The organism is Modestobacter italicus (assembly GCF_019799965.1).
In the GTDB taxonomy this organism is placed as follows: domain Bacteria; phylum Actinomycetota; class Actinomycetes; order Mycobacteriales; family Geodermatophilaceae; genus Modestobacter; species Modestobacter italicus_A.
This window is the reverse complement of record NZ_JABGCJ010000002.1, coordinates 680,933-736,336: the sequence shown is the minus strand read 5'-3', so window position 1 is coordinate 736,336 and position 55,404 is coordinate 680,933. Positions and strand designations below refer to the sequence as shown.

Annotated in this window: 60 protein-coding genes (2 of these 60 only partly in view); 23 read left to right on the top strand and 37 right to left on the bottom strand. The window is 76.0% G+C overall.

What is annotated here, in order from left to right; genetic code table 11:
- Window positions 1-1,471, bottom strand: the 5' portion of a protein-coding gene (locus HLA93_RS07555) for an SLC13 family permease (protein ID WP_222193713.1). Its footprint begins 179 nt before the window's first position; the window shows 1,471 of its 1,650 coding nt (coding positions 1-1,471); the start codon lies at window positions 1,469-1,471; its stop codon lies beyond the left edge, outside the window.
- Window positions 1,468-3,579, bottom strand: coding sequence for an elongation factor G-like protein EF-G2 (locus HLA93_RS07550; protein ID WP_222193712.1), 2,112 nt, complete (start codon window positions 3,577-3,579; stop codon window positions 1,468-1,470). Before HLA93_RS07550 ends, HLA93_RS07555 begins: the two co-directional genes overlap by 4 nt.
- Before the next feature lie 106 nt (window positions 3,580-3,685).
- Between HLA93_RS07550 and hrpB the strand changes: the two genes are divergently transcribed.
- The 7 genes from hrpB (at window position 3,686) to HLA93_RS20820 (ending at window position 12,122) form a co-directional block, all read left to right on the top strand.
- Window positions 3,686-6,163: an ATP-dependent helicase HrpB gene (hrpB, locus tag HLA93_RS07545; RefSeq protein ID WP_222193711.1), complete on the top strand. Its 2,478-nt coding sequence runs from the start codon at window positions 3,686-3,688 to the stop codon at window positions 6,161-6,163.
- Between the two features lie 201 nt (window positions 6,164-6,364).
- Window positions 6,365-6,931, top strand: coding sequence for a sugar O-acetyltransferase (locus HLA93_RS07540; RefSeq protein ID WP_222193710.1), 567 nt, complete (start codon window positions 6,365-6,367; stop codon window positions 6,929-6,931).
- A complete protein-coding gene (locus HLA93_RS21995; protein WP_308127997.1) occupies window positions 6,928-7,524 on the top strand; it encodes a TetR/AcrR family transcriptional regulator in 597 nt (198 codons plus the stop codon). Before HLA93_RS07540 ends, HLA93_RS21995 begins: the two co-directional genes overlap by 4 nt.
- Window positions 7,521-8,717, top strand: coding sequence for an MFS transporter (locus tag HLA93_RS21990; protein ID WP_222193709.1), 1,197 nt, complete (start codon window positions 7,521-7,523; stop codon window positions 8,715-8,717). The genes HLA93_RS21995 and HLA93_RS21990 overlap by 4 nt, the downstream gene beginning before the upstream one ends.
- A 29-nt stretch (window positions 8,718-8,746) precedes the next feature.
- Window positions 8,747-9,628, top strand: coding sequence for a hypothetical protein (locus tag HLA93_RS07525; RefSeq protein WP_222193708.1), 882 nt, complete (start codon window positions 8,747-8,749; stop codon window positions 9,626-9,628).
- A 56-nt stretch (window positions 9,629-9,684) separates the two neighbouring features.
- Window positions 9,685-11,619: a 4-alpha-glucanotransferase gene (malQ, locus tag HLA93_RS07520; protein WP_222193707.1), complete on the top strand. Its 1,935-nt coding sequence runs from the start codon at window positions 9,685-9,687 to the stop codon at window positions 11,617-11,619.
- A complete protein-coding gene (locus tag HLA93_RS20820) occupies window positions 11,616-12,122 on the top strand; it encodes a GNAT family N-acetyltransferase (RefSeq protein ID WP_222193706.1) in 507 nt (168 codons plus the stop codon). The genes malQ and HLA93_RS20820 overlap by 4 nt, the downstream gene beginning before the upstream one ends.
- 33 nt (window positions 12,123-12,155) lie before the next feature.
- Here the strand turns inward: HLA93_RS20820 and HLA93_RS07510 are convergent, their stop codons facing one another.
- A complete protein-coding gene (locus HLA93_RS07510) occupies window positions 12,156-12,977 on the bottom strand; it encodes an alpha/beta fold hydrolase (protein ID WP_222193705.1) in 822 nt (273 codons plus the stop codon).
- 202 nt (window positions 12,978-13,179) lie between these two features.
- Between HLA93_RS07510 and HLA93_RS07505 the strand changes: the two genes are divergently transcribed.
- The 4 genes from HLA93_RS07505 (at window position 13,180) to HLA93_RS07490 (ending at window position 15,406) form a co-directional block, all read left to right on the top strand.
- Window positions 13,180-14,178: a helix-turn-helix domain-containing protein gene (locus HLA93_RS07505; protein WP_222193704.1), complete on the top strand. Its 999-nt coding sequence runs from the start codon at window positions 13,180-13,182 to the stop codon at window positions 14,176-14,178.
- A gap of 311 nt (window positions 14,179-14,489) precedes the next feature.
- Window positions 14,490-14,654 carry a hypothetical protein gene (locus tag HLA93_RS20815; RefSeq protein ID WP_246625845.1) on the top strand — a complete coding sequence of 55 codons (165 nt, stop codon included), beginning with the start codon at window positions 14,490-14,492 and terminating at the stop codon, window positions 14,652-14,654.
- A 45-nt stretch (window positions 14,655-14,699) separates the two neighbouring features.
- Entirely contained in the window at window positions 14,700-15,206 is a 507-nt protein-coding gene (locus HLA93_RS07495; RefSeq protein ID WP_222193703.1) for a hypothetical protein, read from the top strand.
- Entirely contained in the window at window positions 15,203-15,406 is a 204-nt protein-coding gene (locus HLA93_RS07490; protein ID WP_222193702.1) for a hypothetical protein, read from the top strand. The genes HLA93_RS07495 and HLA93_RS07490 overlap by 4 nt, the downstream gene beginning before the upstream one ends.
- A 54-nt stretch (window positions 15,407-15,460) precedes the next feature.
- Here the strand turns inward: HLA93_RS07490 and HLA93_RS07485 are convergent, their stop codons facing one another.
- Together HLA93_RS07485 and HLA93_RS07480 are read right to left on the bottom strand one after the other, a co-directional pair.
- Window positions 15,461-16,672 carry an MFS transporter gene (locus HLA93_RS07485; protein WP_222193701.1) on the bottom strand — a complete coding sequence of 404 codons (1,212 nt, stop codon included), beginning with the start codon at window positions 16,670-16,672 and terminating at the stop codon, window positions 15,461-15,463.
- A gap of 43 nt (window positions 16,673-16,715) precedes the next feature.
- A complete protein-coding gene (locus HLA93_RS07480) occupies window positions 16,716-18,236 on the bottom strand; it encodes a Mur ligase family protein (RefSeq protein ID WP_222193700.1) in 1,521 nt (506 codons plus the stop codon).
- Between the two features lie 107 nt (window positions 18,237-18,343).
- Between HLA93_RS07480 and HLA93_RS07475 the strand changes: the two genes are divergently transcribed.
- Window positions 18,344-18,766, top strand: coding sequence for a hypothetical protein (locus HLA93_RS07475; protein ID WP_222193699.1), 423 nt, complete (start codon window positions 18,344-18,346; stop codon window positions 18,764-18,766).
- A gap of 49 nt (window positions 18,767-18,815) precedes the next feature.
- On the opposite strand, the gene HLA93_RS07470 is transcribed toward HLA93_RS07475, so the two are convergent.
- Entirely contained in the window at window positions 18,816-19,148 is a 333-nt protein-coding gene (locus tag HLA93_RS07470) for a YnfA family protein (protein WP_222193698.1), read from the bottom strand.
- Between the two features lie 59 nt (window positions 19,149-19,207).
- On the opposite strand from HLA93_RS07470, the gene HLA93_RS07465 reads away from it, so the two are divergent.
- Window positions 19,208-20,017, top strand: a complete 810-nt coding sequence (locus HLA93_RS07465) for a DUF998 domain-containing protein (protein ID WP_222193697.1) — start codon at window positions 19,208-19,210, stop codon at window positions 20,015-20,017.
- 19 nt (window positions 20,018-20,036) lie between these two features.
- Here the strand turns inward: HLA93_RS07465 and HLA93_RS07460 are convergent, their stop codons facing one another.
- Complete coding sequence (locus tag HLA93_RS07460; protein WP_222193696.1) at window positions 20,037-20,396, bottom strand: ArsR/SmtB family transcription factor; 360 nt, start codon at window positions 20,394-20,396, stop codon at window positions 20,037-20,039.
- An 88-nt stretch (window positions 20,397-20,484) separates the two neighbouring features.
- Between HLA93_RS07460 and HLA93_RS07455 the strand changes: the two genes are divergently transcribed.
- Window positions 20,485-21,882 (top strand): FAD-dependent oxidoreductase, encoded by a 1,398-nt coding sequence (locus tag HLA93_RS07455; RefSeq protein WP_222193695.1) that lies wholly within the window; start codon window positions 20,485-20,487, stop codon window positions 21,880-21,882.
- A gap of 13 nt (window positions 21,883-21,895) precedes the next feature.
- Here HLA93_RS07455 and HLA93_RS07450 read toward each other — a convergent pair whose 3' ends face one another.
- A complete protein-coding gene (locus HLA93_RS07450) occupies window positions 21,896-23,149 on the bottom strand; it encodes an APC family permease (RefSeq protein WP_222193694.1) in 1,254 nt (417 codons plus the stop codon).
- Between the two features lie 128 nt (window positions 23,150-23,277).
- On the opposite strand from HLA93_RS07450, the gene HLA93_RS07445 reads away from it, so the two are divergent.
- Window positions 23,278-23,730 carry a hypothetical protein gene (locus tag HLA93_RS07445; protein ID WP_222193693.1) on the top strand — a complete coding sequence of 151 codons (453 nt, stop codon included), beginning with the start codon at window positions 23,278-23,280 and terminating at the stop codon, window positions 23,728-23,730.
- 26 nt (window positions 23,731-23,756) lie between these two features.
- Here HLA93_RS07445 and HLA93_RS07440 read toward each other — a convergent pair whose 3' ends face one another.
- From HLA93_RS07440 to arsB, 3 genes are read right to left on the bottom strand one after another with little or no spacing between them, the layout of a single operon-like run.
- On the bottom strand, window positions 23,757-24,182 hold the full coding sequence (locus tag HLA93_RS07440) for an arsenate-mycothiol transferase ArsC (RefSeq protein ID WP_222193692.1): 426 nt from the start codon (window positions 24,180-24,182) through the stop codon (window positions 23,757-23,759).
- On the bottom strand, window positions 24,179-24,589 hold the full coding sequence (locus HLA93_RS07435; protein WP_222193691.1) for an arsenate reductase ArsC: 411 nt from the start codon (window positions 24,587-24,589) through the stop codon (window positions 24,179-24,181). Before HLA93_RS07435 ends, HLA93_RS07440 begins: the two co-directional genes overlap by 4 nt.
- Window positions 24,586-25,716 (bottom strand): ACR3 family arsenite efflux transporter, encoded by a 1,131-nt coding sequence (arsB, locus tag HLA93_RS07430; protein WP_281425117.1) that lies wholly within the window; start codon window positions 25,714-25,716, stop codon window positions 24,586-24,588. The genes HLA93_RS07435 and arsB overlap by 4 nt, the downstream gene beginning before the upstream one ends.
- 130 nt (window positions 25,717-25,846) lie before the next feature.
- Here arsB and HLA93_RS07425 point away from each other — a divergent pair, with 130 nt between their 5' ends.
- Window positions 25,847-26,230, top strand: coding sequence for an ArsR/SmtB family transcription factor (locus HLA93_RS07425; protein WP_308127996.1), 384 nt, complete (start codon window positions 25,847-25,849; stop codon window positions 26,228-26,230).
- Between the two features lie 4 nt (window positions 26,231-26,234).
- Here HLA93_RS07425 and HLA93_RS07420 read toward each other — a convergent pair whose 3' ends face one another.
- A complete protein-coding gene (locus tag HLA93_RS07420) occupies window positions 26,235-27,155 on the bottom strand; it encodes a DMT family transporter (protein WP_222193690.1) in 921 nt (306 codons plus the stop codon).
- Between the two features lie 130 nt (window positions 27,156-27,285).
- Between HLA93_RS07420 and HLA93_RS07415 the strand changes: the two genes are divergently transcribed.
- Window positions 27,286-27,684 (top strand): SRPBCC family protein, encoded by a 399-nt coding sequence (locus HLA93_RS07415; RefSeq protein ID WP_222193689.1) that lies wholly within the window; start codon window positions 27,286-27,288, stop codon window positions 27,682-27,684.
- A 188-nt stretch (window positions 27,685-27,872) separates the two neighbouring features.
- On the opposite strand, the gene HLA93_RS07410 is transcribed toward HLA93_RS07415, so the two are convergent.
- Both HLA93_RS07410 and HLA93_RS07405 read right to left on the bottom strand, forming a co-directional pair.
- The gene (locus tag HLA93_RS07410; RefSeq protein ID WP_222193688.1) at window positions 27,873-29,321 is read right to left on the bottom strand and encodes a uracil-xanthine permease family protein; all 1,449 of its coding nucleotides are present in this window, start codon (window positions 29,319-29,321) and stop codon (window positions 27,873-27,875) included.
- Between the two features lie 240 nt (window positions 29,322-29,561).
- Window positions 29,562-31,475 carry a PucR family transcriptional regulator gene (locus HLA93_RS07405; RefSeq protein ID WP_308127995.1) on the bottom strand — a complete coding sequence of 638 codons (1,914 nt, stop codon included), beginning with the start codon at window positions 31,473-31,475 and terminating at the stop codon, window positions 29,562-29,564.
- A gap of 316 nt (window positions 31,476-31,791) precedes the next feature.
- Between HLA93_RS07405 and HLA93_RS07400 the strand changes: the two genes are divergently transcribed.
- On the top strand, window positions 31,792-32,844 hold the full coding sequence (locus HLA93_RS07400) for a DUF2877 domain-containing protein (protein WP_222193686.1): 1,053 nt from the start codon (window positions 31,792-31,794) through the stop codon (window positions 32,842-32,844).
- Window positions 32,845-32,882: 38 nt separating this feature from the next.
- On the opposite strand, the gene HLA93_RS07395 is transcribed toward HLA93_RS07400, so the two are convergent.
- From HLA93_RS07395 to rpe, 8 genes are all read right to left on the bottom strand, one after another.
- Window positions 32,883-33,377 (bottom strand): SSI family serine proteinase inhibitor, encoded by a 495-nt coding sequence (locus tag HLA93_RS07395; protein ID WP_222193685.1) that lies wholly within the window; start codon window positions 33,375-33,377, stop codon window positions 32,883-32,885.
- An 84-nt stretch (window positions 33,378-33,461) separates the two neighbouring features.
- On the bottom strand, window positions 33,462-34,328 hold the full coding sequence (hisG, locus tag HLA93_RS07390; RefSeq protein ID WP_222193684.1) for an ATP phosphoribosyltransferase: 867 nt from the start codon (window positions 34,326-34,328) through the stop codon (window positions 33,462-33,464).
- A gap of 87 nt (window positions 34,329-34,415) precedes the next feature.
- The gene (locus HLA93_RS07385; protein ID WP_222193683.1) at window positions 34,416-34,679 is read right to left on the bottom strand and encodes a phosphoribosyl-ATP diphosphatase; all 264 of its coding nucleotides are present in this window, start codon (window positions 34,677-34,679) and stop codon (window positions 34,416-34,418) included.
- Complete coding sequence (ribH, locus tag HLA93_RS07380) at window positions 34,676-35,194, bottom strand: 6,7-dimethyl-8-ribityllumazine synthase (protein ID WP_222193682.1); 519 nt, start codon at window positions 35,192-35,194, stop codon at window positions 34,676-34,678. The genes HLA93_RS07385 and ribH overlap by 4 nt, the downstream gene beginning before the upstream one ends.
- 70 nt (window positions 35,195-35,264) lie before the next feature.
- Complete coding sequence (locus tag HLA93_RS07375; RefSeq protein WP_246625844.1) at window positions 35,265-36,554, bottom strand: bifunctional 3,4-dihydroxy-2-butanone-4-phosphate synthase/GTP cyclohydrolase II; 1,290 nt, start codon at window positions 36,552-36,554, stop codon at window positions 35,265-35,267.
- The gene (locus HLA93_RS07370; protein WP_222193681.1) at window positions 36,551-37,168 is read right to left on the bottom strand and encodes a riboflavin synthase; all 618 of its coding nucleotides are present in this window, start codon (window positions 37,166-37,168) and stop codon (window positions 36,551-36,553) included. Before HLA93_RS07370 ends, HLA93_RS07375 begins: the two co-directional genes overlap by 4 nt.
- A 1-nt stretch (window position 37,169) precedes the next feature.
- Window positions 37,170-38,201, bottom strand: coding sequence for a bifunctional diaminohydroxyphosphoribosylaminopyrimidine deaminase/5-amino-6-(5-phosphoribosylamino)uracil reductase RibD (gene ribD / locus HLA93_RS07365; protein WP_222193680.1), 1,032 nt, complete (start codon window positions 38,199-38,201; stop codon window positions 37,170-37,172).
- Between the two features lie 20 nt (window positions 38,202-38,221).
- Window positions 38,222-38,881 (bottom strand): ribulose-phosphate 3-epimerase, encoded by a 660-nt coding sequence (gene rpe, locus HLA93_RS07360; protein WP_308127994.1) that lies wholly within the window; start codon window positions 38,879-38,881, stop codon window positions 38,222-38,224.
- 135 nt (window positions 38,882-39,016) lie between these two features.
- Here rpe and HLA93_RS07355 point away from each other — a divergent pair, with 135 nt between their 5' ends.
- The 3 genes from HLA93_RS07355 to HLA93_RS07345 all read left to right on the top strand — a co-directional run bounded on the left by HLA93_RS07355 (window position 39,017) and on the right by HLA93_RS07345 (window position 40,845).
- Entirely contained in the window at window positions 39,017-39,541 is a 525-nt protein-coding gene (locus HLA93_RS07355) for a hypothetical protein (protein ID WP_222193679.1), read from the top strand.
- On the top strand, window positions 39,538-40,158 hold the full coding sequence (locus HLA93_RS07350; RefSeq protein WP_222193678.1) for a hypothetical protein: 621 nt from the start codon (window positions 39,538-39,540) through the stop codon (window positions 40,156-40,158). Before HLA93_RS07355 ends, HLA93_RS07350 begins: the two co-directional genes overlap by 4 nt.
- Window positions 40,159-40,266: 108 nt before the next feature.
- The gene (locus HLA93_RS07345; RefSeq protein WP_222193677.1) at window positions 40,267-40,845 is read left to right on the top strand and encodes a GPP34 family phosphoprotein; all 579 of its coding nucleotides are present in this window, start codon (window positions 40,267-40,269) and stop codon (window positions 40,843-40,845) included.
- On the opposite strand, the gene HLA93_RS07340 is transcribed toward HLA93_RS07345, so the two are convergent.
- Window positions 40,839-41,354, bottom strand: a complete 516-nt coding sequence (locus tag HLA93_RS07340; protein ID WP_222193676.1) for a hypothetical protein — start codon at window positions 41,352-41,354, stop codon at window positions 40,839-40,841. The two genes, HLA93_RS07345 and HLA93_RS07340, sit on opposite strands and share 7 nt — an antisense overlap.
- 68 nt (window positions 41,355-41,422) lie before the next feature.
- Here HLA93_RS07340 and HLA93_RS07335 point away from each other — a divergent pair, with 68 nt between their 5' ends.
- The gene (locus HLA93_RS07335; RefSeq protein ID WP_222193675.1) at window positions 41,423-41,965 is read left to right on the top strand and encodes a hypothetical protein; all 543 of its coding nucleotides are present in this window, start codon (window positions 41,423-41,425) and stop codon (window positions 41,963-41,965) included.
- Between the two features lie 3 nt (window positions 41,966-41,968).
- Here the strand turns inward: HLA93_RS07335 and HLA93_RS07330 are convergent, their stop codons facing one another.
- The 3 genes from HLA93_RS07330 to def are packed head-to-tail and all read right to left on the bottom strand — an operon-like array spanning window position 41,969 to window position 44,891.
- Entirely contained in the window at window positions 41,969-43,399 is a 1,431-nt protein-coding gene (locus HLA93_RS07330; protein WP_222193674.1) for an RsmB/NOP family class I SAM-dependent RNA methyltransferase, read from the bottom strand.
- Complete coding sequence (gene fmt / locus HLA93_RS07325; RefSeq protein WP_222193802.1) at window positions 43,396-44,328, bottom strand: methionyl-tRNA formyltransferase; 933 nt, start codon at window positions 44,326-44,328, stop codon at window positions 43,396-43,398. Before fmt ends, HLA93_RS07330 begins: the two co-directional genes overlap by 4 nt.
- Before the next feature lie 5 nt (window positions 44,329-44,333).
- A complete protein-coding gene (gene def / locus HLA93_RS07320) occupies window positions 44,334-44,891 on the bottom strand; it encodes a peptide deformylase (protein WP_222193673.1) in 558 nt (185 codons plus the stop codon).
- A 61-nt stretch (window positions 44,892-44,952) separates the two neighbouring features.
- On the opposite strand from def, the gene HLA93_RS07315 reads away from it, so the two are divergent.
- Window positions 44,953-45,447, top strand: coding sequence for a hypothetical protein (locus tag HLA93_RS07315; protein ID WP_222193672.1), 495 nt, complete (start codon window positions 44,953-44,955; stop codon window positions 45,445-45,447).
- Between the two features lie 44 nt (window positions 45,448-45,491).
- Here the strand turns inward: HLA93_RS07315 and HLA93_RS07310 are convergent, their stop codons facing one another.
- The 11 genes from HLA93_RS07310 to carB all read right to left on the bottom strand — a co-directional run.
- Window positions 45,492-47,477, bottom strand: a complete 1,986-nt coding sequence (locus tag HLA93_RS07310; RefSeq protein ID WP_222193801.1) for a primosomal protein N' — start codon at window positions 47,475-47,477, stop codon at window positions 45,492-45,494.
- Between the two features lie 8 nt (window positions 47,478-47,485).
- The gene (gene metK / locus HLA93_RS07305) at window positions 47,486-48,700 is read right to left on the bottom strand and encodes a methionine adenosyltransferase (protein ID WP_222193671.1); all 1,215 of its coding nucleotides are present in this window, start codon (window positions 48,698-48,700) and stop codon (window positions 47,486-47,488) included.
- A gap of 110 nt (window positions 48,701-48,810) precedes the next feature.
- Window positions 48,811-50,076, bottom strand: a complete 1,266-nt coding sequence (gene coaBC, locus HLA93_RS07300) for a bifunctional phosphopantothenoylcysteine decarboxylase/phosphopantothenate--cysteine ligase CoaBC (RefSeq protein ID WP_222193670.1) — start codon at window positions 50,074-50,076, stop codon at window positions 48,811-48,813.
- A 143-nt stretch (window positions 50,077-50,219) separates the two neighbouring features.
- Window positions 50,220-50,483 (bottom strand): DNA-directed RNA polymerase subunit omega, encoded by a 264-nt coding sequence (rpoZ, locus tag HLA93_RS07295; protein WP_014741310.1) that lies wholly within the window; start codon window positions 50,481-50,483, stop codon window positions 50,220-50,222.
- Window positions 50,484-50,567: 84 nt separating this feature from the next.
- Window positions 50,568-51,116: a guanylate kinase gene (gmk, locus tag HLA93_RS07290; RefSeq protein ID WP_439957963.1), complete on the bottom strand. Its 549-nt coding sequence runs from the start codon at window positions 51,114-51,116 to the stop codon at window positions 50,568-50,570.
- A 77-nt stretch (window positions 51,117-51,193) separates the two neighbouring features.
- Window positions 51,194-51,550 (bottom strand): integration host factor, actinobacterial type, encoded by a 357-nt coding sequence (gene mihF / locus HLA93_RS07285; RefSeq protein WP_222193669.1) that lies wholly within the window; start codon window positions 51,548-51,550, stop codon window positions 51,194-51,196.
- Between the two features lie 217 nt (window positions 51,551-51,767).
- Entirely contained in the window at window positions 51,768-52,037 is a 270-nt protein-coding gene (locus tag HLA93_RS07280; protein WP_222193668.1) for a hypothetical protein, read from the bottom strand.
- 5 nt (window positions 52,038-52,042) lie between these two features.
- Window positions 52,043-52,342 carry a hypothetical protein gene (locus HLA93_RS07275; protein ID WP_222193667.1) on the bottom strand — a complete coding sequence of 100 codons (300 nt, stop codon included), beginning with the start codon at window positions 52,340-52,342 and terminating at the stop codon, window positions 52,043-52,045.
- Window positions 52,339-53,220 (bottom strand): orotidine-5'-phosphate decarboxylase, encoded by an 882-nt coding sequence (gene pyrF / locus HLA93_RS07270; protein ID WP_222193666.1) that lies wholly within the window; start codon window positions 53,218-53,220, stop codon window positions 52,339-52,341. Before pyrF ends, HLA93_RS07275 begins: the two co-directional genes overlap by 4 nt.
- Window positions 53,217-54,599, bottom strand: coding sequence for a dihydroorotate oxidase (locus tag HLA93_RS07265; protein ID WP_308127993.1), 1,383 nt, complete (start codon window positions 54,597-54,599; stop codon window positions 53,217-53,219). Before HLA93_RS07265 ends, pyrF begins: the two co-directional genes overlap by 4 nt.
- Window positions 54,596-55,404: the final stretch of a carbamoyl-phosphate synthase large subunit gene (gene carB, locus HLA93_RS07260; RefSeq protein ID WP_222193665.1), read on the bottom strand. The gene runs 2,512 nt beyond the window's last position; the window shows 809 of its 3,321 coding nt (coding positions 2,513-3,321); the start codon falls outside the window, past its right edge; the stop codon is at window positions 54,596-54,598. The genes HLA93_RS07265 and carB overlap by 4 nt, the downstream gene beginning before the upstream one ends.

Below are 55,404 nucleotides of genomic sequence, written 5' to 3'. Positions count from 1 at the left end.
CGGCCAACGCGGCGGGCACCAGCAGCACCAGCGGGAAGAGGTCCAGGCCCAGGGCCACCCCGCCGAGCACCGGCAGGAACGCCGCCGCGGTGGCCGTGTTGCTGGTGACCTCGGTGAGCAGCAGGACCACCCCGGCGGTGAACAGCACCAGCACGATGGCCGGCAGCGTGCCCACCGCCCCCACCTGGTTGCCGACGTACTCGTCCAGCCCGCTCTCCTGCACGGCGGCGGCCAGGCTCAGCCCACCGCCGAAGAGCAGCAGCACGCCCCAGGGCAGCTTCTGCGCCTGCTGCCAGTCCAGCGCGGCGACGCCCTCGCGCGCCTTCACCGGGATCAGGAACAGCGCGACGGCGGCGGCGATGGCGATGGTGGCGTCGCTGAGGTTGGCCACGAACGGCAGGACGTCGGTCAGCGCCTCCCAGCCGGTCAGCGGCTGGCGCAGCACCCACAGCAGGGCGGTGCAGACGAACACCGCCAGCACCGTCCACTCGCCCCGGGACATCGAGCCCAGCTCGTCGAGCTCGGACTGGATGACCTGCTTGCCGCCGGGGATCTCCCGCAGCCCGGACCGGAAGACCAGCTTGGTGAGCACCAGCCAGGCCAGCACCAGGAAGACCGCGGCCAGCGGCAGGCCCAGCAGCATCCACTCACCGAACCCCAGCTCGATGTCGTAGTTCTGCCGGACGAACGCCGCCAGGATCAGGTTCGGTGGGGTGCCGATCAGCGTGGCCAGCGAACCGATGCTGGCCGCGTAGGCGATGCCCAGCATCAGCGCGACGGCGAAGTTGCGGGTGTCGGTGTCCCGCACGAGCTCGGTGACCGCGGGCCCGCCGTCCCCCTCGGCGGCCGTGTCGACGGCCTCCCGGTCACCGCTGCCCGCCGCCACCCGGTCCAGCACGAGCATCAGCACGCTCAGCCCGATCGGCAGCATGAGCACCGTGGTCGCGGTGTTGCTGACCCACATGCTCAGGAACGCGGTGGCGAGCATGAAGCCGGCGATCAGCCGGGGCGGCTTCGTGCCGACGGCCCGCACGGTGAGCAGCGCGATCCGCCGGTGCAGCTCCCACTTCTGCATGGCCAGGGCGATCATGAACCCGCCCATGAACAGGAAGATGTTCGGGTCCGCGTACGGCGCGGTCGCCTCGGCCACCGGCAGCACCCCCAGCAGCGGGAAGGCGACGATCGGCACCAGCGCGGTCGCCGGCAGCGGCAGCGCCTCGGTCATCCACCAGACCGCCAGCAGCACCCCGACGGCTGCCGTCGTCCGCCCGGCGGTGCTGAGTGCGTCGTCCTGGCGGAGGAGGAAGTAGACGACCAGGGCAGCGACCGGCCCGCCGATCCGGCCGGCCCACTGCCGGCCGGCCGGGACCGACGTGTCGGTGACCGCCGCCTGCTCCCCTCGCCGGCCGGGTGCGGGCTCGCTCCGCCCGGCCGCTCCGCCCTCGGCGTCCCGTCCCTCGGTGCGGGTCATGCCGGCTGCAGGTCGGCGACGACGGCGGGCGGCGCCGGTTCGTGCCCCAGCGGACGGCGGGTGAACCGGCCGGTGCCGTGCGACACCGACCGCAGCGCCCGGGCGTACTCCAGCAGCTCCCGCTCCGGCACCTCGGCGTGCACGGTCGTCTCGTCCCGCTCGGGGTCGGCCACGCTGCCGGTCACCCGGGCCCGCCTGCCGGCGAGGTCGCCGAGCACCGGTCCGAGGTGCTCGGCGGGCACCGTCACCTCCACCGCGCACCACGGTTCCAGCACCCGGGTGCCGGCCGCGGCGGCGAGCTCGCGGACCGCCAGGGCGCCGGCGGCGGCGAACGCGGCGTCGGAGGAGTCGACGGAGTGCGCCTTGCCGTCGACGAGGACGACCTCCACGTCGACCAGCGGCCGGTCCCCGCCCACCCCGCGGGCGGCCTGGGCGCGGACGCCCTTCTCCACGCTCCCGTGGAACTGGGTGGGCACCGCGCCGCCCACCACCCGCTGGCTGAACGTGACGCCCGACCCGGGCGGACCCGGCCGGCCCTCCAGGACGACGACGGCGTACTGCCCGTGCCCGCCGGACTGCTTGACGTGCCGCCCGGTCACCGTGGCCGGGCCGGCGAGGGTCTCGACCATCGGCACCTGCACCGGCGGGGTCTGCACGGCGACGCCGCAGCGGCCGCGCAGCCGGTCCAGCAGCACCTCGGCGTGCGCGTCGCCGACGCACCACAGCAGCAGCTGACCGGTGTCGGCGCGCCGCTCCAGCCGCACCGCCGGGTCCTCGGCCGCCAGCCGGGTGAGCGCCCCGGCCAGCCGGTCCTCGTCGGTGCGCGAGGCCGCCTCGACCGCGACCGGCAGCTGCGGCTCCGGCAACGACCAGGGCGGCACCACCAGCGGGTGCGCCGGGTCGGAGAGGGTGTCACCGGTCTCGGCGCTGGTCAGCCGGGCGACCGCGCAGAGGTCACCGGCCGGGCACTCGGTGACCGGCCGCAGCACGCTGCCCAGCACGCACGCGATCCCGCCGACCCGCTCGTCGGCCTCGTGGTCCAGCTCGTGACGACCGGGGTGCCGGTCCGGGTGCAGGCCGCCCCAGCCGGGGCCGGCGACGTGCACCGGGACGTCGGGCCGCAGCGTGCCGGAGAAGACCCGCACCAGGGAGATCCGGCCCAGGTAGGGGTCGGTCGTCGTCTTCACCACCTCCGCGACCAGCGGCCCGGCCGGGTCGCAGGCCAGGTGCCCGGCCGGGCGCCCGTCCGGCCGGTCGACCGGCGGGCACGGCCGCTCCAGCGGCGAGGGGAAGGCGCTGACCAGCAGGTCCAGCAGCTCCCCCACGCCCAGCCCGGTGGGCGCGGCGGCGCAGAGCACCGGGTGGAAGTCGCCCCGGGCGACCGCGGTCTCCAGGTCGGCGACCAGGTCGGCCACCTCGATGGGCTCACCGGCGAGGTAGCGGTCCATCAGCGACTCGTCCTCGCTCTCGGCGATCACCCCCTCGATCAGCTCGGCGCGCAGCCGGTCGCGCTCGGGGTCGCCGGGGCGCGGCTCCAGCAGCGAGCTGAGCCCGCCGTCGGCGTCCAGCACGTGCAGCGGGTGCACCCCGGCCCCGAACTGCTCCCGGCAGCTGCGCACGACGGCCGGGACGTCGGCGCGCGGCCGGTCGACCTGGGTGACCACCACCGCCCGCGGCAGGCCGACGGCGCGGCACTCGTCCCACAGGGCCACGGTGCCGGCGTCGACGCCGGCGACGGCGGAGACGACGAACAGCGCGGCGTCGGCGGCCCGCAGCGCGGCACGCAGCTCGCCGACGAAGTCCGGGGCGCCGGGGGTGTCCAGCAGGGTGACCCGGTGGCCGGCGTGCTCGACGGTGGCCGCGGCCAGCGACACCGAGTGCTGCAGCCGCACCTCGACCTCGTCGGTGTCCAGGCAGGTGGTGCCGTCCTCCACCCGGCCGCAGCGGGGCAGTGCCCCGGTGGCCGCCACCAGTGCCTCGGCCAGGGTGGTCTTGCCCGCGCCGGCGCGGCCGACCAGGGCCACGTTGCGCACCCGGTCGGGTGGGCGGGGTGCGGGTGCACCCGAGCCGGTGCGGTTGCCGTTGCTGCTGCCGCCGTGCGTCGCCACGCGGACCTCCGGACCTCGTCGTCCCAGGCGCCCACCCTGGCCCGTGCGGCCGGAGCGGACAAGGCCCCGGCGCGCGGCGGGCGGGCCGCAGGCGAGACTGGCCGCCGTGCTGCCACCCCCGGGGACGCCTGGCGCCGACCTGCCCGTCCGGTCGGTGCTGCCCGCGCTCGACGCGGCGCTCACCGGCTCCGGGGCCGCGGTGCTGGTCGCCCCACCCGGCACCGGCAAGACCACCCTGGTGCCGCTCGCGCTGGCCGGCCGGGTGCCGGGGACCGTGCTGGTCGCCGAACCGCGCCGGGTCGCCGTCCGGGCCGCGGCCCGCCGGATGGCCTCGCTGCTGGGTGAGCCGGTGGGCGCCTCGGTCGGCTACCGGGTGCGCGGCGAGAGCCGGCGCAGCGCCGCCACCCGGGTGGAGGTGGTGACCACCGGGCTGCTGGTCCGCCTGCTGCAGTCCGACCCGGAGCTCACCGGGGTCTCCGTGGTCGTGCTGGACGAGTGCCATGAGCGGGCCCTGGACACCGACCTGGCCCTCGCCTTCGCCCTGGACGTGCGGGCCGCGCTGCGCCCGGAGCTGCAGCTGCTGGCCATGTCGGCGACCGCGCAGGCATCGCGGCTGGCCGAGCTGATGGGCGGTGCCGCGGTCGTGGAGGCCACCGGCACGCTGCACCCGGTGGAGCCGGTGTGGTGCCCTCCCAGCCCGCCGGTCGCCCCGCCGCACGGCAGCGCGGTCGACCCGCGGCTGCTCACCGCGGTCGCCGACACCACCCGCCGGGCGCTGGCCGAGACCGCCGGCGACGTGCTGGTGTTCCTGCCCGGCGCGTACGAGATCGGCCGGGTCGCCGGGCTGCTCGCCGGGGTGGACGCCGACGTCCGGCCGCTGCACGGCCGGCTGCCGGCCGCCGAGCAGGACGCCGCGCTCACCCCGGGACCGCGCCGCCGGGTCGTGCTGTCCACCGACGTCGCCGAGACCAGCCTGACGGTGCCGGGCGTGCGCACGGTGGTCGACGCCGGCCTCGCCCGGGTGCCGCGCTTCGACGTGGCCCGCGGACTGGGGGCGCTGGTCACGGTCCGGGTCTCCCGGGCCTCGGCGGTGCAGCGCGCCGGCCGGGCGGGGCGGGAGGCTCCGGGCCGGGTCTACCGGCTGTGGTCGGCCGCCGAGCACGACCGGCTGCCGGCGGCGGGTGAGCCGGAGGTCGCCGTCGCCGACCTGACCGGGCTGGCCCTGGAGCTGGCCGTCTGGGGCACCCCGGACGGCGCCGGGCTGGCGCTGCCCGATCCTCCGCCGGCGGCAGCCCTCAGCGTGGCGCGGGAGACGCTGCGCCAGCTGGGCGCGGTGGACGACGACGGCCGGGTCACCCCGCGCGGCCGGGCGCTGACCGCGGTCGGCGCGCACCCCCGGCTGGCCCGCGCGCTGCTCGACGGGGCGCCGCTGGCCGGCCGGCGGCGGGCCGCGGAGGTGGTGGCGCTGCTGTCCGCCGACGTCCCGACCCGCTCGGACGACCTGGTCGCCGAGTGGCGGTCGCTGCGCTCGCGCTCCGACGGCCCGGCCGCGCGCTGGCGGGAGGAGGCCGCCCGGCTGTCCCGCGCGGCGCCGGCCGCCCCGGACACCGGCGTGCCCGACGACGTGACCGCCGGCCTGGTCGTCGGGCTGGCCCACCCGGAGTGGCTGGCGCGGCGGCGTCCGGGGACCGAGCGCACGTACCTGCTGGCCGCGGGCACCGGGGCGGAGCTCGCGCCGGGCACCGCACTGGGCGGGGCCGGCTGGCTGGCCGTCGCCGCGGCAGACCGGGCGCCGGGGCGGCGGGACGCCCGGGTGCGCGCCGCGGTCGCGATCGACGAGGCGACCGCGCTGGAGGCCGGGGCGGCCGCGCACACCGAAGGGCCGGAGGTCAGCTGGCGGGACGGCGACGTGGTGGCCGCCCGGGTGGAGCGGCTGGGCGCGATCGTGCTCGCCGAGCGGCCGCTGCCCGACCCCGACCCGGCCGCCGTGACCGCCGCCCTGGCCGAGGGCCTGCGGCGGGAGGGCCTGGCGCTGCTCAGCTGGACGCCGGCCGCCCGGGCACTGCGGGAGCGGCTGTCTGCCGCGCACGCCGGGCTCGGCGAGCCGTGGCCGGCGGTGGACGACGACGCGCTGCTCGCCGCGCTGGCTCAGGGCCCGGCGCTATCCGGCGCCCGCAGCCGGCGGGACCTGGTCCGGGTCGACCTCGTCGCCGCGCTCCGCGGGCTGCTGCCGTGGCAACTGGCCGGCCGGCTGGACGAGCTGGTGCCCGAGCGGGTGCAGGTGCCGACCGGGTCGAACGTGCGCGTCGACTACGGCGACCCCGAGGTGCCGACGCTGTCGGTGCGCGTGCAGGAGGTGTTCGGCTGGGCGGCGGCCCCGGTGGTCGCCGGGCGGCCGCTGCGGCTCCAGCTGCTCTCCCCCGCCGGCCGGGTGGTCGCGACGACCGCGGACCTGGCCGGCTTCTGGGTCACCGGCTACCCCGCCGTGCGCAGCGAGCTGCGCGGCCGCTACCCCCGCCACCCGTGGCCGGAGGACCCGGCCAGCGCCGTCCCCACCCGCCGGGCCAAGCCACGCGGCACCTGACCCGCTCACCGCTCGAACCGCGCCCGCCCGTCCGGCCGTGCCGGCCGACATGGCCATGGTCCACACCACCGAGATGCGACGCGTCGCTGCATCCCCGCCGGGGGTGACCACGACCGGGCGCGTCTCGACCTCCGGCCGTGTCGGCCGACACGGCCGGAGGGGCGTGTACGGGTGTGCGCATCGCTGTGTACGTTCGTACACATGAGCGCCGACCGCAGCATGTACGACCGGATGCTGGCCGGTGACGCCTACATCGCCGACGACCCGGAGATCGCCGCGGCCAGCACGAGGGCTCAGGCGCTGTCGCACCGCTACAACACCATGGACCCCACCGACGGCGCCGCCCGCCGCGCGCTGCTGGAGGAGCTGCTGGGCGCCTTCGGGCCCGGCAGCGAGATCCGCCCGCCGTTCCACTGCGACTACGGCCGGCACACCACGATCGGGGCGCGCACCTTCGCCAACTTCGGGCTGGTCTGCCTGGACGTCGCACCGGTCACCATCGGCGACGACGTGCAGATGGGCCCGAACGTCCAGCTGCTGACCGCGACCCACCCGCTGGAGGCCGGCCCGCGGCGGGACAAGTGGGAGTCCGCCGAGCCGATCGTGATCGAGGACAACGTCTGGCTCGGCGGCGGCGTCATCGTCTGCCCCGGTGTCCGGATCGGCGCGAACACCGTGGTCGGCGCCGGGTCCGTGGTGACCCGCGACCTGCCCGCCGACGTGGTCGCGGTCGGCAGCCCGGCCCGCGTCGTCCGGCCGCTGCCGTGACCACCGGGGCGACCGGGGAGCAGGACCGGCCGGTGCGCCGCCACGACCCCGACCGGCGGCAGCGGATCGTCGAGGCGACCGTCGAGGTGATCGCCGAGCACGGCGTCGCCGGCACCACCCACCGGCTGATCGCCGCGGCCGCCGACGTGCCGCTGGGGTCGTTGACCTACCACTTCACCGGGCTGGAGGACCTGCGCGCGCAGGCCTTCGCCCTGCACGCCGAGCGGATGGCGGTGAGGTACGAGGCGCACTTCGCCGAGGTCGGCAGCACCGAGGACGTCGTCGAGGCGGTCACCGAGCTGGTCCACGCCGATGCCGACGCCGACGACCGCGACTGGACCGTGGCCTACGAGCTCTACACCGCCGCGCTCCGCGACCCTGCGCTGCGCACCGTCACCGAGTCCTGGATGCGCCGCAGCCGCGGCGTGCTCGAGCGGTTCGTCGACCCGACCACCTCGCGCGGGCTGGACGCCCTGATCGAGGGCCTGGTCATGCACAAGGTCCTCTCCACCCGGCCGGTCCCCCGCGCCGAGACCCGCGAGATCATCGCCCGGGCCGTGCGGCCCACGAACTCCCAGGAGGACCCCCGGTGACCAGCACCGACGTCCGCCGGTCACCCGACCCGGCCCGGGTGACCACCGCCGTGCGGGCGGTCTACGTCGCCTTCATCGGCGCCGGGTTCGCCTTCGCCAGCTGGGCCAGCCGGATCCCGCAGGTGCGTGACCGGCTCGACCTCGACCCGGCCGCGCTGGGCCTGGTGCTGCTGGCCATCGCCGCCGGGTCGGTGATCGCCCTGCCGTTGGCCGGCACGCTGATCGGGCGGATCGGCTCCCGCCGCACGGTGATCGTCATGGCCCTCGTGCTCGCGGCGGCGATGGGCGTCATCGCGGTCGGCTCGGCCACCTCGGTGGTGGTGCTGACGGCCGGGCTGTTCGTCATGGGCCTGTCCAACGGCGCCTGGGACGTGGGGATGAACGTCCAGGGCGCCGTCGTCGAGCGGCACCTGGGCCGGGTCGTCATGTCCCGCTTCCACGCCGGGTTCAGCCTGGGCACGGTGGCCGGCGCACTCCTGGGGACGGCGATGGTCGCCCTCGACGTGCCGGTGCCGGCCCACCTGGCCGGGGTGGCGGTGCTCGTCGCGGTGGTCGTGCCACTGACCACGCGGGGGTTCGTCCCCGACGTCGACACCGATCCCGACGGGGTCCCGGCCGAGCGGGTGAGCGCGCTGGCCGCCTGGCGTGAGCCGCGCACGCTGGTGGTCGGCGTGGTCGTGCTGGCCTTCTCCTTCGCCGAGGGCACCGCCAACGACTGGCTGGCGGTGGCGCTGATCGACGACCACGGCACGTCGGCGACGGCCGGCACGCTCGGCTTCGCCCTGTTCCTCACCGCGATGACCCTGGCCCGCTGGTTCGGCGGCTCGCTGCTGGACCGGTACGGCCGGGTGCCGGTGATCCGGCTGCTGGCCGGGCTGGCCGTCGTCGGGCTGCTGCTGTTCGTGTTCGGCTCCCCGACGGTCGCCTTCCTCGGCGCCCTGCTCTGGGGCGCCGGCGCCTCACTCGGCTTCCCCACCGGGATGAGCGCCGCGGCCGACGACCCGGCGCGGGCGGCCGCCCGGGTCAGCGTCGTCGCCTCGATCGGCTACTGCGCCTTCCTGGCCGGGCCGCCGTTGATCGGGCTGCTCGGGCAGCAGGTCACCGTGCTGCGCGCACTCACCGTCGTCGCCGTCCTGCTGGGGGTGGCGGTGCTGGTCGCGGGCTCGCTCCGCCCGCCGGCCGAGCAGGACTGACCGCCCGCCGCACCCGCTACGGTCGCGGCATGGCCGACTCCCCGGTCCAGCGCTGGGACCTCACCGCCCACGGCCGGCAGCACCGCGTGGAGGTCACCGGCTCGTTCACCCGGACGATCACCTGGCACGTCGACGAGGTGCTCGTGGCCGCGAAGAAGTCGACCGACGACACCGTGCGCCTCACCCCCGGCGACCGGCTGGACCGCTCGAGCCGGGCCGGAGCGGTGGCGGACCGGGACGGCCGGCCGGACGTCGGCGCCGTGGCCGTCACGTTCACCGCGCTGGGCCGCCCGAAGCGGGCCACCTGGTACCAGGCCGAGGGCCGGGCCAGCGCCGGCACGCGGGCCGCGCTCGGCACCGGCGGGATCGACCTCGAGCCCGAGCCCGGCTCCCCCGCGGCGCGGCGGGAGGAGCGGATCGAGCGCCACCCCCGGCGGCACACCGCCCTGGCGGTCGTCGGCGGCGTCGCGAAGGTCGTGCTGCCACTGCTCCTGGGCCTGCTCGCCGTCCGGCTGGCGGTCTCCCTCCCGTGGCCGGACTGGGACCTGCCGTCGATCCCCTGGCCGGACTGGGACCTGCCGTCGGTTCCCTGGCCCGACGTGGACCTGCCCGACGTCGACCTGCCCGACTGGCAGCTGCCCGGCTGGCTCACCTGGCTGCTGGACAAGGCGGGCTACGTCTGGCCGGTCGCGCTGGCCTGGGTGGTGGCGCACCGCGAGGTGCGTCGCCGGCGCCAGCAGCAGGCCCTCCGGGAGGCAGCGCGGGAAGCGGCGCGGGCCACGACCGGCGACGTCGGCGAGGACGGTGGCGCCGACAGCGAGCCGGCCGACGACCTGCCGCCGGCCGACGCCGCGGACCGGCCCGAGCACCACCGCACCCCGCCCGCCCGGGAGGACGGCCCCGGGGTGTGACGCGGACCCGGGGCCCTCATCGAGCAGCACCTCGCGGCACCGGCGAGGATCGGGGGGTGACCAGCGACGCCCCTGACCCGAAGCCCAGCACCGCGGCCCCCACCACGGACGCCTGGGGCATCGACGCCAGCTGGCTCGACGCCCTCGACGAGGAGCACACCGTCGCCGACGCGACGATCGAGCGCCTGCGCGAGGTGATCGGGACCCCACCGGACGACCTGGTGCACCGGGTGCCGATCGTCGCCCGGCCCGGGGACGCCCTGGAGGTGGAGCGGGCCGAGGTCACCTGCGAGGACGGGCAGACGAGGCACGTCGACGGCTCGCTGCCCGAGGACTTCCCGCTGGGCTACCACCGGCTGCGCACCCCCGACGGCCGCGAGCGCCGGCTGATCGTCTCCCCCGGGCGCTGCTGGCTGCCCGAGGGCTGGCGGGCCTGGGGCTGGGCGGTGCAGCTCTACGCCACCCGCGGCCGGGACAGCTGGGGCATCGGCGACCTCGGCGACCTGCGCACCGTGCGCGAGTTCGCCCAGGAGCAGGGTGCGGGCTTCGTGCTGGTCAACCCGCTGCACGCGGTCGCCCCGACCGAGGGCCAGGAGGACAGCCCCTACCTGCCGGCCACCCGCCGGTTCCGCAACCCCGTCTACCTGCGCATCAGCGACGTGCCCGGCGTGGACGCGGTCGACGCGGAGTCCGACGCCGGGCGGGCGCTGAACGACGGCGAGCTGATCGACCGCGATGCGATCTGGGCGGTGAAGCGCCGGGTCCTGCAGCGGGTCTTCGACGCCGGGATCGACGAGGGCCCGTTCCGCGACTGGTGGTGGCACCAGGGGCAGCCGCTGATGGACTGGGCCACCTGGTGCGCGATCGCCGACGCGCACGGCCCCGACTGGCACACCTGGCCCGAGGAGCTCCGCGACCCGCGCGGCGCCGGGGTGGCCGACTTCGCCGCCGCGCACGACCGGGAGATCGCCTTCCACGCCTGGCTGCAGTGGCAGCTCGACGTCCAGCTCCGCGCGGCCACCGAGGGCATCACGGTGATCCAGGACCTGCCGATCGGCGTCGCCGGCGGCGGCGCGGACGCGTGGGCCTGGCAGGACGTGCTGGCCCAGGGGGTCAGCGTCGGCGCCCCGCCGGACGCCTTCAACAGCCAGGGCCAGGACTGGGGCTCCCCGCCGCTGGTGCCCTGGCGCCTGCAGGCCGCGGACTACGAGCCGTTCATCCAGTCCATCCGGGCGACCATGGCCGGTGCCGGTGGGCTGCGGGTCGACCACGTGATGGGGCTGTTCCGGCTCTGGTGGGTGCCCTCCGACGGGAGCGCCGCGGACGGCGCCTACGTCCGCTACCCCTACGAGGACATGCTCGACATCGTCGCGCTGGAGAGCCACCGCGCCCAGGCCATCGTGGTCGGCGAGGACCTCGGCACCGTCGAGGACGGCGTCCGCGAGGCCATGGCCGAGCACGGCATCCTGTCCTACCGGTTGCTGTGGTTCGAGGACGACGACCCGGCGCAGTGGCCCGCCGAGGCGATGGCCGCGATCACCACCCACGACCTGCCGACGGTGGCCGGGCTGTGGACCGGGTCGGACCTGGCCGAGCAGCGCGAGCACGGGCTGGGCACCGAGGATGAGCTGGAGCGCGGGCGCGCCTCGCTGCTGGCGCACCTGGACACCGTCCCGGAGGGCGCGACGCCGGCCGAGGCGGTGGAGGCCGCGCACCGCCGGCTGGCCACCGCGCCGTCCACCCTGCTGTCGGCGACCCTGGACGACGCGCTGGCCGAGGAGCGGCGGCCGAACATGCCGGGTGCGAACGACCGGCCCAACTGGTGCCTGCCGCTGCCGGTGCCCACCGAGGAGCTGGCCGCCCACCCCGGCGTCCAGGCCGTCGCCGGGGTGCTGGCGGCCGGGCTCCACCCGGTCACCGGCAAGGGCAAGGTCAAGGCCGGGAAGAGCAGCAAGGGCAGCGGCAAGAGCACCCGGACCAGGAAGAAGTGAGCGCGGGCACCACGAGGACCGCGCGGGTCACCGCCCCGGCCGAGGACGACTGGGCCGTCGTCCGGGCTGTGCGGCTGACCGCGCTCGCCGACGCGCCCGATGCGTTCGACTCCTCCCTCGACCGGGAGCAGGCGCTCACCGAGGCCGACTGGCGCGCCCGGCTGAGGGCCGGTGGTCAGCGGCTGGCCTGGCTCGGGGACGACGCGGTCGGGCTGGCCCGCGGCCTGGTGCACGAGACGGCGGGTGGGGTCGAGCACCACCTCGTCGGGATGTGGGTGGCCCCGGCCGCCCGCGGTTCCGGCGCCGCCGGCGGGCTCGTCGAGGCCGTCACCGACTGGGCCCGTGAGCTGGGCGCAACGCGGCTGTTCCTCTGGGTGGTCGGGGAGAACGGCGCCGCCGCGGCGCTGTACCGGCGGCACGGGTTCGTCCCCACCGGCCGGGTGCAGCCCCTGCCCACCCGGCCCTGGCAGACCGAGCGGCAGTACGCCCGCGACCTGGCCTGAGGCCGCCCGGCGGCAGGCAGCCCCAGGCAGCGGTCAGCTGCGGATGAACTCGAGCAGGTCGGCGTTGATCGTCGCGGCCTGCGTGGTCGGCATGCCGTGCGGGAAGCCGGCGTAGGTCTTCAGCGTGCCGTTCGGCAGCAGTTCGGCCGACAGCGGCGCCGAGTCGGCGTAGGGCACGACCTGGTCGTCGTCGCCGTGCATGACCAGCACCGGCACGGTGATCTTCTTCAGGTCGTCGGTGAAGTCGGTCTGGGAGAAGGCGACGACGCCGTCGTAGTGGGCCTTCGCCCCGCCCATCATCCCCTGGCGCCACCAGTTCTGGATCACGGCCTCCTGCGGCTCGACGCCGTCCCGGTTGAAGCCGTAGAACGCCGTCGCGGGCAGCTCGCGGTAGAAGTTCGACCGGTTGGTGGCCACCTGCTCTTGGATGCCGTCGAAGACGCTCTTGGGCAGCCCGCCGGGGTTGGCGTCGGTCTGCACCATGATCGGCGGGACCGCGCTGATCAGCACCGCCTTGGCCACCCGGTCCTCACCGTGCCGGGCGATGTAGTGGGCCACCTCGCCGCCGCCGGTGGAGTGGCCGACGTGCACCGCGTCGCGCAGGTCCAGGTGGGCCGTCAGCGCGGCCAGGTCGTCGGCGTAGTGGTCCATGTCGTGCCCGTCGTCGGTCTGGGTCGAGCGGCCGTGCCCCCGCCGGTCGTGGGCGATGACCCGGTACCCCTGCGCCAGGAAGAACATCAGCTGGGCGTCCCAGTCGTCGGCCGACAGCGGCCAGCCGTGGCTGAACACGATCGGCTGACCGGTCCCCCAGTCCTTGTAGTACGTCTCGATGCCGTCGTGGCTGAGGACGGGCATGGCGTCTCCTCCGTCGGTGCAGCGGGGTGGTGGCGCCCAGCACGCTAGGGACGCCGCCGCCGGCGGAGCGTGCCCTCGGTGCCCGGTGCTGGTCCCTGCGTGCCGACCACCCGGGACGGATGCCCTTCCCGGACGGTCCGTCGGGGCGACAGGATGTCGGTGCTCGCGGCAGCGTCGCCGACCACCCGCACGGGGAGGCGCGATGGTCACGCTCCTGGACAGCCGGCAGCTCATCGGCGCCGACCGCCGTCCGGCCGCCGTGGTCGCGCGGCTGCAGGCCGGGATGAGCTCCCGGGTGTGGCTGCGCGAGCCGGCGGCGGCGGTGCAGGTGCGGCTGGACGCCTGGCAGCTCGGCAGTCTCCCGGTGCTGCGCGCCGACGTCGTCGGCCCGCTGGCCGTCGGCCGCCGCCCCGTCCCGCCGGACACCCCGCCGGTGCTGTCCCTCTACGTCCAGGAACGCGGCACCGGCCGGCACGAGCAGGGCGGCCGGGAGCGTGCCCTGCCCCCCGGCGGCCTCGCGGTCACCGACGTCAGCTCCCCGTACTCCTTCGCCTGGGGCGCCACCGAGGGCGCGGGGCGGGCCCTGCAGATCCCGGTCGCCCGCCTCGGACTACCGGTGGACGTCGTTCGCCGGGCCGTGCCGCAGGTGCCGGACAGCCCGCTGTACGAGCTCGTCCGGGCGCACGTCGCCCAGGTGACCCGGGACGCCGAGCGACTGACCGCCGACCCGGGGTGGCCGGCGCTGTCCGTGGCGACCGTCGAGCTCGCGCGGGCACTGGTCGTCTCCGCCGCGGGTGCGGACGGCGCGATCCGCGCCGTGCTGGGCGAGACCCTGCTGACCCGGATCCGCACCTGGGTCGAGCAGCACCTCACCGATCCCGACCTGGACGCCGCCCGCATCGCGACCGAGCACGCGATCAGCGTCCGCCAGCTCTACCGGCTGTGCTCGGCGGCCGGGTTCAGCCTGGAGCAGTGGGTCATCGACCAGCGCCTGACCGGTGCCCGGGCCGAGCTGGCGCGGCCCGGTGGGCGTCCGATCGCCGCCGTCGCCCGCGCCTGGGGGTTCGGCGACCCGTCGCACTTCAGCCGCCGGTTCCGTGCCCAGTTCGGGATGAGCCCGCGCGACTGGCGGGCACAGCAACCACCCCCACCCCCGCCGTCCCTGCCGTCCCTGCCGTCCCTGCCTTCGAGTGACAGCTGAGCGGGGACCCCCAGCCAGGTAACCCCGCAGAGCTGTCGCTCGACGACGATGGGGCGGGCGTGGATCGAACGTGTGTTCGAGGGCCGTGCGACGATGTCCGGGTGGCCGGGGGGATGCAGCGAGGGCGGCACGCCGGCTCACTGGCCGACCGGGCGGCCCGGTCCGGGCACTCTCCGCCCCAGCCCCAGTCCTCCGGCTCCCAGTCCTCCGGGTCCCAGCCCTCTGGGCACCCCGCGCCGCCGCCGTCCGTGGCCGCGCCGGCTGGGGAGGTACGCCGGCCGGCGGGCGGGGGCCACGGGCGGCACTGCTGGGTGCTCGACCCGCCCGATGCACCGGGCACCTGGCCGGGGCTGCTGGTCGAGTGGCGGCAGCGGGAGGGCGCCTGGCACGGCCGGGTCGCCTACACCGTCGTCGGCGCCCACGGCCCGGTGCTGGTCGAGGCCTGGCTGCCGGCCGACCAGCTGAGACAGGGCTGACGCGGGGCTGCGCCCTCGGCCTGCTGCACCCCTAACCTGCTGCGCATGACGACCGAGGACGCGGCGGGGACGCCGGCGGTGGTGCGTGCCGCAGGCCGGCCGGGTGACGGCCGACTGCCCCTGGTCGGCACTCCCCCGCACCCGGGCCGGCCGTGGCCCGGTGTCGGGGTGTGGTGGCTGCCCGACGCCACCGCCCTGGCGGTCACCACCTGGGGCAGCAGCAGTCATCCGCGGTCGCCGCGCACCGCCCGGGTCGAGGGCGGGGAGCTGGTGCTGACCATCGAGCACCGGCAGGCCACTGGGCCGATGACGGCGGACCTGGCCCCCCACACCACCGTGATCGAGCCGCCCGCGGGGCTGGACCCGACGACCCCCACCCGGGTGCGGATCGGCGAGTTGGTGCTCGACCTGCCACCGGCCGGCGGGCCGCCACCCGAGCCCCGACCTCCCCGCGTGGAGCCGGACGACGGTTTGCCACCCCACCCCCGCGGGATAGGGGGAGGGAGACGAGGCCCGGAACGACCGGGCCGGTGGAGCGGAGGCAAGAGATGACCAGCCCGCACGACGAACCGACGCTCGACGACGTGATGACCCCCGAGGAGCCGGCTCCCCGGGACCGCAGCGAGCACGCCAAGGACCCGCACCTGTCCGACGAGGTGCTCGAGCACCGCACCGAGCTGGAGCGCCAGGCGGTGCAGTCCGACGACGCGAACCCGGCCGGCGCCTACGAGCACGACGCGACCGAGGCCTGAGCCTCCAGGGGGCGGTGCCCCGGGACGACCCGGGGCACCGCCTGGCGCAGCCGATCAGGGCTGCAGCGAGCGGGTCCGACCCAGCACCGCGGTGAGCAGCAGCGCCGCGAACGTGCAGCCACCGGCCAGCAGCGCGACCGCGGGCCAGCCGGCGTCCTGCCAGGCCCGGCCGGCCAGGGTGCCGCCGACCGAGGACCCGACGTAGTACCAGAACGAGTACAGCGAGGCGGCCTGCCCGACCGGCCGCCCGCCCAGCTGGGCCCGCACCGCCACCCAGCCGCTGGCCACCCCGTGCGCGGCGAAGAAGCCGACCGTCAGCACGCACAGACCGGCGATCACGCACCACAGCGGGGTGGGCAGCGTCAGCGCGATGCCGGCGCCCATCACCACCAGGCACAGCGGCACGACCACCCGGCGCCCGGCCCGGTCGGCGAGCCAGCCGGCGGTGGGCGAGCTGGCCGAGCCGAGCAGGTAGGCCAGGAACACCAGCCCGACCAGCGCCGGGGACAGCGAGTACGGCGCGGACTCCAGCCGGAAGGTGACCGCGTTGTACACGGCCACGTTGCCGGCCATCAGCAGCGCAGCCACCCCGTAGAGCGCCAGCAGCGCCGGGTCGGTGAACGCCGCGCCCAGCTGTCGCAGCAGCCGCCCCTCCCGGGGCACCCGGACGAACCGGTGGGACGGCGGCAGCAGCACCCGGACGGCGACCGCGCAGCCCACCGTCAGCGCCGCGGCACCACCCAGCGCCGTCCGCCAGCCGCCGAACTCGGTGAGGAAACCGCTGATCAGCCGGCCGGACAGTCCGCCGATCGCGGTCCCGCTGACGTACAGCCCGATGGCGCGGGAGCTGACCTGCGGGTGCAGCTCCTCGCGCAGGTAGGCCACCGCGACCGCGGGCAGGCCGGCGAGCGCGAAGCCCTGCAGGCCGCGCAGCACGAGCAGCACCTGCCAGGTCGGCGCCAGGGCGATGAGCACGGCCAGCACCGCGGAGGTGGCGAGGCTGGCGTGCAGGATGCCGGTGCGCCCGCGCCGGTCCGACAGCGGGCCGAGCACCAGCAGACCGACGGCCAGCGCCCCGGTGGTGACCGAGATGGCCAGCGTCGAGGCGGCCGGGGAGACCCCGAAGGAGCGGGTCAGCTCGGGCAGCAGGGACTGCGGCGCGTAGAGGCTGACGAAGACGGCGATGCCGGCCAGGAAGACGCCCGTGGCAGCTCGCCGGAATCCCGGTTCACCGACCTGGTGGCCCGGCCACTCCCCCGTCGTCACGACGGGGAGGCTGCTCCTGTGCGCGGGGCCACCGCGGGTCGGGTCAGGAGGCCTGTTCGGTCAGCAGCTGGTCCAGCGCCTCCCGTGCCACCTCGGCGTCGTCGAAGTGCACCGGGGCACCGTCGTCGGTCATCGTCGTCTCGTGGCCGCGGCCCACGATCAGCACCACGTCCCGGCCGCCGGCGGCTTCGACCGCCGCGGTGATCGCCTCCCGGCGGTCCAGCACCGTGTGCACCACGCCGGTGCCGCCGGCCAGCCCGACCCGCAGCTCGGCGACGATGGCCTCGGGCCGCTCGCCGTGGCTGCCCTCGTTGGTCAGCCACACCTCGTCGGCGGCGCGCGCGGAGACCCCGAGGCCCTGACGCTTGTACCGGTCCCGGCGCCCCCGGGCACCGAGCACCAGGTGCACCCGGCCACCGGGGCGGGTCAGGTCGCGGGCGGTCTGCAGCGCGGCCGCGAGCGCGTGCGGGGTGTGCGCGTAGTCCACGACGACCAGCGGCCCGCCCGGGGCGCCCAGCAGGGTGTTCCGGCCGGCCGGCGGCGCCGTGGCCGAGATCCCGGCGGCGACCACCGCCGGCGCCAGGCCCAGCGAGCGGCCCGTCGCCCAGGCCGCGGCCAGGTTGGCCACGTGCACCCGGCCGACCAGCGGGGAGGTGATCCGGTGCCGGCCGTCGTCGTCCTCGACCAGCACGCTGGTGCCCTCGGCACCGGTCCGCCAGCCGAGCACCCGCACGTCGGCGTCGACGTCCGGGCCGGTGGCCACCCGGGTGACCGGCAGGCGCACCTGGTCGGCCAGCCGCCGCCCCCACGGCCCGTCGACCACGACGACCGCGCTGTCGGCGCGCTCGGGGGTGAACAGCAGCGCCTTGCTCGCCCAGTACTGCTCGATGGTGCCGTGGTGGTCGAGGTGGTCCTCCTCGAAGCCGGTGAAGACGGCGACCTCGACGTGCACGCCGTCGACCCGGCCGACGTCCAGCGCGATCGAGGAGGCCTCCACCACCGCGCTGGTCGCGCCGGCGTCGACCATCCAGCGCAACAGCGCGTGCAGCTCCGGCGCCTCCGGGGTGGTCAGCCGGGTGGCCCGGCGCTGGTCGCCCACCCGGGCGCCGAGGGTGGTGACCACCCCGGCGCACTCCCCGGCGGCGGTGAGCACCCCACGCACCAGCGTGCTGGTCGTGGTCTTGCCGTTGGTGCCGGTGACGCCGACCAGCCGCAGGTGGTCGGCCGGGTCGCCGGCCAGCAGGGCCCCGAGCGGGCCGAGCAGGGCACGCACCGAGGGCACCCGCAGCTGCGGCGCGTCGACGTCCACCGGCCGGTCGGTGAGCAGGGCGGCCGCACCGGCGGCCACCGCCGCCGCGGCGAACCGGTGACCGTCGCTGCTGCCGCCGCGCACGCAGGCGAACAGGCAGCCCGGCGTCACCGCCCGGGAGTCGGTGACCAGCCCGTGCAGGAGCAGGTCGTCGGGCACCAGGCCGTCCGGGACCCCGACGCGCACCACCGGACCGGCCGCGACGGCCCGGGCCCGGCGTTCGAGGTCGGACCAGCGGACTCCGGCGCGCAGCACGCCGCTGACGCTAGGGGCAACACCGCGGGTCGGCAGCGCGAGACCAGGACGTGCGCCACCGACCGCGGGCGCGCGGTGCCCCTGCCCGGCCTGGTTGGCTGGTCACCGTGCCCCGCCTGACCTCGCCGGACGTCGCCTGCTGGGTGCTGAAGAGCACCCGGCCACCCGGTGCGCTGCGGCCCGACTGGCAGATCGGCGAGACCGCCGAGCTGGCCCGCTGCGTGCGCCCCAGCTACCGGCTGGAGCTGATGACCCCGGGCCAGCCGTGTCTGCTGTGGGTCAGCGGCCGGGACCGGCCCGGTGTGCACGCCCTGGGGGTGCTGACCGGCCGGCCCCAGCCGGGCGAGGACGGGCCCGCCGTCGCCGTCCGCTGGACCCGACTGGCCGAGCCGGTGGACCGTGCCGAGCTGCTCGCCGACCCGGCGGCGCGCGATGCGGAGGTGCTGCGGATGCCGGCGGGGAGCAACCCGTCCTGGCTGTCGGCAGGGCAGTACGCCGCCGTGCTGGCGCATGCCGGCGTCCGGCGCTGACCCCGGACCCACGGCAGCCGCCGCGACGGCTACCGCCGGTGCCGCGGGGTCAGGCGCTGCGGGGCGCGTACATGATCAGCGCGACCCCGACCAGGCAGACGACCGCACCGGCGACGTCCCAGCGGTCGGGGCGGAAGCCGTCGGCCACCATGGCCCACAGCAGCGAGCCGACGATGAAGACGCCGCCGTAGGCGGCCAGCACCCGGCCGAAGGCGGCCTCCGGCTGCAGCGTGGCCACCACGCCGTAGAGCGCCAGCGACACCATCCCGAGCCCGACCCAGACCCAGCCGCGGGAGTCCCGGAGCCCCTGCCAGACCAGCCAGGCCCCGCCGATCTCCAGCAGCGCGGCGAGCACGAACAGGGCGATGGAGCGGATCGTCACACCGCCACTCTGCCGCCCCGCCCTCCACCGCACAGCCAGGGCTGGGACGATGACTCCTCGTGACGGACAGCCGGTACCGCTGGGGTGGCCTCCTCTGGCTGCTCACCCTGCAGTTCTTCGTCGTCGAGGCGATCGTGGCCAGCCAGTTCGGCGGTTACTCCCGGTCCGCCGACGTGATCAGCGACCTCGGGACGGCAGCCTCGCCGGCCCGGCTGCTGATGAACGCCTCCTTCGTCGTCCAGGGGCTGCTCATCGTCGGCGGCGCGCTGCTGCTGGCCCCGGGACTGTCGGGCACCGGCGGCCGGCTGACCCGGGTGTTCCTGGGCGTCGCCGGCCTGGGCGTGCTGCTGGTCGGGGTCTTCCCCTCCGACGGCAACGCCACCGCTCATCAGATCGCCGCTGCCGCGTACTTCGTGGGTGGGGCGCTCGGCCTGATCGCGCTGGCCTACGGGGTGCGGCCCCGGTCCGAGGCGCTGGGCACCACGCTGGCCCTGCTCGGGCTGATCGGCCTGATCGGCACGGTCTTCTTCGGCGCCGCGGTGTTCCTCTTCCTCGGCGAGGGCGGCATGGAGCGGGTGGCCGGCTACGTCGTCCCGATCGGGTTGCCGATCGCCGGCGCCGCGCTGTGGCGGCAGAAGGACGACTGGCTCGCGCTCACCCGGCCCGACGGCACGCCCACCCGCCGCCAGCTGCGCGAGGACGCCCGGCTGGAGCGCGCCCAGCGCCTCGCCGAGCGTGACGCAGCCCTGGAGGCGGCGGCCCGGCGGGCCGAGCAGCGCCCCGCCCCGGGGCAGGCGGCGAGCACGGCTGCAGAGGACGACCCCGACGACTTCGACCCCGACGACCCCTGGGCGCCCCGCCGCCGCTGACCCGCCGGGGCGTGGGCGCTCAGGAGCAGCAGGCGTCGGCGCCCTCGGGGGTGAGCGCGGCCAGCGTGGCCAGCGCCTTGACCGGACCGGCCAGGGCCTCGCAGCACAGCGCGTAGACGTTGCTGCGCCCCTTCGGCGTGACGGTCACCAGCCCCTGCTCGCGCAGCGGGGCCAGGTGGTGGCTGACCAGGGTCTGGCTCATGCCGGCGGCGTCGGTGAGCTGGCGCACCGTGCGCGGCCCCTCCGCCAGCAGCAGGACCAGGTGCAGCCGGTTGGGGTCGCCGAGCGCCTTCAGCTGCGGGGCGAGCAGGCGGGCCCGGTCGGCGGGCGAGGTCAGCTCGTCGACGTCCAGCAGTCGCACGTCCAGGTCCTGGCGCATGCCGACCAGTCTGACACACAGTGGTTGTTGTCAACAGTGTTCGCTGTTAATGTCCCCGCTCACTGGCCTCGACGACAGGAGCACCCCCATGAGCGCTGACCCGACGCACGAGCTCCCGGTGGTCGTCATCGGCGCCGGCCCCGTCGGACTGGCCGCCGCGGCGCACCTGCTGGAACGCGGTCTCGAACCGCTGGTGCTGGAGGCCGGCGACCGGGCCGCGGCGGCCGTGCGGGCATGGGGGCACGTGCGGCTGTTCTCGCCGTGGGAGTACGACCTCGACGACGCCGCCGTCCGGCTGCTCGAACCGACCGGCTGGGAGTCCCCGGACCGCACCGCGCTGCCCACCGGCGCCGAGCTCGTCGAGCGGTACCTGGACCCGCTGGCCGCGACCCCGCAGCTGGCCGGCCGGATCCGCACCAGCGCGCGGGTGGTCGCGGTCAGCCGCGTCGGGGTGGACAAGACCCGCACCGTCGGGCGGGCGGGGCGGGCGTACCTGGTGCGCACCCTCGTCGACGGCCGGGTGCACGACGTGACCGCGCGCGCGGTGATCGACGCCTCCGGCACCTGGGGCCAGCGCAACCCGCTGGGCGCCGCAGGCCTCCCCGCGATCGGTGAGGACCAGGCCGGCGACTGGCTGGTCGGCCCGCTGCCCGACGTCCTGGGCCGTGACCGGGCCCGGTTCGCCGGGCGGCACACGCTCGTCGTCGGCATGGGCCACTCCGCGGCGAACACCCTGCTGGCCCTGGTCGAGCTGCAGCGCACCGAGCCCGGCACCCGGATCAGCTGGGCCATCCGTGGCCGCTCCCCCGCCCGGCTCTACGGCGGCGGGGACGCCGACGGGCTGCCCGCCCGCGGCCTGCTCGGGTCCACGCTCGAGGCCGCCGTCCAGGCCGGGCACGTCGAGCTGCACCGCGAGGTCACCCTGACCCGGTTCACCCCCTCCGACGACGGGCTGCTGTGGGTCACCGGCACCGGCCGGGACGGCGCCCCGGTCGACCTGCACGTCGACGCGCTGGCCGGGGCCACCGGCTTCCGCCCCGACCTCGACCTGCTCCGCGAGGTCCGGCTGGAGCTGGACGCCGCGCTCGAGGCTCCGGTCCGGCTGGCGCCGCTGATCGACCCGAACGCGCACTCCTGCGGCACCGTCCCCCCGCACGGGCACCGCGCCCTCGCCCACCCTGACGAGGGCTTCTACCTGGCCGGGATGAAGTCCTACGGCCGGGCACCGACGTTCCTGCTGGCCACCGGCTACGAGCAGGTCCGCTCGATCGCCGCTGCGCTCGCCGGGGACCTCGAGGCCGCCGACGCCGTCCAGCTGCACCTGCCCGCGACCGGCGTCTGCAGCACCGACCTGGCCGACCGCGAGGCCGTGGAGACCGCCGGCGTCGGGTTCGCCACCGGCAGCGCGCACGGGTGGTCGGCCGAGGAGCCGGCGAGCTGTTGCGGGGCGGCTCCGGAGCCGCTGGCGACCGCCCGGCCGAGCTGACCGCGCGCGGCGCTCAGCGGGCCGCCAGCCGCAGCCGGGTGGCCCGGTAGGCGATGCCGACGGCGAAGACGGCGATGCCGGCGGCCACGGACTGCCACGGCAGCGTGGCGACCAGGACCAGACAGCCCAGCAGGCCGAGGACCTGCAGCCACCGGGGGAAGCGACGGTGCGCCCCGTCCTGGGTGAACGCCGCGGCGTTGGCGACGGCGTAGTACAGCAGCACCCCGAACGAGGAGAAGCCGATCGCGCCGCGCAGGTCGACGGTGAGCACCAGCAGGCAGACGACCAGCCCGACGGTGACCTCGGCGCGGTGCGGCACGGCGAAGCGGGGGTGGACCGCCGCCAGGTACCGCGGCAGGTCACCCTGGCGGCCCATCGCCAGGCTGGTGCGGCCCACCCCGGCGATCAGCGCCAGCAGCGCGCCCAGCGCGGCCGCGGCGGCACCGATCCGCACGACCGGGCCGGCCCACTCCCAGCTGCCGGCGGCCACGGCGGCGGCCAGCGGCTCCGTCGTCCCGGCGATGCCGTCGGGCCCCAGTGCGGTCAGCAGCGCCAGCGCGACCACCAGGTAGACCACCACGGCGCCGCCCAGCGCCAGCAGGACCGCGCGCGGGATGGTCCGGGCCGGGTCGCGGACCTCCTCCCCCAGCGTGGCGATCCGGGCGTAGCCGGCGAAGGCGAAGAACAACAGCCCGGCCGACTGCAGCACTCCGAGGACGCCGCCCTCGACCGCCCAGTCCTCCGGCCCCGGCCCGCCTGCAGGACCACCGAACAGCATCGCCGCGACCGCGACGGCCAGCGCAGCCATGACGACGGTCACGATCACCCGGGTGAGCCCCGCGGTGCGGGTCACCCCGCGGTAGTTCGTCGCGGTCAGCGCGAGGACGGCGGCCACGGCCACCGGGCGCTGCCACCCGGCCGGCGCGGCGTACGCAGCGAAGGTCAGCGCCATCGCCGCACAGCTGGCCGTCTTGCCGATCACGAACCCCCAGCCGGCCAGGAAGCCCCACCAGTCCCCCAGCCGCTCCCGCCCGTAGACGTAGGTGCCGCCCGATGCGGGGTACTGGGCGGCCAGCTGGGCCGAGGCGGTGGCGTTGCACCAGGCCACGACCGCCGCGATCGCCAGTCCGATCAGCAGACCGGCGCCGGCGGCCTGGGCGGCCGGGGCGAAGGCCGCGAAGACGCCGGCCCCGATCATCGAGCCCAGCCCGATGACGACGGCGTCCCCGGTGCCGAGCCGACGAGCCAGGCCCGGGCTCCCGCTCACCGTCCGCCCCAGCGGCGTACCCGCTGCCGTCGCGCCGGGACCGCAAAGCACGCCAGCACTGGCGCCGGACTGTGACCCAGTTCACCATGGGGGTGTTCGCAGGTCACCGACCGGACCGGAGGACGAAGATGCGCCACTGCCTGATCGTCGCGAACCAGACCCTCACCACCGAGATCCTCAGCGAGGCCGTGGCGGAGCGGATCGCCCGCGGGCCGCACACCTTCCACGTCGTCGCCCCGGCCACGCCGCTGCACGACCAGCCGGACGGCCCGAGCGCCTATGCCGCCCTGGGCCCCTCGACCGCGGACCGCGCCTACGCCCTGGCCTGTCAGCGGCTGGAGCACGCGCTGGACCACCTCCGCGAGCTGGGCGCCACCGTCGACGGCGAGGTCGGCGACCCGGACGCACTGGAGGCGGTCCGGGCCGCCCTCCGCCACGTCCCCGCCGACGAGATCATCGTGTCCACCCTGCCGCACGGTCTCTCCCAATGGCTGCGCCGCGACCTCCCGGCCCGGCTGCGAAAGGCCACCGGCATCCCGGTGACCCACCTGGCGGCCGACCGGGACGCCGTCCGGACCTGACCGACCGCCGCAGCGAGACCCGGCGCTCACGCCGGGTGCTGCTCGACGCCGAGCTCGGTGGCCAGCGCCCGCACCCGGTTCGCGATGTCGTCCCGCACCAGCCGCATCCGGGCCATGCCCTCGATGCCCCGGGCGGACGGCTCGTCGACGTCCCAGGTCACCGAACGGGTGCCGGGCACCGGGTCGACCCGCGCCTCCCGGCCGAGGACCACCACGACGTCGGCGTTCCCGACCAGCTGATCGGTGACCGGTTTGGGCCGCTCACCGCTGATGTCGATGCCGAGCTCGGCCAGCGACCGGACCGCCTGCTCGTTGAGCGCCTCCCGCGGCGCCGTCCCGGCCGAGGCGACCGCAACCGCGTCCCCGGCGAGCTGGGCCATCAGCCCCGCCGCCAGCTGGGACTTCCCCGCGTTGCGTGCACAGACGAACAGCACGCTGGGCCGACCGGTCACGGCGCGGTGGACACCTGGAGCTCGGCGAGCAGCGCCCGGACGCGCACCTCGATCTCGTCACGGATGAGGCGCACCGACTCCACGCCCTTGCCGGCCGGGTCCTCCAGCGCCCAGTCCAGGTACCGCTTCCCGGGGAACACCGGGCAGGCGTCGCCGCAGCCCATGGTGATCACCACGTCGGAGGCCTCGACGGCGTCGGTGGTGAGCACCTTGGGGCGCTGGTCGGCGATGTCGATGCCGACCTCGGCCATCGCCGCGACCGCCGACGGGTTGACCTGGTCGCCGGGCACCGACCCGGCCGAGCGCACCTCGACGGCGTCCCCGGCCAGGTGGCGCAGCCAGCCAGCGGCCATCTGGGAGCGGCCGGCGTTGTGCACGCAGACGAACAGGACGCTGGGCATGGTCATGCGTTCCTCCGGGAGGGAGTGGGAGCAGGGACGGTCGGGTCGCCGGGGAACCAGCGGCGGGCGGCCCAGAGCGAGACGTAGACGAGGCCGACCAGCACCGGGACCTCGATCAGCGGGCCCACCACGCCGGCCAGCGCCTGGCCGGAGGTGACGCCGAAGGTGCCGATCGCGACGGCGATGGCGAGCTCGAAGTTGTTGCCGGCGGCGGTGAAGGCCAGCGTCGCGGTCTTCGCGTACCCCAGCCGCAGCCGCATCCCGAGCACGAACGAGCCCCCGAACATCAGGGCGAAGTAGGCCAGCAGCGGCAGCGCGATGCGGGCGACGTCCCAGGGGTTGGAGGTGATCGCGTCGCCCTGCAGGGCGAAGAGCATGACGATGGTGAACAGCAGGCCGTAGAGGGCGACCGGGCCGATCTTCGGCAGGAACCGCCCCTCGTACCAGTCGCGGCCCTTCGTGCGCTCGCCGATCGTGCGGGTGAGGAACCCGGCGACCAGCGGGATGCCCAGGAAGACCAGCACCGAGAGGACGATCGCCCAAAAGCTGAACTCCGCCGACGTGGTCGACAGCCCTAGCCAGCCGGGCAGCACCTGGAGGTAGAACCAGCCGAGCACGGCGAAGGCGAGGATCTGGAACACCGAGTTGATCGCCACCAGCACGGCCCCGGCCTCGCGGTCACCGCAGGACAGGTCGTTCCAGATGAGCACCATCGCGATGCAGCGGGCCAGGCCGACGATCACCAGGCCGGTGCGGTACTCGGGCAGGTCGGGCAGCAGCAGCCAGGCGAGGGCGAACATCAGCGCCGGGCCGACCAGCCAGTTCAGCACCAGCGAGGCGCCCAGCAGCTTGCGGTCACCGGTCACCCGGTCCAGCTCGGTGTACCGGACCTTCGCCAGCACCGGGTACATCATCAGCAGCAGACCGACCGCGATCGGCAGGCTCACCTCGCCGATCCGGACGGCGTCCAGGGCGTCGTCCAGCCCGGGCACCAGGCGACCCAGCAGCAGGCCGGCGACCATCGCCACGACGATCCACACCGGCAGGAACCGGTCCAGCGTCGACAACCGGGCCAGCACGGGGGTCTCGAGGTCGGTGCCGGTGCGGGGGGTCTCAGCGGCGAGATCGCTCATGGGGGTGGGCTGCTCCTCGGCCCCGCGAGCGGGGCATCGTGTACCGACGTCCTGTATCGACGTCCGTCTATCCGCCCCAGAGGATGCCGGGGGTATCGACAGACGTCAATGCCGTGCCGATACTGGCCGGGTGAACACCAGTCGAACGGCGGACCGCCCCACCCTGGAGCTGGTCGACGTCGGGGCGCCCGGGTGCTCTCCCGCCGAGCTGGCCGGCGCGATGAACGCCGAGCAGGCCGCCGACCTGGCCCGCACCCTCAAGGCGTTGGCCGATCCGGCGCGACTGCGGGTGCTCGCCCTGGTGGCCGGCAACGAGGGCCGCGAGGTCTGCGTCTGCGACCTCACCGGGCCACTGGGGCTGTCCCAGCCCACCGTGTCCCACCACCTCAAGGTGCTGGTGGACGCCGGCTTCCTCACCCGCGACAAGCGCGGGGTGTGGGCGTACTTCTCCCTGGTGCCCGGCGCCCTCGACGCGGTCGTGTCCGCGCTCCCCGGCGTCCCCGCGCGCAGCTGACCGCTCAGACCGTCGCGCTGCCGGCCTCCTGCGGGACCGGCACCGGCCGGCTCGGACGGGTGCGGCGCCGGGAGACGGCCACGCCCAGCAGGCAGACCCCGCCACCGACGACGGCCAGCGCCGGCGGCACCTCGTCGAGCAGGACCCAGCCCAGCAGCACCACGATCGGTGGCACCAGGTACGTGGTCGCGCCCAGCCGGCCGGCGTCCATCCGGCGCAGCGCGTAGGCCCAGGTGCTGAAGGCCAGCGCCGTCGGCACCACCCCCAGGTAGACCGTGCCGGCGATCGAGGAGGCCGGCGCCGACCCCAGGTCGGCCACCAGCGCCCCGGCCCACGGCAGGCAGCACAGCGCGCCCATCGCGCAGGCGGTGAACGTGACCTGCAGGGCGGGCAGCCGGCGCAGCAGCGGCTTCTGCGCCACCACCCCGGCGGCGTAGGTCACCGCGGCGACCACGCTGAGCAGCACGCCGAGCAGGTCGGCCCCGGCGTCCCGGGTCGCGAAGCCGATCAGCAGCACGCCGCAGAAGGCGATGCCCAGCCCGATCACCAGCCAGCGCGGGAAGCCCTCGCCCAGCAGCAGCCCGGCGAACACCGCGATCAGCACCGGGCCGATGTTGACCAGCATCGCCGTCGTCCCGGCGTCCAGGTGCTGCTCGGCGGCGTTGAGCGCGAGGTTGTAGATGCCGAACCAGCCCACCCCGCACACGACGAGCAGCCGCCACTCACCGGGCGTCGGGGGCACCCAGCCGCGCCGGGTCAGCAGCAGCCCGAGCACGAGGGTCCCGATCGCGAGGCGGCCCAGCGCCAGGGCGCCGGGTGAGAGGTCCTCCCCCACGGCGCGGATGCCGATGAAGGCCGAGGCCCAGGCCAGCACGGTGACCGTGACGGCCAGCAGGGTGAGCGGGGTACGTGAGGGAGCGGGCACGAGCAGGACCCTAGGGACGGCGACCGACGGGATCTGGCGGTTTCCGGCCGCGGCACCGCAGCTGGCCGTCGGGCTGCGGGATCGGGCAGCATCGCCGCGCTCTGTCAGTGCTGTGCGGCACGATGCCGGCATGCCCTCCTCGTCGCGCCACCTGACCGTGCAGATCGACCGGCCCGCTGAGGCGGTGTACGCCTGGGTCCGTGACCCGGCGAACCTGCCGGTCTGGGCGGCCGGGCTGGCGGCCGGGATCCGCCGGGAGCGCGGCGAGTGGGTCGCCGACTCCCCGATGGGCCGGGTGCTGGTGCGCTTCGTGCCGGTCAACGAGTACGGCGTCCTGGACCACGACGTGGTGCTCCCCGACGGCACGACCACCACCAACCCGGTGCGAGTGCTCGCCGACGGGGCCGGCAGCGAGGTGGTCTTCACCCTGCGCCGGGCCGCGGGCACCACCGACGAGGAGCTGGAGGCCGACACCGCCGCGGTGACCGCCGACCTCGCGACCCTGAAGCGGGTGCTCGAGGCCGGCTGACCGCGCCGCCGCCCGGGCTCGTGCGGACGTCGGACCCGGAGGGCAGCTCCCCGACCCGGTGACCGGCCTGCTGTCGGACCTCCCGGCGCACCGCGCTGCGCGCGTGGTCGACGAGCAGCCCGTCCGGACCGTGGACGCGCGCCGGCCCGGGTCCTCGATGGAGGGCCCGGGCCGGCGGGGACGACACGTCAGGGAGTGCGGTTCACCCGGTCCACGTCGGAGGGGTCGGCACCGCCGGGTCCGACGCGGTGCCCACCGCTGGCCCCCAGCGCCGGGCCCGTGCCGGCGGCGAACCCGGTCTCCTGGGTGAGCGCGGCCTTCATCTCCGCCGGCGCCAGGGCGCGGGCGACGTGCCAGCCGGCCACGGCCACGATCGTGCCGAGGGAGATGCCGCCGAGGGAGAACTCGTCGGAGAAGACCAGGTTCACGTTGCCGATCCCGATGATGATCCCGGCGGCCAGCGGCACCAGGTTGATCGGGTTGGCGAAGTCGACCCGGTTCTCCTTCCAGATCTTGGCGCCGAGCAGCCCGATCATCCCGTAGAGGACGACGGTGATGCCGCCGAGCACCGCGCCCGGGGTGGCGTTGACGATCGCCCCGAACTTGGGCACCAGGCCGAGCAGGATCGCCACGATCGCGGCCACGTAGTAGGCCGCGGTGGAGTAGACGCGGGTGGCGGCCATGACGCCGATGTTCTCCGCGTAGGTGGTCGTCGGCGAACCGCCCACCGAGGTGGCCACGACGGTGGCGACGCCGTCGGCGAAGACCGCCCGGCCGAGCACCGGGTCCAGGTCGCGCTTGGTCATCTCCCCGACCGCCTTGACGTGGCCGGCGTTCTCGGCGACCAGCGCGATCACCGCGGGCAGCACCAGCAGCGAGAAGTTGACCGAGAAGGACGGCCCGGTGAGCTCCGGCAGCCCGAACCAGTCGGCGGTGCCGACGGCGTCGAAGTTGACCCGGTCGTGCGTGGTGACCTCGCCGGCGCCGGCGTCGAAGGAGGTGATCTGACCGGTGGTGGCGTCCAGCAGCAGCGAGAGCAGGTAGCCGAAGACCAGGCCGAGCAGGATCGAGATGCGGGCCCAGAAGCCGCGCAGGGCCAGCGAGACGACGATGACGAAGGCCATAGTGGCCAGGGCGACCCACTGGTCCTGCGGCCAGTACGTGCCGGCCGCGACCGGGGCCAGGTTGAAGCCGATCAGCAGCACCACCGCACCGGTCACCGCCGGGGGCAGCACCCGGTTGACCACCCGCGGCCCGGCCGCCTGGATGAGCAGCCCCACCAGGGCCAGCACGATGCCGGAGACGAGGATCGCGCCGACGACGTCGCTGCTGTCACCGCCCTGTGCCCGGACCGCGGTGACGCCACCGACGAAGGCGGCGCTGGTGCCCAGGTAGGAGGGCACCTTCCCCTGCACGATCAGCAGGAAGATGATCGTGGCGATCCCGCTCATCATGATCGCCAGGTTCGCGTCCAGGCCCATGATCAGCGGGAAGACGAACGTCGCCCCGAACATGGCGACGACGTGCTGCGCCCCGATGCCGACGGTCAGCGGCCAGGACAGCCGCTCCTCGGGTGCCACCGCCTCACCGAGTGGCGGGGTCTTGCCGTCCCCGTAGAGCTTCCAGCCGAACGCCATCGGTCCTCCTCGCGACCCCGCCGAGCAACTAGCTCAGCGCTGAGGTATCGGACAGTGGCAGATCCGGCCGTCGCACACCAGGGGGTCGTGGACACGTTCCCATCACGGACCACCGGGTGAACACGGACGTAACACCACCGACACGCGCCAGCGTCGAACCGAGCCGGCCGCCGGTCTTCCGGCCCCCTCCCAGGGGCCCGCCACGAGCGTGCGAGTGGTGGGGAGGGAGGGGGTCCTTCATCAGACGAGCGACTCGAGCCCGTCGTCCAGGACGGCGGCGGCGACGGTCTCCACCGGCGGGCGGTGCGGCTGGTCCAGGCCGCGGATGCGGGCGGCGTGCAGGGCCAGCAGCAGGTTCAGCCGCAGGGTCGGGTCGGTGGTGAAGGGGCCGAGCAGCCGCTCCAGCTTCCCGATCCGGTACCGCATCGTGTTGTAGTGGAAGTGCAGCCGGCGCGCGGACTCCGCGACGTTGAGGTTGGTCTCCAGCAGCACCCGCAGGGTGTCGCGCAGGTCGACCGCGTCTGGGTCGCTGGAGTCGGCGAGGGTGCCCAGCACCTCGTCGACGTAGGACCGCAGCTCGTTGCTGTCCGGGATGAGCGACAGCAGCCGGAAGACGCCCAGCTGGTCGAAGTGGGTCACGGCGTGCCCGCCGTGGATCTCCTGGCCGACGACCAGCGCCCGCTGCGCCTGCTGGTAGACCTCGCCGAGTGCCGACAGCGACTCCGCCGGCCGGCCGATCCCGGTGCCCAGCAGCCGGCCGACCCGCCGCAGCCGGGCGTTGACCCGGGCCGTGACCGCGGCGACGAGGCCGGACAGCTCCTCGGGGGTGCGCCCGTCCAGCGGCAGCACGGTGACGATCTCGGTGGCCAGGCCGGCGACCGCGGCACCGGCGACCTCGGCGTCCACCGCCGACCGCCAGCCGTCGGCGAGCCGGTCGAGGACGTCGAGGGCCCGGGTCGGGTCGGTACCGGCGTCGGCGACGGTCTCGGTGGCGGTGACCAGGACGACGACCGGGCCGTCGAGGCGCCAGCCGAAGGACCGCGCGTAGGCCAGGGCCCGCTCGGTGTGCGCGAACGAGCCGCCGACCAGCCGGCGCACCATGTCGCCCTGGAACCGCAGCTCGACCGAGTGCACGGCCTGCGAGCGGATCTCCGACAGCGCGGCGATGACGGCAGCCTGCTCGAGCACCGCGCCGGCGCCCAGCAGCATCGGGCCGTGCCGGTTGACCGCGACCAACCAGCCGTGCCGCTGCTCGCCGGCCATGATCGGCGCCACCGCGTACTCCCCCACCCCGCCGGGGAGCTCGTGGTGCCCGGGGACCAGCAGGATGCCGTCGGCCGGGGACATGTCCCCGTCGGCGAACACGTCGGCCGGGGTGACGACGCTCTGGTCGGCCCGGTTGCCCGAGAGCCGGCGGGAGGGGGTCAGGTCGGCGAACGCGTCGTCAGCCGCGGCGTCCAGCAGCCACAGCCAGTCGCGGATCTCCTCGATCTCCTCCTGCGGGCCGGCGCTGGTGGCGACCTCCCGGTCCGGGCCGAGCCCGAGCACGGCGGCGCCGGCGAGGAAGGTGGAGACCTGGGTGGTGACCTCGGCCAGTCCACCGCCGCTGAGTGCGACGTCGATGAACTGGTTGTGCATCCGGTTGGCCAGGCTGAGTGCCTGGGTCTGCTTGTCGATGATGGCGCCGAGCACCTCGGCGACGACCTCGTCCAGCCGGGTGGAGGCCGGCAGCGCGAGCACCGGGAAGCCGCGGCGGTCGGCCTCGGCCAGCACCTCGACCGGCACCTCGCCGGCCGCGTTGCCCGACGCGCCCTCGGCGCGGAAGGCCAGCGCACCGCTGCCGCTGCGGTGCAGCCGCTCGATCAGCGCGCGGCTCTGCACGGGGTCGCCGGAGGGCAGCCGGGAGGCCAGCACCACCAACACGTCGGGTCCGGCGCTGCCGACCGGGTCGGCCGGGTCGTCGACCGTCACGTGCCGGACGATCCGCCGGGTGCCGGTGGCACCGCCGACGACGAGGGTGCCGGCCAGCCCGGGCAGCTGCAGGAGCTGGTCGACCGTGAGGCCCATGCTGTCCTGCAGGGCGGTGCGGTCGGCGGGCGGCACCTGGGACAGCACCGGCTCGATCGACGGCGGGACGGTGCGGTGCGTAGCCACCCGATCGCTGTGTGCTGCGTAAGTCACCGAAACCTCACGTTCAGTCACTGTACGTACCCCCAGAGCACGGTGCACCAGACATCTGCGCGAGATTCTGTCAGACGTCTCTGGACGCCGGGAACGCCGCTTGGCGAGAATCGCCATACAGGCCCGGGGGGCGACCCAGCTGGGTGTGCACCCCGGTCCTGTGACCCGGCACGGAACGGCAGCACGCCCACTGCGCGTCGTGGGCCGGTGCCGCCCGGTCCGGGAACGAGGAGACCGGGACGGAGACGGCCGACGCACGGCCGCCGTCCACCGCACGGGTGGAGGTCACATGCGCACGATCGACGAGGGCACCGGCGGACAGGGCGACGCCAGGGCCGAGCACGCCGACGACGCCCCGGGCCGGGCGCCCCGGGCGGGGACGACCACGATCCCGACGCCGACCCGGGCCGGCCGGGCGACCCGGGCCGGGATGCCCACCCTGCACCTCCCGCACACCGGGAGCGCGCCGGCCCCCCGCGCCGGTGCCGGCGCGTCCGTGCCGTCGCAGGCCAGCACCGGCGTCGCCGAGCTGCTGCGCGGCCCGGTCCGTCAGGCGCGGGTGCTGCTGTCCGTGCCGGCTGCGGTCTACCTCACCGTCCAGACGCCGCAGGGCCCCGACGTGGTCGGGGTGCTGACCTCCGACGCCGCCCGGCTGCCCCTGAGCTGCGTGCTGTTCCGCCCCTCGAACGGACGCCCCCTCGTGGCGGTCCCCAGCGGCGCACCGGCGCAGGTCGGCGGTGGCCGGCTGGTCGTCGGTGACCTGGTCGTCAGCGCCGCCGCCTGGTGGGACCCCCGACCCAAGCTGCCCACCGCCCGCCCGGCACTGCTCCCCGAAGGGGTGCGGCAGCTGCGGGTGGCGCTCTACGGCGAGGGCGTCCCACACAGCGCCTTCGCCCTGCCCGGCCTGCCCGGTGGCCCGAGCGGGCCGCTGGCCGCGCTGCGCGGGGCCGTCCGACGGGCCGATCTCGACGCCGCGCTGCGCACCGCCACCCGGCTGGTCGGCCTCGGCCCGGGCCTGACGCCGGCCGGGGACGACGTGCTGGCCGGCACCACCGCCGGACTGGTGCTGCTGGGCCACCCCGCGGCCGAGCGGTTCGGCGCCGGGGTGACCGGGCTGGCCGCCGGGCGCACCACCGAGCTGTCCCGGGCGCTGCTACGGCACGCAGCCGCGGGCCGGGTCAGCGGTGAGTTCGCCGCCGTGCTGCGCGGGCTCGTCGGCGACGGCGCGCTGGCCCCCGCGATCAGCGCGCTGCTGGCCACCGGCTCGACCAGCGGCCGGGCCCTGGCACTCGGGTTGTGCACCGCGATCGACCTGGTGGACCGCACCGCCCGGCCGCGCTGACCCGGTGGCCCGCCGGCTGCTCCCGGCGGGCCACCGGGTCAGCCGACGTCGACGGGGAGCAGCGGGCCGAGCCGGTCCCACTGCGCGATGGCGCACCCGTCGACGCGGCTCAGCTGCAGGTCCACGGGCTCGCCCGCCCACCGACCGGTGATCGTGGCCGTCTGGGGCCCGCCGAACTGCTGGGTGCACACCTGGTCGGCCGGCAGGGGCGCGAACGGGTCCGCGAGGCCCTGCAGGTGGTCACAGGCCGCCGCCGGATCCGGCAGGTCACCCGCCGGGGTGCCGGAGCAGTCGAGGGTGTAGCTGGCCACGTCGCCGCCCTCGCCCGGGTCCAGCTCCACCACGAGCCGACCGTCGTCCCCCGCACCGGACGGCACCGGGTCGCTGACGGTGGCCGGGCTGGTCGACCTGCCAGGGCCGGTCGACGCCGCTGGACCGGTCGACCCGGCCGCGGTCTGCCCCTGGTCGCCGTCGGCGCAGGCGCCGAGCAGCGGTACGGCGAGCAGCAGGACCGGGACGACGAGGCGACGCATGCTGCCAGGATGCCGCCCGCAGCGGTGGGCAGGCAGGCGACGCGGCGGATCAGCGGCGAGGACCCGCGCTCGCCCGCGCGGCGATCAGAGGCGCGAGGCGGCGATGGTGGTGACCAGGATGGCGCGGGCGCCGAGCTCCCAGAGCTCGTCCATCACCCGGTTGGTGTCCTCCTTGAGCACCATCGCGCGCACCGCCGACCAGCCCTCGGTCTGCAGCGGGCTGACCGTCGGGCCCTCCAGACCGGGCGTCCGGGCGGTGGCCTGGGCCAGCAGCGCGTTCGGGCAGTCGTAGTCGAGCATCACGTAGCGCCGGGCGACCAGGACGCCCTGCAGCCGGCGGCGCAGCTGCGCGACGGCGGGCTCCTCGTCGGCCCCGGCCCGCCCGACCAGCACGGCCTCGCTCGCGAGCACCGGGTCACCGATGATCCGCAGGCCGGCAGCCCGCAGCGTCGTCCCGGTCTCGACCACGTCGCAGACGGCGTCGGCCACGCCCAGCCGGCAGGCGGTCTCCACCGCGCCGTCCAGCTTGACCACCGAGGCCTTCATGCCGGTCTCGTCCAGGAACCGCTGCAGCAGGCCCGGGTAGGCGGTGGCGATCCGCCGGCCCTCGAGCGCGGCCACGTCGCCGATCGGGGAGTCGGCCGGGCTGGCGAACCGGAACGACGACCGGCCGAAGCCCAACGGCATCACCTCGGCGGCGACCGCTCCCCCGCCGTCGGTCGGGGTGGTCTCCAGCAGCATGTCCCGCCCGGTGATCCCGACGTCCAGCGTGCCGGCCGCGACGTAGATCGCGATGTCGCGGGGCCGCAGGTAGAAGAACTCGGTGTCGTTCTCCGGGTCGTACACGGCCAGCTCGCTGGACGTGCGCCGCTGCCGGTACCCGCTCTCGGCGAGCATCGCCGCAGCGGGCTCGCTCAGGACGCCCTTGTTCGGGACGGCGACGCGCAGCACAGAGCAGCTCCTAGCGAGAGGATGGAACGGCCTCGTCCCCGGGGCCCGCGGCGTGCGAAGCGCGTCGTGGGGAGGGACGAGGTCCTTTCAGAGGTGAGCGTAGACGTCGGCCAGGCTGAGCCCGCGGGCCAGCATGAGCACCTGCACCCGGTAGAGGAGCTGGCTGATCTCCTCCGCCGTCCGCTCGGCGCCCTCGTGCTCGGCGGCCATCCACGACTCGGCCGCCTCCTCGACGACCTTCTTCCCGGCCGCGTGCACCCCGTCGCGGACGGCGGTGACGGTGCCCGAGGCGGGGTCGCCGGCCGCGACCTTGTCGCTCAGCTCGGCGAACAGCTCGTCGAAGGACTTCACGCGCCGGCTCCCGGCCCGGCCTGGAAGCCGGTGGCGCGGGGGGTGGCCCGCAGGTCGCGCAGCACCAGGGCGGTCTGCAGCGCGGCGGCGGCTGCCTCCCACCCCTTGTCCTCACCGGAGTCGTCCATGCCGGCCCGGTCGCGGGCCTGCCGCTCGCCCTCGGTGGTGAGCACGCCGTTGCCGACCGGCTTGCCCGAGTCCAGCGCCACCCGGGTCAGCCCGGCGGTGAAGGAGTCGCAGACGTAGTCGAAGTGGGGTGTGCCGCCCCGGACGACGACGCCGAGCGCGACGACCGCGTCGTGGTTCTCGGCGAGCGCCTGGGCGACGACCGGCAGCTCGAGGGCGCCGGGCACCCGGACGACTGTGGGAGACGGAACGCCCGACGCCTCGGCGCAGGCGATCGCCCGGGCCAGCAGGGAGTCGGCGATCTCGCCGTGCCAGGTGCCCGCGACGATGCCCAGGGTCAGCCCCGTGGCGTCGATCGGCTCCTGCCCCGGCGCTCCGGACCCGCTCATGAGTTCTCCTCGATGCTGTGTGCTGCTGGAAGGGACGCTGCAGTGTGCCGGTCGTGCGACCCGCCGACCGTCATACCGGTTGCTCGTCGGCGCGCCGCACCGGTGGGGACGTCGGCCCGTCGCCGTCGGCGGTGCTGGGCTCGATGATCTCCAGCAGGTGGCCCATCCGGTCGCGCTTGGTGCGCAGGTAGCCGACGTTGTCGGCGGTGACGCTGCTGGGCAGCGCGACCCGACCGGTGATCTTCAGGCCGTACCCCTCCAGCCCGGCGCGTTTGGCCGGGTTGTTGGTCAGCAGCCGCATGGTGTGGATGCCCAGGTCGACCAGGATCTGCGCCCCGGTGCCGTAGTCGCGGGCGTCGGCGGGCAGCCCGAGGTCGAGGTTGGCGTCGACGGTGTCCACGCCGGTGTCCTGCAGCTGGTAGGCCTGCAGCTTGTGCAGCAGGCCGATCCCCCGGCCCTCGTGCCCGCGGATGTAGAGGACGACGCCGCGCCCCTCCTGGGCGACCGCGGCCAGCGCGGCGTCCAGCTGGGGGCCGCAGTCGCAGCGCAACGAGCCGAAGACGTCGCCGGTGAGGCACTCGGAGTGCACCCGGACCAGCACGTCCTGCCCGTCGGCGATGTCGCCGTAGACGAAGGCCACGTGCTCGCGCTCGTCGTAGGAGCTGCGGTAGCCCACCGCGGTGAACTCCCCCGCCCGCAGCGGCACGCGTGCCTCGGCGACCCGCTCGACGAGCTTGTCGAAGCGCTTGCGGTAGGCGATGAGGTCGGCGATGGAGACCATCACCAGGTCGTGCTCGTCGGCGAAGACCCGCAGCTCCTCACCGCGGGCCATGCCGATCGGGTCCTTCTCGGAGACGACCTCGCACAGCGTCCCCGAGGGCCGCAGCCCGGCCAGGACGGCGAGGTCCACGGCCGCCTCGGTGTGCCCGGGACGGCGCAGGACGCCGCCGTCCTTGGCGCGCAGCGGGACGACGTGGCCGGGGCGGGCCAGGTCGGCGGACCTGGTGTCGGCGGCGGCCAGGGTGCGGATGGTGTGCGCCCGGTCGGCGGCGGAGATGCCGGTGGTCACGCCCTCGCGGGCGTCGACGGTGACGGTGTAGGCGGTGCCGCGGCGGTCCTGGTTGACCCGGAACATCGGCGGCAGGTCCAGCCGGTCGGCGTCCTCCTCGGTGACCGCGACGCAGATGTAGCCGGAGGTGTACCGCACCATGAACGCGACCAGCTCGGGCGTCGCGAGCTCGGAGGCGAAGATCAGGTCGCCCTCGTTCTCCCGGTCCTCGTCGTCGATGACGACGACGGGCCGGCCGCTCTTGACCGCGGCGATCGCGCTCTCCACGGAGTCCAGCCGGAACGCGCTCATCGTCGGGCTCCCAACAGTCGTTCGACGTACTTGGCGATGACGTCCACCTCCAGGTTGACCGGGTCACCGGGGGCGCGCTCGCCCAGGGTGGTCTCGCGCAGGGTGGTCGGGATGAGGCTGACCTCGAACCAGGGCTCGGGTGCGTCTGCGAGCGCGCTCACGGTCAGCGAGACACCGTCGACGGTGATCGAGCCCTTCTCCACGAGGTAGCGGGCCAGGTCGGCCGGGACGGCGATCCGCACGACCTCCCAGTCGTCGCCGGGGGTGCGGGACACCACGGTGCCCACGCCGTCGACGTGGCCCTGCACGATGTGGCCGCCCAGCCGGGTGGTCGGGGTGACCGCACGCTCCAGGTTGACCCGCTCGCCGGCGCCGACCCGGCCCAGGCTGCTGCGCCGCAGCGTCTCGGCCATCACGTCGGTGTTCCACACACCCCCGCCGTCCTCGCCCGGCTGCACGCCGGTGACGGTCAGGCAGACGCCGTTGACCGCGATCGAGTCGCCGAGAGCGACGTCCTCCAGCGCCTTGCGCGCGCGGATCCGCAGCACGGCGCTGTCCGCGCCGTCCTCGCGCACGACCAGGGTGCCGAGCTCCTCCACGATGCCGGTGAACACCTCAGCTCCCTCCGTCGTCCGTCGTCGGTCCACCAGTGTGCCGGGTGGGCCGCAGGCGGATCTGCACGTCCCCGCCCATGCGGGTGACGTCGGTGACCACCAGGTGCAGCGCGGCGCCGATGGTGGGGATTCCCAGGTCACCCACCATGTGAGCCCCGGCACCCAGGAGCGTCGGGGCGACGTGCACCACCGCCTCGTCGACCAGCCCGACGGCGAGGAACGCGGCGGCCAGCGTCGGGCCGCCCTCCAGCAGCACCCGGCGGACGTCCCGGTCGTACAGCTCGGCCAGCAGCGCGGCGGGGGTGTCCGCCGCGCTGACCAGCGTGGGGGCGGCCCCGTCGTGCACCCGGGCGGTGGCCGGCACCCGGCCCCGCCGGTCGAGCACCACCCGCAGCGGCTGCCGGCCGGCGGGACGCCCGGCGGCGTCCCGGACGGTGAGCTGCGGGTCGTCGGCGAGGGCGGTCCCCGAGCCGACCAGCACCGCGTCGCAGGTCGCCCGCAGCTGGTGCACGGCGGCGCGGGCCTCGGGGCCGGTGATCCACCGGCTGGTGCCGTCGGCGGCGGCCACCCGGCCGTCCAGGGTGGTGGCGACCTTCCAGACCACCTGCGGCCGGTGCTCGCGGACGCCGGTCAGCCAGGCCGCGAGCGCGCCGTCGGCCGCCTCGGCCTGCTGCTCGCCGAGCTCCACGTCGACGCCGGCGGCGCGCAGCCGCTCGGCCCCGCCGTGCGCCAGGCGGGTGGGCTCGGGGACGGCGACGACGACCCGGGCGACCCCGGCGGCGATCAGCGCATCGGCGCACGGGCCGGTGCGGCCGGTGTGTGCGCACGGTTCGAGGGTGACCACGGCGGTGCCGCCGCGGGCGCGTTCGCCGGCCTGGGCGAGGGCGTGCACCTCGGCGTGCGGGCCGCCGGGCGGGGACGTCGCGCCCTCCCCGACCACCTGGCCGGCCGCGTCGAGCACCACGGCCCCGACCGCGGGGTTGGGGCTGGTGGTGCCCAGCACGGTCAGCCCCAGCTCGCGGGCGCGGGCCATGGCCGCGCGCTCCGCCGGGGTCACCGGGCGGCCAGGGCCCGGAGTGCGGCGATCGCCTGCGCAGGGTCGTCGGCGCCGTAGACCGCCGACCCGGCCACGAAGACGTCGGCGCCGGCCTCCGCGGCCTGCTCGATGGTGTCGGCGTTGATCCCGCCGTCGACCTCGAGGAACAGCTGGAGGTGGCCGGCCTCCACCAGCCGCCGGGCCTCCCGGACCTTCGGCAGCACCTCGGGCATGAACGACTGCCCGCCGAAGCCGGGCTCCACCGTCATGACCAGCAGGGTGTCGAACTCCGGCAGCACGTCGAGGTAGGCCTCCAGCGGCGTGCCCGGCTTGATCGCCAGCCCTGCCAGCGCCCCGGCGGCCCTGAGGTCGCGGGCGACCTTGCGCGGGTCGGTGCAGGCCTCGGCGTGCACCGTGACGTTGCGGGCGCCGGCCTCGGCGTACCCGGGCGCCCAGCGCTCGGGGTCCTCGATCATCAGGTGGCAGTCCAGCGGCACTGGGCTGACCGCCTGGATCGCCTGCACCACCGGCAGGCCGAGGGTCAGGTTGGGCACGAAGTGGGCGTCCATGACGTCGACGTGCACCCAGTCGGCGTCGGCGATCCGCTGCACCTCGTCGGCGAGCCGGGCGAAGTCCGCGGACAGCAGGCTGGGCGCGATCATGGGTTCCCGGGTCACCCCGCGATGGTAGGCAGTGCGATGCCGCCATCGGACCCCGGTCCGAGCGCCGCGGCATCGGTGCGGGGAACCCGCGACTGCTCGGGTGGCACGGGAGAACCTGCAGCTCAACGCGGGTGGCCCTAGCCTGCCGCCATGATCGTCGATCACCGCGGCCCCAGCCGGCGGCACCCGCCCGCACCTCGGGTGGGCGTCGGGCTCCCGTCGGCTGCGCTCGTCCTCACCCTGCTGGTCACGGCCTGGGGCGTGGGCACGCTGCTCGCCTCCTGGACGGCAGCCGCGCTCTGCGCCGGCGTCGGACTGGCCATGTGGTGGCGCTGGCTGCCGACCGCCGCGGAGGTCGCCGACCAGCGCCGGGCAGCCGACGCCCTGCGTCACCGGCGCGACCCGGGGCCCAGCCACCGGGACGCCGTCGACCGGGTGGCCCGCGACCTGCTCGCCCGGCCGGCCAGCGACCTGTGGGGCCCCGCCGCTGTGCTCGCCGGGCTGGCCGTGGCCTGCGGCGTCGCGGCAGTGCTACGGGCGGACGTGCTGGTGGCCGCGCCGGTGCTGCCGCTGCTGGTGGCCGCCGCGTCGGTGGTCGTCGCGGGTCACCGCGAGCTGTTGCGGGCCTCGCGCTGGCTCGACGCCCCGCAGGCCGTGCGGGAGGAGCAGGCGTGACCGGCGCCGTCGACCGGGGGACCACCGACCGCCCCTCGGCCTGGCAGGCCTGGGCCGTCCCGCCGGCGGCCACGGCGTACACGGCGGCGCTGGTCATCGCCCAGGGCGGCCGGTTCCCGGCGCTGCTCGGCCCGCTGGGCTGGTGGCTCGTCGGCGCCGTCGCCGTCGTGTCGCTGCTGGTCACCGCGGTGACCCGGCTGCGCGGGCCCGGGCACCGTCAGGTGGCGGCTCGCCGGATCCAGCACGCGCTGCGGGCCCACGTCGACCCCGGGCCGGAGCTGCGCGAGCGCGCCGACCGCCAGGCCCGGCACCTGGCCGGACAACGGTGGGCTGCGCCGTTCTTCCTGGTGGTCCCGCTGTTGTTCGTCGACGCGGCTCCGTGGGACCGCCCGGTCCTCGCCGGTGCCGCGCTCGCCGTCCTGGTGGCCGCCTTCGCCGCCATCGCCGTGACCACCGCCCGGTCCGGCCGGGACGCACGGCGCTGGCTGGCCGACCCCCCGGGGCCACCGCGCCCCCTGCCACCCGCTGCGCCGTGGCAGCGGGTGGCGCCGGTGGCCATGGCGGTCGGGGGCGCCAGCGCCGTGGCCTCCTTCGTGATCGGGCTCATCGCCGAGTGACCGTGACACACCGGGTCGGACGTGTCCGGACGGCTCAGACCCTCGTGCCCGGGTCCCCGGGCGGACCACCTCCGTCGTCGCCGGGCGGGCGTGGGGCAGGCTGCTGACGTGCAGCTGACCGACGGGGTGGCCGCCCGGCTGGCGGCGGTGTGCCTGGACCGGCGCGGCCGGCTCCGCGACTACGACATCTGGGACGCCGCCGCCCGCGGCGCCCTGCTGGTGGACCTCGTGCACGCCGGACGGCTGGTGGACGCCGACGACGGGCTGGCCCTCACCACCGACCCGACCGGCTTCCTCCCCGCCGACGCCCTGCTGACCGCCGTCGCCGCCGAACCGGGAGAGCCGCTGGACCGGTGGATCGACCACGGGCCGGTGGGCATGCGCGACGTCGCCGAGTCCTGCGCCGCCGCCGGTTCCTGGACGGCGCGGCGCGGGCTGCTGGGCACGCGGTACGCCGCGCCGGCACCGGTGGACCCGGATGCCGCGGTCGCCGCTGCTGTCGTCGTCCTGACCCGTGCCTGCGGCGCCGACGGACGGCGCCCCGAGCCGGTGTCCGACGACGAGCTCGGCGCGACCGGTGACCTGCGCTGGATCTGCCAGGCGGTCACCGACCGGCTCGCGGTGGTCCACCGCCGGTACCTGGGCTCCGCGGGAGCGGCCGACGGTGGCTCCGTGCCCTACTACTGATCGTCCGCGTCCCTGGTCAGGTCGGGCAGGTCGAGCCAGGCCGCCCAGCTGAGGTCCCGGCCGACGAACCGGGGTGCGCGCAACGGCCACTCCGCCGCCAGCCAGGCGGGGACGACGGCGTCCAGGGCCCGCTCGGTCGGGCTGCCCACGAGCCGGTCGACCACCCACCAGGAGACCTCCGCGTCGGCGCCGCCGGCCTTCTCCGGTGGGTCGACGTAGACGCAGCCGAGCAGCTCGGTCTCCTCGCGGGGGAACAGCCCGTACAGGAAGCTCTCGTGCGCGGCGGTCTCGCGGGCGTGCCGGGCCAGGTCGTCCCGGTCGGCCTCGATGGTCATGGTGGCCGGCGGCCAGCCCCAGGCCGGGCCGTAGACCGCCCACAGCCGCTCGCGGGAGCCCATGACCGCCGGGAAGTCGATGTCGGTGTCGGCCTCGCTCATCGGCCGAAGGTGCTCACCGGTCGGCAGCTCGGCGCGGACGGGGTGGGCGAAGTCCTCGGGCAGCCACGGCACGGCAGCGGACGCTAGTGCTGGGAGGCGGTCACGGCGAGCGGGTTCCGCCCCGCGGCTACCGTGCGCCGGTGACCAGGAACCGCAGCGCAGAGGAGCAGGCCACGATCGCCCGTGGCGAGGCGGAGCTGCGCAGCTGGGACCGCCGGCGCCGGCTGCTCATCGAGGCCGCCGTCCTCACCGGGGCCGCCCTCTACGCCTTCCTGGTGCTGGGCGGCGGCGACGCCTCGGCCGCGGTGTCCTGGGGGTTCCTGCTGCTGGCCGTGCTCCTCCGCGCCGCCGTCTGGCGGTGGGGCGACCGGGGTGCCCGGACCGACGGTGCCCGGGTCGACTTCGCGCTGCGGCACCACCGGCTGGCCGGCTGGGCCCGCCCCGACGCCGTCCGGGCGCGGGCCGAGCAGCGAGTGCACCGGGCCGGCCTGCACCGCGCCTGCTGGAGCACCGTGGCGGTGGTCTTCGCCGCGGTCACCGTCATGACGCTGGTGGCCGACCCGCCCAGCCCGGGGCTCGCCGTGTTCGGCGCCGTCGGCGTGGTGGGCTGCGGTGTCCTGCTGTGGCTGCACCAGCGGGGCCTGGCCGAGGCGCGGCGCTGGCTCGCCGACCCGCCGGTCTGAGCCTCAGCGGGTGCGGCGGAGCAGCGCCAGGAACATCGCGTCGGTGCCGTGCCGGTGCGGCCACAGCTGCCCGTAGTCGCCACGCTGCACACCGGGCACCTCCGGGAACAGCGGCGCGACCGGCAGCACCTCGACGTCGTCCCGGCCGGCGACCGCGTCGACCACGTCGACGGTCTCGGCGGTGTGCGGCGAGCAGGTCACGTAGGCGACCACTCCCCCGGGCCGCACCGACGCCAGCGCACTGTCCAGCAGCTGCCGTTGCAGCTCGGCCAGCGGGGCGACGTCGGCGGGCCCGCGCCGCCAGCGCACCTCCGGCCGGCGGCGCAGCGCGCCGAGCCCGGTGCACGGGGCGTCCAGCAGCACCCGGTCGAAGGAGCCGGCCGGCCAGTCCGGCGCGGTGCCGTCGGCGACCCGGACGTCGACGTCGTCCTCGCCCGTCAGCGCGCCGCGCACCAGCTCGGCGCGGTGCTCGCTGCGGTCGGCGGCGGTCAGGTGCACCCCCGCGGGGCGGACGGCGGCGAGCAGCCCGGCCTTGCCGCCGGGGCCGGCGCACATGTCCAGCCAGCGCTCGTCGGCGCCCTCCAGCGGTGCCCGGGTGAGCGCCAGGGCGGCCAGCTGGCTGCCCTCGTCCTGCACGGCCGCCGCACCCGAGCGGACGGCGGGCAGCCTGCCCGGGTCGCCGCTGGGCAGCCGGACGGCGAAGGGCGACCACGGCCCGGGCTCGCCGCCGGACTCGGTGGCCAGCTCGTCGCGGTCGACGTGCCGGGCGACCAGGTGCACCTCGGGTGCGGCGTCGTCGGCGAGCAGCGCGGGCTCGACCTCGTCCTCGGCCCCGAGGGCGTCGCGCCAGGCCTCGACGATCCAGCGCGGGTGGTCGGTGGTCAGGCTCAGCCGCTCGTCGTCGTCGGCCGGCGCCAGCGCGGTCACCCAGGCGGCCCGGTCCCCGCCCGCGGCGACCTTGCGCAGCACGGCGTTGACCAGCCCGGAGGCCCCGGTGCCGACGATCGCCCGGGTCAGCGCCACGGTGGTGTCGACCGCGGCGTGCGCGGGCACCCGCAGGTCGATGAGCTGGTGGGTGCCCAGCCGCAGCAGGTCCAGCACCCGCGGGTCCAGCTCGGCCAGCGGCCGGGAGACCAGCGTGGTGAGCACCGCGTCCAGCGTGCCGGTGGCGCGCAGGGTGCCGTAGGCCAGCTGGGTGGCGAAAGCGGCGTCGCGGGGCTCCAGCTGCCGTTCGCGCAGCAGCTGGGGCAGCAGCAGGTTGGCGTAGGCGGCGCGGCTGGAGACGCCGTCCAGCACGTCGTAGGCGGTCAGCCGGGCGCCGTCGAGCACCGGCCGGTGCCGCCGGGACTCCGGTCGCTGGCCGTTCGGCCGCTGGTTGCCCCGGCCGGGGTCGTTCCGCCGCTTGTGCGCCGCCCGGCGCTCCGGCCCCGTCATGCGCCCACCTGCTCGCCGAGTCGCTCGCCGGGCTCGGGCCGGGCGCCGCGGGCCCAGTCGGTCGCGGGGGTCATCTTCTTGCCGGCCGGCTGCACCTGGGTGAGCCGGACAGCGCCGCGCCCGGTGCCCACGAGCACACCGGTCGGGCCGACCGACAGCTCGCCGGGCTCCAGCGCCAGCGAGGAGGTCAGCGGCTCCACCGGGGCCAGCCGCAGCCGGTTGCCCCGCCAGGTGGTCCAGGCACCCGGCGCCGGGGTCACGCCACGGACCCGGCGGTCGACCACGTGCGCGGGCAGCGCCCAGTCGACGCGGGCGTCCTCGGTCTCGATCCGCGGCGCGAGGCTGATGCCCTCGGCCGGCTGCGGCTCGGGCCGCAGCGAACCCTCGGCGATGCCGTCCAGGGTCGCCACCAGCAGCCGGGCACCGCTGACCGCCAGCCGGTCGAGCAGGTCGCCGGCGGTGTCGCGGGGGCCGATCGGCTCGGTGACGACGCCGAACACCGGCCCGGTGTCCAGCCCTGCCTCCAGGCGGAAGGTGGCCGCGCCGGTGACCTCGTCACCGGCCATGACCGCGTGCTGCACCGGCGCGGCGCCGCGCCAGGCCGGCAGCAGCGAGAAGTGCAGGTTCACCCAGCCGTGCCGCGGGACGGCGAGGGCGGCCGGCGGCACCAGCGCGCCGTAGGCGACGACCGGCGCGCAGTCCACGGCCAGGTCGGCGAGCTGGGCGAGGAACTCCGGCTCCCGCGGGGAGCGGGGCTGGAGCACCGGGACGCCGGCGGCGTCGGCGCGCTCGGCCACCGGCGAGCGGCTGGTGCGCCGGCCCCGGCCGGACGGGGCGTCGGGTCGGGTGAGGACGGCGACGACCTCGTGGGCGGAGTCCAGCAACGCGTCGAGGGCGACGACGGCCGGCGCCGGCGTACCGGCGAACAGGAGCCTCAGTGGGGGCTCACCTTCACGACGGGGGCCGGGACCGGCGAGCCGTCGGGCAGCCAGGACTGGGCGCCCTGCCACTCCGCCCCCTGCAGCACCGACAGCGCGGCCGCGCGGGCCTCGGCGTCCAGCCGGTCGACGAACAGCACGCCGTCCAGGTGGTCGGTCTCGTGCTGGATCGCGCGGGCCAGCTTGTGCGAGCCCTCGACCCGGATGGGTTCGCCGTACATGTTCCAGCCGGTGGCCGCGACGGTCACGTAGCGGTCGCAGTCGAACCGGAAGCCGGGGATGGACAGGCACCCCTCGGCGTCCCGCTCGACGTCCTCGCCCACCGGCGTCACGTCCGGGTTGACCAGGTGGCCGACCTCGCCGTCGACGTACCAGGTGAACACCCGCAGGCCCACGCCGATCTGCGGCGCGGCGATGCCCGCCCCACCGGCGGCGTGCATGGTGTCGGTCAGGTCGGCGACGAGCTGCTGCAGCTCCTTGTCGAAGTCGACGACGGGGGCGGCCGGGGTGCGCAGCACCGGGTCGCCCATGATCCGGATCGGGGTGACGCTCACCGGACGATGGTAGGTGCCCCGGAGTACAGCGGTCGCGGGGTGACCTGGCTACGGTGCAGGAATGGCCTCACTCGCCTCCCACCGCGTGCACGCCGTCCTCAGCACCGTCGTCGACGGCCTGGCGGTCGGCGGCGCCGAGGCGGCCCTGGACCACCCCGCCCGGTCCGCCGCCCGGCTGCGGGTCCAGCTGGCCGTGGTCGCCGTGGTCGCCGCGGAGACCGTCGCCCACGACCTGCCCGCGCTGCGCCGGGCCTTCAGCGGCATGCCGACCCAGCCGACCCACCCTGCCGACCAGGCCGTGCTGCGCCACCAGGGGCTGGTCAGAACCGGCTGGGGGCTCGGGGCCGCCGCCGTCCACGGCCCGCTCGCCCGGGCACTGCGCCGCCGCGGTCACCGGCGGCCGCACCTGCTGCTGGGGGTCCTGGCCGGCGTGGGCACGGCCGCCTGCACACTGCCGGTGCGCTGGCGGCGGGCCACCGAGCGGGCCGCCGAGGACCTCGCCGCCGCGCAGCTGGACGACGAGCTGGCGCAGCTGCTCGCCCAGTCCACCCACTGACCCCGCCGGCGACGTTCCGGTACCGGGCCGGGGTTCCTCGGGCCTCAGGCGAGTTCGAGCGGGTCCAGCTGCACGCGCACGTGCTCGGCGACCTTCTTGGCGCTGCGCACCCCCTGGACGTCGTGCAGCGCGCGGGCCAGCGCGACGCCGTCGCTGCGGCGGACCCGCACCAGGTACCGCTCCCGCTCGCCGTCCTGACCCGGCCGGGGCGGCTCGGGCACCGGGCCCAGCACGTCGGCGCCCTCGGGCAGCCGCAGCGCGTCGAGGAAGTCGGCCAGCGCCGCCGGTGACGCCGCCAGCGAGGCCATCCGGGTGACCGGCGGGAAGCCCAGCTCGCGGCGGTCGGCCAGCTCCCGGGCGGCCAGGCCGGCCGGGTCCCAGCGGACCAGCGCCTGCACCACCGGGTGCCCGGCGTCGGCGGCCACCACCACCTGACCACCGGCGCGGACGAGCGCGGCCGCGTTCACCCAGCGGCGCATCGTCTCCTCCCCCGCCCGCAGGTCGGCCCGGCCCAGCAGCGCCCAGGAGTCCAGCAGCAGGGCCGCGCCGTAGCCGCCCTCGGCCACCGGCTCGGCCCCGGGGGTGGCCACCACGATCGCGGGTTCGGCGGAGACGGTGGCCAGCACCCCCGAACCCCGGCCGGAGACCCGCACGGCCGCGCCCGGGAACGCCCGGCCCAGCTCCTCGGCTGTCCGGGAGGCACCGACCACCGCGGCTCGCAGCTTGGTGCCGTGGCAGTGCGGGCAGTCGAAGGTGGCGGCCGGCCGGGCGCACCACCGGCAGGCCGCAATCCGGACGCCGTTCGGCCCGGGTGCCGGGGCGATGCCCAGCGGTCCGGCGCAGTGCGCACAACGGGCCGGGGCGCGGCACCGGTCGCAGACCAGCGAGGGGACGTAGCCGGACCGCGGCACCTGGATCAGCACCGGGGCGTCGGCCTGCAGCGCGCGGCGGGCGGCCGCGAAGCCGAGCGTGGGCAGCCGGGCCGAGCGGGCGGCGGGGTCGCGGGCCAGCTCGAAGTCGCTGCCCAGCGCCTCCACCCGGGGGGCCGCGGCGCGCAGTGTCGCGCGGTCGGCGATCAGCTCGTGCGCCCAGCCGGACTCCACCAGCAGCGCCGCCTCCGCCGTGCGGGCGGTGCCGGCCACCACGGCCGCGCAGGAGGCCAGGTGAGCCCGGTGCACCAGCACGTCCCGGGCGTGCGGGTAGGGCGCCCGGGGCTCGGCGTGCAGGTCGTCGCCGTCGTCCCAGACCACCACCAGGCCCAGGTCGCGCACGGGCGCGAAGACCGCCCCCCGGGTGCCCAGCACCACCTGCGCGGTGCCGCGAGCCGCGCTGAGGAACCGGCCGTAGCGGGTGTCGGGGGTGGAGTCGGCGCGCAGCACCGCCACCGACCCGGCCGGCAGGAGCCGCTCCGCGGCTGCGGCGAGCCGGTCGAGGTCCTTGCCGTCCGGGACGACGACCAGTGCGCCCCGCCCGCCCGACAGCGCCGCCTGGGCGAGCTCGGCCAGCCGGGTCGGCCAGTCCTCGCCGGGCAGCGCCGTCCACACCGCGCGGGCCGGGTGCCCCTCGGCGACGGCGGCCAGCAGCTGCGGCCCGGTCGGGTACCGGGCGAACCCGGCCGGGTCGGGTGCCGGCGGCGGTGGCGGCGGGTCCAGCCGGGGCCGCTTCTCCGGCGCCCCGCGCCGGGGCGGCAAGGCCAGCCGCAGCACGTCGGTCATCGACCCGGCGTAGCGGTCGGCCACCGAGCGGGCGAGCTCGGCGACCTCCGGGGTGAGCACCGGCTCGGCGGAGACCACCTTCGCCAGCGGGGCCAGCTTGCCGGTGTGGTCGCTGCTGCCGGCCAGCTCCAGCACGACGCCGTCCACGAGCTTGCCGGCGAACCTGACCCGCACCCGGCAGCCGGCGACCACCTGCTCGGCCAGCTCGTCGGGCACGGCGTAGTCGAAGGGCCGGTCCAGGTGGGCCAGCGGCACATCGACGACGACCCGGGCGACCCGCTGCGTGCGGGTGCCCGGGTCGTCGTCGGTCGGCAGTGCCGTGGTCAGTTGACGCCCACCGCCGACTTCAGCGCGTCGACGCGGTCCAGCCGCTCCCAGGGCAGTTCGATGTCGGTGCGGCCGAAGTGCCCGTAGGCCGCGGTCGGTGCGTAGATGGGGCGCAGCAGGTCCAGGTCGCGGACGATCGCGCCGGGGCGCAGGTCGAACACCGAGGTGATCGCCTTCTCCAGGGCCTCCTCCGGCACGGTGTTGGTGCCGAAGGTCTCGACGAAGAGCCCGACCGGGTGCGCCGCGCCGATGGCGTAGGCGACCTGCACCTCACAGCGGCGGGCCAGCCCCGCGGCGACGACGTTCTTGGCCACCCAGCGCATGGCGTAGGCGCCGGAGCGGTCGACCTTCGACGGGTCCTTGCCGGAGAAGGCGCCGCCGCCGTGCCGGGCCATGCCGCCGTAGGTGTCGACGATGATCTTGCGGCCGGTCAGCCCGGCGTCGCCCATCGGACCGCCGATGACGAACTTGCCGGTGGGGTTGACCAGCAGCCGGTAGCCGGTGGTGGGCAGGCCCAGGGCGGCGAGCTCGGGCTCGACGACGAGCTCCTGCACGTCGGGGGCGAGCAGCGTGTCGATGGAGATGTCCTCGGCGTGCTGGGAGGAGACGACCACGGTGTCCACGGCGACCGGACGGTCGTCCTCGTAGACCACGGTGGCCTGCACCTTCCCGTCGGGGCGCAGATAGGGCACCGACCCGTCCTTGCGGACGGCGGACAGGCGCTTGGACAGCCGGTGCGCCAGGGCGATCGGCAGCGGCATCAGCTCGGGGGTCTCGTCGACGGCGTAGCCGAACATCAGGCCCTGGTCGCCGGCGCCCTGACGCTCGATGAGGTCCTCGGCCGCCGCGGCCCGGTGCTCGGCCCCGGTGCGGGCCTCGTAGGCGGTGTCCACGCCCTGGGCGATGTCCGGGCTCTGGGCGCCGATGGAGACGCTCACGCCGCAGGAGGCGCCGTCGAAGCCCTTGCGGGAGGAGTCGTAGCCGATGCCCAGGATCGTGCGGCGGACGATGTCGGCGATGTCCACGTACCCGGAGGTGGTGACCTCTCCGGCGATGTGGACCTGACCGGTGGTGATGAGGGTCTCGACGGCGACCCGGCTGCGCGGGTCCTGCGCCAGCATGGCGTCCAGGATCGAGTCGCTGATCTGGTCGGCGATCTTGTCGGGGTGGCCCTCGGTCACCGACTCGGACGTGAAGAGACGGCGTGGCACTCGGTTCTCCCTGAGGTCGGCTGCCGAGCGCGGTGGTCGCGTTCGGTGGGCACGTCGCTGCGCTGCCGTCGTGCTGACGTCGGCGTGGCGGTGCGGCCCGTCGACGAAGGCTACCGGCGGTCGCCGACAGCCGTCGGGTGCGGCAGGGCGTCCACACCCGCCGGGGCCAGCTGCGCGGCCACCGCGTCCCAGATGCCGGCGGCGACGGCGTCCTTGCGCCCGGCCGGCACCGGGGTGGCCGTGCCGTCCGGCGCGAGCACCGTCACCTCGTTCTCGGCGCGGCCGAAGACCCGCCCGGCGGAGACGTCGTTGACCACCAGCAGGTCGGCGCCCTTGCGGGCCAGCTTGGCGCGGGCGTGGGTGAGCACGTCACCCTCGGCGTCACCGGTCTCGGCGGCGAAGCCGACCACCAGCTGCCCGGCCGGCCGCGAGCCGACCAGCTCGACGAGGACGTCGGGGTTGCGCACCAGCTCGATCGAGCTGGGTTCGCTGGCCCCGCCCTTCTTCAGCTTGCTGCCGGCGACGTTGGCCGGGCGGAAGTCGGCCACCGCGGCGGCCATCACCACCACGTCGGCGCCCTGGCCGGCCTCGGCCTGCACGGCGGTGCGCAGCTCCTCCGCGGACTCCACCGGGACCACCCGGACCCCGAAGGGCGCCGGCTGGTCGACGTTGGCCGCGACCAGCACCACCTCGGCCCCGCGCGCGGCGGCCACCCGGGCCAGCGCCCAGCCCTGCATGCCGGAGGACCGGTTGCCCAGGAAGCGCACCGGGTCCAGCGCCTCGCGGGTGCCCCCGGCGGTGATCACCACCCGGCGGCCGGTGAGGTCCTGGCGCAGCGCACCGGCTCCCGCGGTGAGCACCAGCTCGGCCAGCGCGGCCACGTCGGCGGGCTCGGGCAGCCGGCCGGGCCCGGAGTCGGGTCCGGTCAGCCGGCCGACCGCCGGGGGCAGCACGACCGCGCCCCGGCGGCGCAGGGTCGCGACGTTGTCCTGGGTGGCCGGGTGCAGCCACATCTCGGTGTGCATCGCGGGCACGAAGACGACCGGGCAGTGCGCGGTGAGGAGGGTCGCGGTGAGCAGGTCGTCGGCCCGCCCGGCGGCGGCACGGGCCAGCAGGTCCGCGGTCGCCGGGTTGACGAGCACCAGGTCGGCGGTCTGGCCGATCCGCACGTGGGCGACCTCGGGGACGTCGTCCCACACCTCGGTGGAGACCGGGTTGCCGCTCAGCGCCTCGAAGGTGGCCGCGCCGACGAAGCGCAGCGCCGAGGCGGTCGGCACCACGCGCACGTCGTGGCCGGCCTCGGTCAGGGCGCGCAGCAGCAGCGCCGACTTGTAGGCGGCGACGCCGCCGCCCACGCCGAGCACGATCTGGCTCATGGGTCCATCCTCCACGCACGACGGAGCCCCCGGCACCAGCCGGGGGCTCCGTCATCAGTTCGGGGGCCGTGAGGTGCTGGAACGGCCCCCTCGCAGGGCCCCGCCACGAGCGTGCGAGTGGTGGGGGGCGAGGGGGTCCTTCCTCAGTTCTCGCCGGCGGTGTGGGTCAGCAGGCCCTCGTTGATCTCGCGGAGCGCGATCGAGAGCGGCTTCTCCTGGGGCGCGGTGTCGACCAGCGGGCCGACGTACTCCAGCAGGCCCTCGGAGAGCTGGCTGTAGTAGGCGTTGATCTGACGCGCGCGCTTGGCGGCGTAGATGACCAGCCCGTACTTGCTGCTGGTGCGCTCGAGCAGCTCGTCGATCGGCGGGTTGGTGATGCCCTCAGGGGCGGGTGCGACTCCGGACACGGGCGGGCGTGCTCCTCAACTCGGTGTGCGGGCGGGCGGCGGAACGAGTCCGCGCGGTCGCCTCGGGTGCGCCCTCGGCAGCGGTCAGCGACCAGCGGGCGGAGGCGCAGTCAGCAAGCCTACCAACTCGTCTGCCGCTCTGGCCACGTCGTCGTTGACGACGACCACGTCGAACTCCCCGGAGGCGTCCAGCTCGGCCTGCGCCAGCGCCAGCCGGCGCTCCTGGACGTCGGGGTGCTCGGTGCCCCGGCCGGCCAGCCGGCTGACCAGCTCACCCCAGGACGGCGGGGCGAGGAAGACCAGCTGGGCCTCGGGTGCGCGGGTGCGCACCTGACGGGCCCCCTGGAGCTCGATCTCCAGCAGCGCGGGCGCCCCGGAGGCCAGCTGCTCCTCCACCGGCGCGACCGGGGTGCCGTAGCGGTTCCCGGCGTACTCGGCCCACTCGAGCAGCCCGTCGTTGGCGATCAGCCAGTCGAAGTACTCGTCGTCGACGAACCAGTAGTGCTCGCCGTCGACCTCGCCCGGCCGGGGAGCCCGGGTGGTCACCGACACCGACACCCAGACCTCCGGGTGCCGGCGCCGGACCTCGGCGACGACCGTGCCCTTCCCCACCCCGGAGGGTCCGGAGAGCACGGTCAGCCGCGCGCGGCCCAGCCCACCTGCTCGGCGCCCCTCGGACCGGGGTGGCCGGAGACCACCGCGGGATCCGCTCAGAGGAGGCCCTCGGTGGGCACCTGGTCCGGCTCGACCTGCTCGCCGGCGAACTCGGACTCCAGCGCGCGACGCTGGTTGGCACCCAGGCCGCGCACGCGGCGGGTGGGCGAGATCTCCAGGCGCTCCATGATCTTGGCCGCACGGGCCTTGCCGACGCCCGGGAGGGACTCCAGGACGGCCGAGACGCGCATCTTGCCGATGATCTCGTCGGTCTCGCCCTGCTTGAGGACGTCGCCGACCGTGGTGCCCTTGCTCTTCAGTCGCTCGCGCAGCTCGGCACGGGCCTTTCGGGCCGCGGCGGCCTTCTCCAGGGCGGCGGCGCGCTGTTCGGGGGACAACTCGGGAAGGGGCACGGAGCAACCCAATCGTGTTCATGCCGGCACAGCGACCGGCGTGGTTCTTCGGTGTGGGACTTGCCTGCGAGGCGGCCCTCGGTATGAGCCTGGCCGCCAACCTAGTCACCCGGAACGCGCTGGTCACCCTGGACCCCGTGTCGTCGGCGCCGGGGCGGTGTGCTGCACGGACACGCGTTCGGACCGGACGGTGCCGTAACCGGACCGTCACCGCTGGTCAACCGGCCGGTCGGGCACCCCGCAGCCAGCCGGCCACCCCGGCCAACAGCAGCCCGCCCAGGACCGCGACGCCCCCACCGGCCACCTGAACACCGCTCAGCGACGTCCGCCAGGGCGCCGGGCCGCAGGACGGCCACTCCGGGCAGGCCGGCTCGTAGCTGCCCCCGTACACCACCACCGGGTCGGCCCCGCCGGTCAGCAGGAGGACGACGCCGGTGCCCAGCCACAGCACCGCGACCGCGCCGGTGACCAGCACACTGCGGGGCACCCTGCTCACCGGCGGGCCCGGCTGCGGCCCAGTGCCCACCCGGCCAGCCCGGACAGCACGAGCAGCCCGGCGACGACCAGCCCGGCACCCGCGACGTGGCCGGCGGTCCAGAGCACCGCCCAGCGGTCGTCGAACGACAGGGTCAGCCGGCTCTCGTAGGCGGTGTCGGCCGGCAGGGGCGTGTAGGCGCCCCAGCCGCCGTCCGTGCGCGATCCCGGCCGGTTCGCCCGCCAGAACAGCGCGACGCCCAGCGCGCACAGCGCCGCCCCGAGGGACAGCACCAGCCGGGGCGCCGCGCGCCTCACGCGGTGAGCTCCGCCGTCCACCGGTCGGCGGCCGCCCGCAGCGCGGCGACGTCCGGCCCGGCCTGCAGCACGTCCCGCGAGACGGTGGGGACGACGGCCCGCCCGGTGCCGAACAGTCGGCGCAGGTCGGCCACCGACCCGCCCTGAGCACCCAGGCCCGGGGCGAGCACCGGGCCGCCCAGCCCGTCCAGGTCGACGTCCAGGTCGGGCAGCGTCGCACCCACCACGACGCCGAAGGAGCCCGTGGTCGCGCCCCAGCGGCCCTGCAGGTCGCGCACCGCGGCGACGTCGGGCAGCGGGTCGCCCACCACCCAGCCGGGGGTGTTCCAGCTCCGGACGGTGTCCACCACGACCTGGGCGGCGCTGCGGGGGCCGACCATCGCGTGCTGCAGCGTACCGGCGTCCGGGTTGGAGGTGCGGGCCAGCACGAACAGCCCGCCACCGGTCCAGTGGGCGGTGTCCACGGCCGGTTGCAGGGAGCCCGGCCCGAGGAAGGGGCTGACCGTCAGCGCGTCCACCGCGAGCGGGTGGTCGGGGCGCAGGTAGTCGGCGTAGGCGTCCATCGTCGAGCCGATGTCCCCGCGCTTGGCGTCCAGCAGGACCAGCGCCCCGGCGGACCGGGCGCGGGCGACGGCGTCCTCCAGGGCGGCCAGCCCGCGGGAGCCGTGCCGCTCGTAGAAGGCCAGCTGCGGCTTGAGCACGGCGACGTGGCCGGCCAGCGCGTCGACCACGGTGTCGGTGAACCGGGCCAGCCCGTCGGGGCTGTCGGGCAGGCCCCAGCGCTCCAGCAGCGGCACGTGCGGGTCGATGCCCACGCAGAGCGGTCCGCGGGCGGCGACGGCGTCGGCCAGCCGCTGACCGAACGGGAGAGTGCTCACGCCGCCACCGCCCGGGGCAGGGTGGCGCCCAGCTCGTCGGCGCAGGCGCGGGCCAGGAACGGGTCGGCGAACGCCCCGGAGGCGGTCTGCACGGCGTCGGCCCCCAGGTCGTACAGCGCCTGGAACGAGGCGGGGTCGGTCACCCCGCCCATCGCCAGCACGTCGAACCGGGCGCTCCCGGCGTCCCGGAGCGCGACCAGCCGCCGGGTGAAGTCCAGCGCCGAGTCACGGACCGCGACGCCGGACAGCCCGGCGAGGTCCCGGCCGGGGAAGGTCGCCTGCCCGTCGCTGCGCCGGACCCGGCTCTGCAGCGTGTTGATCCCGGCGATGCCGTCGACCAGCGGCGCCAGCCGCGGCACCAGCGCCGCCAGGGCCCCCTCGTCCAGCCAGGAGAGCTTGGCCACCAGGCCGGTGCGGTCGTCCAGCGCCCGGCGCACGCCGGCCACGACGGCCAGGGTCGCCTCCGGGTCCAGGCACAGCGGCGGCTTCACCCCGGACGAGGACCGGCTCAGCGAGTTGGGGCAGGACAGGTTGAGCTCGACCACCGGGGCGCCGGCCTCCTCGGCCAGCTGCGCGGTGCGCGCGAAGTCGGCGACGAGGGCGTCCAGCTGCGGGGTGGGCGAGTCGTAGTCGTCGCCCATCACGCTGACCAGCAGCAGCTGGTCCTCGGCCAGCTCGGCCAGCGCGCGGCCGAGGTCGGCCATCCACTCCTCCGGCGGCAGCGAGGGGACGCCGAAGGAGTTGACCGTGCTCACCGACGGGGAGCCGGGTGGCACCCAGTCCCACGGGTCGGCGGTCACCGCACCGGCCGCGCCGGGCGGCAGGCTCGTCGTCTCCCGGGCCGCGTACACCCAGTTGGGCTGGGCGTTCGGCTCGTGGGCGCGGCTGCGCACCGTCTTGTAGCTGAGCACGTTGAACCCGTTGCCGCCGAGGTAGCGGACCCACTCCTCGCCGCCGGTCAGCACGCAGGCCGGCACCCCGATCGGGAAGCCGATGGTGCGGCCGAGCAGCGGCCACCGGCGGCCGGCGACCACCGGCCGGGTGGGCAGCCGTGGCCCCGGCGGGGTGGCGATGTTCTCCCGGAAGCCGCCCCGCACGTCGTAGGCCGGGGCGCGCACGCCGAGCCCGGCCAGCACGTCGGAGTGGCCGGCGAAGTACAGGACGCGCACCAGCAGCGATTCGTCCGCGGCGGTGACCGTGCCCGCCTCCAGCCGGGCGGCCAGGTCCCCGGCCGCCGCGGCCAGCGCGGCCCGCTCGGCCTCCGGCGGCGACCCGAACCGGGTGGCCCCGGCCAGGAACGCCGCCGGCAGCCCCGCGGTCAGCCGGCGGCCGACCAGCTCCTCGCGCAACCGCGCGACTGCGCCGTCCGGGGAGCTCACACCCTCGTCCCGTCCCCCACCGCCGCCTGCGCGGCGGCCAGTGCGCGGTGCAGGTCCTGCAGGCTGCGCACCCCGAGGTCACCGCGGCGCAGGGCCTCGACGCCCTGCACGGTGGCGGCCATCCCCTGCACCGTGGTGATGCAGGGGATCCCGGCGCCCACCGCGGCCGCCCGGATCTCGTAGCCGTCCAGCCGGGGGCCGCTGTTGCCGGGCGTGCCGAACGGGGTGTTGACCACCAGGTCGATCTCCCCGGCCAGGATGCGCTCGACCACGTTGCCCGGGCCGTCGGAGAACTTGCCGACCACCTCACAGGCCACCCCGTTGCGGCGCAGCACCTGCGCGGTGCCGACCGTGGCCAGCACCCGGAAGCCCAGGTCGGCCAGCCGCTTGACCGGGAAGACCGCCGCGCGCTTGTCCCGGTTGGCCAGCGACACGAACACCGTGCCACCGGTGGGCAGGTCGCCGTAGGCGGCGGCCTGGGACTTGGCGAAGGCCGTGCCGAACTCGGCGTCGATGCCCATCACCTCGCCGGTGGACTTCATCTCCGGCCCGAGCACGGTGTCCACGCCCTGGCCCTCGATCGTCCGGAACCGGTGGAAGGGCAGCACTGCCTCCTTGACCGCGATCGGACCCTCGACCGGCAGGTCGGTGCCGTCGCCGGTGGCCGGCAGCACCCCGTCCGTGCGCAGCTGGGCGATCGTCTGGCCGACGGCGATGCGGGCCGCGGCCTTCGCCAGCTGCACCGCGGTCACCTTGGACACGAACGGCACGGTGCGGCTGGCCCGCGGGTTGGCCTCCAGGACGT

Excerpts from the sequence above, each read along its gene's own strand:
- HLA93_RS07540 (WP_222193710.1), top strand. The coding sequence starts at position 6,365 with ATGAGCGCCGACCGCAGCATGTACGACCGGATGCTGGCCGGTGACGCC.
- HLA93_RS07525 (WP_222193708.1), top strand. The coding sequence starts at position 8,747 with ATGGCCGACTCCCCGGTCCAGCGCTGGGACCTCACCGCCCACGGCCGG.
- HLA93_RS07510 (WP_222193705.1), bottom strand. The coding sequence starts at position 12,977 with ATGCCCGTCCTCAGCCACGACGGCATCGAGACGTACTACAAGGACTGG.
- HLA93_RS07505 (WP_222193704.1), top strand. The coding sequence starts at position 13,180 with ATGGTCACGCTCCTGGACAGCCGGCAGCTCATCGGCGCCGACCGCCGT.
- HLA93_RS07495 (WP_222193703.1), top strand. The coding sequence starts at position 14,700 with ATGACGACCGAGGACGCGGCGGGGACGCCGGCGGTGGTGCGTGCCGCA.
- HLA93_RS07490 (WP_222193702.1), top strand. The coding sequence starts at position 15,203 with ATGACCAGCCCGCACGACGAACCGACGCTCGACGACGTGATGACCCCC.
- HLA93_RS07460 (WP_222193696.1), bottom strand. The coding sequence starts at position 20,396 with ATGCGCCAGGACCTGGACGTGCGACTGCTGGACGTCGACGAGCTGACC.
- HLA93_RS07455 (WP_222193695.1), top strand. The coding sequence starts at position 20,485 with ATGAGCGCTGACCCGACGCACGAGCTCCCGGTGGTCGTCATCGGCGCC.
- HLA93_RS07445 (WP_222193693.1), top strand. The coding sequence starts at position 23,278 with ATGCGCCACTGCCTGATCGTCGCGAACCAGACCCTCACCACCGAGATC.
- HLA93_RS07435 (WP_222193691.1), bottom strand. The coding sequence starts at position 24,589 with ATGACCATGCCCAGCGTCCTGTTCGTCTGCGTGCACAACGCCGGCCGC.
- arsB (WP_281425117.1), bottom strand. The coding sequence starts at position 25,716 with ATGAGCGATCTCGCCGCTGAGACCCCCCGCACCGGCACCGACCTCGAG.
- HLA93_RS07415 (WP_222193689.1), top strand. The coding sequence starts at position 27,286 with ATGCCCTCCTCGTCGCGCCACCTGACCGTGCAGATCGACCGGCCCGCT.
- HLA93_RS07410 (WP_222193688.1), bottom strand. The coding sequence starts at position 29,321 with ATGGCGTTCGGCTGGAAGCTCTACGGGGACGGCAAGACCCCGCCACTC.
- HLA93_RS07400 (WP_222193686.1), top strand. The coding sequence starts at position 31,792 with ATGCGCACGATCGACGAGGGCACCGGCGGACAGGGCGACGCCAGGGCC.
- HLA93_RS07395 (WP_222193685.1), bottom strand. The coding sequence starts at position 33,377 with ATGCGTCGCCTCGTCGTCCCGGTCCTGCTGCTCGCCGTACCGCTGCTC.
- ribH (WP_222193682.1), bottom strand. The coding sequence starts at position 35,194 with ATGAGCGGGTCCGGAGCGCCGGGGCAGGAGCCGATCGACGCCACGGGG.
- HLA93_RS07375 (WP_246625844.1), bottom strand. The coding sequence starts at position 36,554 with ATGAGCGCGTTCCGGCTGGACTCCGTGGAGAGCGCGATCGCCGCGGTC.
- ribD (WP_222193680.1), bottom strand. The coding sequence starts at position 38,201 with ATGGCCCGCGCCCGCGAGCTGGGGCTGACCGTGCTGGGCACCACCAGC.
- HLA93_RS07355 (WP_222193679.1), top strand. The coding sequence starts at position 39,017 with ATGATCGTCGATCACCGCGGCCCCAGCCGGCGGCACCCGCCCGCACCT.
- HLA93_RS07330 (WP_222193674.1), bottom strand. The coding sequence starts at position 43,399 with ATGACGGGGCCGGAGCGCCGGGCGGCGCACAAGCGGCGGAACGACCCC.
- HLA93_RS07315 (WP_222193672.1), top strand. The coding sequence starts at position 44,953 with ATGGCCTCACTCGCCTCCCACCGCGTGCACGCCGTCCTCAGCACCGTC.
- coaBC (WP_222193670.1), bottom strand. The coding sequence starts at position 50,076 with ATGAGCCAGATCGTGCTCGGCGTGGGCGGCGGCGTCGCCGCCTACAAG.